This window comes from Halomonas llamarensis (genome assembly GCF_023555005.1).
GTDB classification, from domain to species: domain Bacteria; phylum Pseudomonadota; class Gammaproteobacteria; order Pseudomonadales; family Halomonadaceae; genus Vreelandella; species Vreelandella llamarensis.
The window spans coordinates 1-55,388 of the sequence record NZ_JAMJPJ010000021.1 but is presented as its reverse complement, the minus strand read 5'-3'; the positions used below and the strand labels follow the sequence as shown (position 1 = coordinate 55,388).

Annotated in this window: 48 protein-coding genes and 1 pseudogene; 25 read left to right on the top strand and 24 right to left on the bottom strand. The window is 55.3% G+C overall.

Features of this window, described 5'->3' with window-relative positions; translation table 11 throughout:
• The 3 genes from M8006_RS12425 to M8006_RS12415 all read right to left on the bottom strand — a co-directional run.
• A partial coding sequence (locus M8006_RS12425; RefSeq protein ID WP_250082651.1) for an ATP-binding protein occupies positions 1-668 on the bottom strand: 668 nt, incomplete at its 3' end.
• Positions 669-842: 174 nt separating this feature from the next.
• Positions 843-1,454 carry a cytochrome b gene (locus M8006_RS12420; RefSeq protein WP_250082649.1) on the bottom strand — a complete coding sequence of 204 codons (612 nt, stop codon included), beginning with the start codon at positions 1,452-1,454 and terminating at the stop codon, positions 843-845.
• On the bottom strand, positions 1,447-2,403 hold the full coding sequence (locus tag M8006_RS12415) for a siderophore-interacting protein (RefSeq protein WP_250082647.1): 957 nt from the start codon (positions 2,401-2,403) through the stop codon (positions 1,447-1,449). The genes M8006_RS12420 and M8006_RS12415 overlap by 8 nt, the downstream gene beginning before the upstream one ends.
• A 185-nt stretch (positions 2,404-2,588) precedes the next feature.
• Between M8006_RS12415 and fhuB the strand changes: the two genes are divergently transcribed.
• Genes fhuB through M8006_RS12400 form a run of 3 tightly spaced genes read left to right on the top strand, consistent with a single transcriptional unit; the run spans position 2,589 to position 7,063 of the window.
• Positions 2,589-4,589 carry a Fe(3+)-hydroxamate ABC transporter permease FhuB gene (fhuB, locus tag M8006_RS12410; RefSeq protein ID WP_250082645.1) on the top strand — a complete coding sequence of 667 codons (2,001 nt, stop codon included), beginning with the start codon at positions 2,589-2,591 and terminating at the stop codon, positions 4,587-4,589.
• A gap of 35 nt (positions 4,590-4,624) precedes the next feature.
• Positions 4,625-5,374 carry a siderophore-iron reductase FhuF gene (fhuF, locus tag M8006_RS12405; protein WP_250082643.1) on the top strand — a complete coding sequence of 250 codons (750 nt, stop codon included), beginning with the start codon at positions 4,625-4,627 and terminating at the stop codon, positions 5,372-5,374.
• A 27-nt stretch (positions 5,375-5,401) separates the two neighbouring features.
• Positions 5,402-7,063 carry a multidrug ABC transporter permease/ATP-binding protein gene (locus M8006_RS12400; RefSeq protein WP_250082641.1) on the top strand — a complete coding sequence of 554 codons (1,662 nt, stop codon included), beginning with the start codon at positions 5,402-5,404 and terminating at the stop codon, positions 7,061-7,063.
• 60 nt (positions 7,064-7,123) lie between these two features.
• Here the strand turns inward: M8006_RS12400 and M8006_RS12395 are convergent, their stop codons facing one another.
• A complete protein-coding gene (locus M8006_RS12395) occupies positions 7,124-9,103 on the bottom strand; it encodes a sensor histidine kinase (RefSeq protein ID WP_250082639.1) in 1,980 nt (659 codons plus the stop codon).
• 267 nt (positions 9,104-9,370) lie between these two features.
• Between M8006_RS12395 and M8006_RS12390 the strand changes: the two genes are divergently transcribed.
• Positions 9,371-11,545 (top strand): two-component system response regulator, encoded by a 2,175-nt coding sequence (locus M8006_RS12390; RefSeq protein WP_250082637.1) that lies wholly within the window; start codon positions 9,371-9,373, stop codon positions 11,543-11,545.
• A gap of 21 nt (positions 11,546-11,566) precedes the next feature.
• Here the strand turns inward: M8006_RS12390 and M8006_RS12385 are convergent, their stop codons facing one another.
• The 3 genes from M8006_RS12385 to M8006_RS12375 all read right to left on the bottom strand — a co-directional run bounded on the left by M8006_RS12385 (position 11,567) and on the right by M8006_RS12375 (position 14,797).
• Positions 11,567-12,802 carry a methyl-accepting chemotaxis protein gene (locus M8006_RS12385; RefSeq protein WP_250082635.1) on the bottom strand — a complete coding sequence of 412 codons (1,236 nt, stop codon included), beginning with the start codon at positions 12,800-12,802 and terminating at the stop codon, positions 11,567-11,569.
• On the bottom strand, positions 12,759-13,205 hold the full coding sequence (locus M8006_RS12380) for a Tar ligand binding domain-containing protein (RefSeq protein WP_250082633.1): 447 nt from the start codon (positions 13,203-13,205) through the stop codon (positions 12,759-12,761). The genes M8006_RS12385 and M8006_RS12380 overlap by 44 nt, the downstream gene beginning before the upstream one ends.
• Positions 13,206-13,339: 134 nt before the next feature.
• Positions 13,340-14,797, bottom strand: a complete 1,458-nt coding sequence (locus tag M8006_RS12375; protein ID WP_250082632.1) for a uracil-xanthine permease family protein — start codon at positions 14,795-14,797, stop codon at positions 13,340-13,342.
• Between the two features lie 485 nt (positions 14,798-15,282).
• On the opposite strand from M8006_RS12375, the gene uraH reads away from it, so the two are divergent.
• The 15 genes from uraH to eno all read left to right on the top strand — a co-directional run bounded on the left by uraH (position 15,283) and on the right by eno (position 30,973).
• Positions 15,283-15,636 carry a hydroxyisourate hydrolase gene (uraH, locus tag M8006_RS12370; protein WP_250082659.1) on the top strand — a complete coding sequence of 118 codons (354 nt, stop codon included), beginning with the start codon at positions 15,283-15,285 and terminating at the stop codon, positions 15,634-15,636.
• Positions 15,637-15,713: 77 nt separating this feature from the next.
• Positions 15,714-16,922: a urate hydroxylase PuuD gene (locus M8006_RS12365; RefSeq protein ID WP_250082629.1), complete on the top strand. Its 1,209-nt coding sequence runs from the start codon at positions 15,714-15,716 to the stop codon at positions 16,920-16,922.
• 168 nt (positions 16,923-17,090) lie between these two features.
• Complete coding sequence (locus tag M8006_RS12360) at positions 17,091-17,840, top strand: GntR family transcriptional regulator (RefSeq protein WP_430886827.1); 750 nt, start codon at positions 17,091-17,093, stop codon at positions 17,838-17,840.
• Positions 17,840-18,511 (top strand): aspartate/glutamate racemase family protein, encoded by a 672-nt coding sequence (locus M8006_RS12355; RefSeq protein WP_250082627.1) that lies wholly within the window; start codon positions 17,840-17,842, stop codon positions 18,509-18,511. Before M8006_RS12360 ends, M8006_RS12355 begins: the two co-directional genes overlap by 1 nt.
• A 124-nt stretch (positions 18,512-18,635) precedes the next feature.
• Entirely contained in the window at positions 18,636-19,559 is a 924-nt protein-coding gene (puuE, locus tag M8006_RS12350; RefSeq protein WP_250082625.1) for an allantoinase PuuE, read from the top strand.
• A gap of 78 nt (positions 19,560-19,637) precedes the next feature.
• Positions 19,638-20,414, top strand: a complete 777-nt coding sequence (locus M8006_RS12345; RefSeq protein ID WP_250082624.1) for an IclR family transcriptional regulator — start codon at positions 19,638-19,640, stop codon at positions 20,412-20,414.
• Positions 20,415-20,541: 127 nt separating this feature from the next.
• Positions 20,542-21,378: a bifunctional allantoicase/(S)-ureidoglycine aminohydrolase gene (locus M8006_RS12340; RefSeq protein WP_250082620.1), complete on the top strand. Its 837-nt coding sequence runs from the start codon at positions 20,542-20,544 to the stop codon at positions 21,376-21,378.
• Between the two features lie 45 nt (positions 21,379-21,423).
• Complete coding sequence (locus M8006_RS12335; protein ID WP_250082618.1) at positions 21,424-21,912, top strand: ureidoglycolate lyase; 489 nt, start codon at positions 21,424-21,426, stop codon at positions 21,910-21,912.
• Positions 21,913-22,204: 292 nt separating this feature from the next.
• Positions 22,205-23,992 carry a glyoxylate carboligase gene (gene gcl / locus M8006_RS12330; protein WP_250082615.1) on the top strand — a complete coding sequence of 596 codons (1,788 nt, stop codon included), beginning with the start codon at positions 22,205-22,207 and terminating at the stop codon, positions 23,990-23,992.
• A 111-nt stretch (positions 23,993-24,103) separates the two neighbouring features.
• The gene (hyi, locus tag M8006_RS12325) at positions 24,104-24,880 is read left to right on the top strand and encodes a hydroxypyruvate isomerase (protein WP_250082611.1); all 777 of its coding nucleotides are present in this window, start codon (positions 24,104-24,106) and stop codon (positions 24,878-24,880) included.
• Between the two features lie 36 nt (positions 24,881-24,916).
• Positions 24,917-25,831 (top strand): 2-hydroxy-3-oxopropionate reductase, encoded by a 915-nt coding sequence (locus M8006_RS12320; protein WP_347709764.1) that lies wholly within the window; start codon positions 24,917-24,919, stop codon positions 25,829-25,831.
• Between the two features lie 203 nt (positions 25,832-26,034).
• Positions 26,035-27,360 (top strand): glycerate kinase type-2 family protein, encoded by a 1,326-nt coding sequence (locus M8006_RS12315; protein ID WP_250082607.1) that lies wholly within the window; start codon positions 26,035-26,037, stop codon positions 27,358-27,360.
• Positions 27,357-28,832 carry a pyruvate kinase gene (pyk, locus tag M8006_RS12310; RefSeq protein ID WP_250082606.1) on the top strand — a complete coding sequence of 492 codons (1,476 nt, stop codon included), beginning with the start codon at positions 27,357-27,359 and terminating at the stop codon, positions 28,830-28,832. Before M8006_RS12315 ends, pyk begins: the two co-directional genes overlap by 4 nt.
• A gap of 86 nt (positions 28,833-28,918) precedes the next feature.
• Positions 28,919-29,650 (top strand): GntR family transcriptional regulator, encoded by a 732-nt coding sequence (locus tag M8006_RS12305; RefSeq protein ID WP_250082655.1) that lies wholly within the window; start codon positions 28,919-28,921, stop codon positions 29,648-29,650.
• A gap of 30 nt (positions 29,651-29,680) precedes the next feature.
• On the top strand, positions 29,681-30,973 hold the full coding sequence (eno, locus tag M8006_RS12300; protein ID WP_250082604.1) for a phosphopyruvate hydratase: 1,293 nt from the start codon (positions 29,681-29,683) through the stop codon (positions 30,971-30,973).
• A gap of 81 nt (positions 30,974-31,054) precedes the next feature.
• Here eno and aceF read toward each other — a convergent pair.
• From aceF to uraD, 3 genes and pseudogenes are all read right to left on the bottom strand, one after another.
• Positions 31,055-32,365, bottom strand: a pseudogene (gene aceF, locus M8006_RS12295) (dihydrolipoyllysine-residue acetyltransferase); the annotation flags it as partial.
• A gap of 75 nt (positions 32,366-32,440) precedes the next feature.
• Positions 32,441-35,113 (bottom strand): pyruvate dehydrogenase (acetyl-transferring), homodimeric type, encoded by a 2,673-nt coding sequence (gene aceE, locus M8006_RS12290; protein WP_250082602.1) that lies wholly within the window; start codon positions 35,111-35,113, stop codon positions 32,441-32,443.
• A gap of 101 nt (positions 35,114-35,214) precedes the next feature.
• Positions 35,215-35,748: a 2-oxo-4-hydroxy-4-carboxy-5-ureidoimidazoline decarboxylase gene (gene uraD / locus M8006_RS12285; protein WP_250082600.1), complete on the bottom strand. Its 534-nt coding sequence runs from the start codon at positions 35,746-35,748 to the stop codon at positions 35,215-35,217.
• Between the two features lie 270 nt (positions 35,749-36,018).
• On the opposite strand from uraD, the gene M8006_RS12280 reads away from it, so the two are divergent.
• Positions 36,019-37,032, top strand: a complete 1,014-nt coding sequence (locus M8006_RS12280; RefSeq protein ID WP_250082599.1) for a hypothetical protein — start codon at positions 36,019-36,021, stop codon at positions 37,030-37,032.
• 124 nt (positions 37,033-37,156) lie between these two features.
• Here the strand turns inward: M8006_RS12280 and M8006_RS12275 are convergent, their stop codons facing one another.
• The 11 genes from M8006_RS12275 to M8006_RS12225 form a co-directional block, all read right to left on the bottom strand.
• Positions 37,157-38,077, bottom strand: coding sequence for a U32 family peptidase (locus tag M8006_RS12275; RefSeq protein WP_250082597.1), 921 nt, complete (start codon positions 38,075-38,077; stop codon positions 37,157-37,159).
• Between the two features lie 10 nt (positions 38,078-38,087).
• Positions 38,088-39,083 (bottom strand): ubiquinone anaerobic biosynthesis protein UbiU, encoded by a 996-nt coding sequence (ubiU, locus tag M8006_RS12270; protein ID WP_250082596.1) that lies wholly within the window; start codon positions 39,081-39,083, stop codon positions 38,088-38,090.
• Positions 39,084-39,252: 169 nt separating this feature from the next.
• A complete protein-coding gene (locus tag M8006_RS12265) occupies positions 39,253-39,654 on the bottom strand; it encodes a DCC1-like thiol-disulfide oxidoreductase family protein (RefSeq protein WP_250082593.1) in 402 nt (133 codons plus the stop codon).
• Between the two features lie 143 nt (positions 39,655-39,797).
• The gene (locus M8006_RS12260) at positions 39,798-40,235 is read right to left on the bottom strand and encodes an RrF2 family transcriptional regulator (protein ID WP_250082591.1); all 438 of its coding nucleotides are present in this window, start codon (positions 40,233-40,235) and stop codon (positions 39,798-39,800) included.
• A gap of 36 nt (positions 40,236-40,271) precedes the next feature.
• On the bottom strand, positions 40,272-40,655 hold the full coding sequence (locus M8006_RS12255; RefSeq protein WP_250082588.1) for a YbaN family protein: 384 nt from the start codon (positions 40,653-40,655) through the stop codon (positions 40,272-40,274).
• Between the two features lie 175 nt (positions 40,656-40,830).
• A complete protein-coding gene (locus M8006_RS12250) occupies positions 40,831-41,352 on the bottom strand; it encodes a nitrous oxide reductase accessory protein NosL (protein ID WP_250082586.1) in 522 nt (173 codons plus the stop codon).
• A gap of 34 nt (positions 41,353-41,386) precedes the next feature.
• Positions 41,387-42,211: an ABC transporter permease gene (locus M8006_RS12245; RefSeq protein ID WP_250082584.1), complete on the bottom strand. Its 825-nt coding sequence runs from the start codon at positions 42,209-42,211 to the stop codon at positions 41,387-41,389.
• Entirely contained in the window at positions 42,208-43,143 is a 936-nt protein-coding gene (locus M8006_RS12240; protein ID WP_250082583.1) for an ABC transporter ATP-binding protein, read from the bottom strand. Before M8006_RS12240 ends, M8006_RS12245 begins: the two co-directional genes overlap by 4 nt.
• A complete protein-coding gene (locus tag M8006_RS12235; protein WP_250082581.1) occupies positions 43,140-44,447 on the bottom strand; it encodes a nitrous oxide reductase family maturation protein NosD in 1,308 nt (435 codons plus the stop codon). Before M8006_RS12235 ends, M8006_RS12240 begins: the two co-directional genes overlap by 4 nt.
• Before the next feature lie 47 nt (positions 44,448-44,494).
• On the bottom strand, positions 44,495-46,369 hold the full coding sequence (gene nosZ, locus M8006_RS12230; RefSeq protein ID WP_250082579.1) for a TAT-dependent nitrous-oxide reductase: 1,875 nt from the start codon (positions 46,367-46,369) through the stop codon (positions 44,495-44,497).
• Between the two features lie 3 nt (positions 46,370-46,372).
• Complete coding sequence (locus M8006_RS12225; RefSeq protein ID WP_347709763.1) at positions 46,373-47,311, bottom strand: 4Fe-4S binding protein; 939 nt, start codon at positions 47,309-47,311, stop codon at positions 46,373-46,375.
• Positions 47,312-47,689: 378 nt separating this feature from the next.
• Between M8006_RS12225 and hemN the strand changes: the two genes are divergently transcribed.
• The gene (hemN, locus tag M8006_RS12220; RefSeq protein ID WP_250082577.1) at positions 47,690-49,075 is read left to right on the top strand and encodes an oxygen-independent coproporphyrinogen III oxidase; all 1,386 of its coding nucleotides are present in this window, start codon (positions 47,690-47,692) and stop codon (positions 49,073-49,075) included.
• 195 nt (positions 49,076-49,270) lie between these two features.
• Complete coding sequence (ubiT, locus tag M8006_RS12215) at positions 49,271-49,768, top strand: ubiquinone anaerobic biosynthesis accessory factor UbiT (protein WP_250082575.1); 498 nt, start codon at positions 49,271-49,273, stop codon at positions 49,766-49,768.
• Positions 49,769-49,805: 37 nt separating this feature from the next.
• On the opposite strand, the gene M8006_RS12210 is transcribed toward ubiT, so the two are convergent.
• From M8006_RS12210 to M8006_RS12200, 3 genes are all read right to left on the bottom strand, one after another.
• Positions 49,806-50,555 (bottom strand): anaerobic ribonucleoside-triphosphate reductase activating protein, encoded by a 750-nt coding sequence (locus M8006_RS12210; protein WP_250082573.1) that lies wholly within the window; start codon positions 50,553-50,555, stop codon positions 49,806-49,808.
• Between the two features lie 66 nt (positions 50,556-50,621).
• A complete protein-coding gene (gene nrdD, locus M8006_RS12205; protein WP_250082571.1) occupies positions 50,622-50,786 on the bottom strand; it encodes an anaerobic ribonucleoside-triphosphate reductase in 165 nt (54 codons plus the stop codon).
• Positions 50,787-50,839: 53 nt separating this feature from the next.
• The gene (locus M8006_RS12200) at positions 50,840-52,594 is read right to left on the bottom strand and encodes a ribonucleoside triphosphate reductase (protein WP_250082569.1); all 1,755 of its coding nucleotides are present in this window, start codon (positions 52,592-52,594) and stop codon (positions 50,840-50,842) included.
• Between the two features lie 492 nt (positions 52,595-53,086).
• Here M8006_RS12200 and M8006_RS12195 point away from each other — a divergent pair, with 492 nt between their 5' ends.
• Genes M8006_RS12195 through M8006_RS12185 form a run of 3 tightly spaced genes read left to right on the top strand, consistent with a single transcriptional unit; the run spans position 53,087 to position 55,238 of the window.
• Positions 53,087-53,791: an amino acid ABC transporter substrate-binding protein gene (locus M8006_RS12195; protein WP_250082654.1), complete on the top strand. Its 705-nt coding sequence runs from the start codon at positions 53,087-53,089 to the stop codon at positions 53,789-53,791.
• 17 nt (positions 53,792-53,808) lie between these two features.
• Complete coding sequence (locus tag M8006_RS12190; RefSeq protein WP_250082567.1) at positions 53,809-54,483, top strand: amino acid ABC transporter permease; 675 nt, start codon at positions 53,809-53,811, stop codon at positions 54,481-54,483.
• Positions 54,480-55,238, top strand: a complete 759-nt coding sequence (locus M8006_RS12185; RefSeq protein WP_250082566.1) for an amino acid ABC transporter ATP-binding protein — start codon at positions 54,480-54,482, stop codon at positions 55,236-55,238. The genes M8006_RS12190 and M8006_RS12185 overlap by 4 nt, the downstream gene beginning before the upstream one ends.
• Positions 55,239-55,388: the final 150 nt, after the last annotated feature.

The window sequence follows — 55,388 nt, the reverse complement described above, 5'->3', positions numbered from 1 at the left end:
GCATAGTCGGGCGACAGGGTAATATCACGCAGATTATTCAGTCCCGAAAACAGGCTGACCTTACTGAATTTGGACACGCCGGTCAGCAGCACAAAGTGCAAGTGGGGGTCGGCGTCCTTAATAACGCTGTAAAGGTTCTTTAAACCCTCGCGCAGTTCCCGGGCACGCTCGGGCACCAGGATATTATCCAGAATCGGTTTGTCGTACTCATCGATCAGCACAACCACCCGCTGGCCGCTCTGCTGGTGGGCGGCGCGGATCAGGGCGGAAAATTCACCCGGTATATCGGTTTTATGGTGCTGAGTAATGCCGAGCTGCTCGCGTTGAACCCTTAACTGCTCACGAATACGCTCGTCCAGCCCTTCACGGCTCTGCATCACGCCATCGGCAAAGCTAATACGAATCACTGGGTAGCGCTGCTGCCAGTCCCACCTATCATGAATATAGAGCCCTTCAAACAGCGCTTGGCGACCTTCAAACAGGCAGCGCAGGGTGTCCAGCAACAGGCTTTTGCCGAAGCGGCGTGGCCGCGAGAGGAAGTAGTATTTGTTCTGGTTAATCAGGCGTTCAATATGCGGGGTTTTATCGACGTAGTAATAGTCGCCCTCGCGGATATCTGAGAACGTCTGAATCCCGATGGGGAGCTTACGGCGGTGGGTATCCGGCACGGCTGGCCTCCAGAACAAAAACAGCGATACGAACAGCAGTCTAGCATGCCCACCGATAGGCGTTGTGCTGAAAAGGCTGCTTCTAAGCCAGGGTCTCCACCTCAAACGCGACAATCTGGCGCTGGGCTCATTCCTTATCAGTGTAGGCGCCTTCGTCTATTAACTTCTAGGCCTTCACCGGCCACTTCCTCCCACCATCCGCGCCAACACCTTGTCCTTGATCCAAAAGCGGTGAATCAGCGCCATTGCTATATGGCCGATGACTAACCCACATAGCAGCCACGAGAGTGGGCCGTGAAGAAGATCGGCGGGTGCGATCATCCAGGTGATGTTGCGGTCTGCTTCGGGCAGTAGCTCCATACCATAAAAGCGCAGCGCGCCGCCGCGGCCATACTGGCGTAAAATAGCAAAAGCAGGTAGCCACAACAGCAGCGCATAAAAAGTGATATGCACCAGGCGCGCCATGTGGCCAAGCTGCGGAGGACGCTGCTTGCGGTTGACACATGCCCAACCAAGGCGCGCCAGGGTCATTATCAGGAGCATAAAGCCCAATGACCCATGAGGCCCGATGCCCGCCAAAAACAGCGTGATAGCGTTTTCGCCCATTCCTCCCCAAGCCAGCAACACAGTAAACTGCAGTGTGACCAGCGCGGCGGTCAGCCAGTGCAGCGCGCGACTTATGCGTCCGTAGTGGCTGGGGCTGTCTCGCCAGCCAATAGGCGTTTGAGCTGGCGTGCTGGTGTGATCGCTGTTTAAGGCCGTGCTGTTTGCCGCTCCTTTAACCATTGGCCTTGCCCAGACGCCAGTAGCCCATGCTGGTGACGTACTGCTTGGGTAGCCCGCACTCGTTGATTAAGTAGCGCCGCAGCTTCATGGCGACCTTGGTTTCAGCGGCGATCCAGGCGTAGAAGGGTGCACTGTCGTCCAGGGTGGCGGGCTCCCAGAGCGGGCCATTTTCATCCCGGTTTAGTTCATCTTGGCGGCTTCTATCCTCGCCGACATTGGTTGCGCTCGGAGGAGTGCCTCCGAGCGCGACAATTTCTTGTTGCAAATCGGTATCGCGCAGTGCTCTCAACAGCAGCTCACCGTGTTGGCAGCCGGGTTCGGCATCGCGGGCCAGCCAGCGCAGCTTGGCGGCCTGGGGCAGCGGCTGAACATCGTCGCTGCGGGGCACTTCAAACAGTGCTTCGACCCTGGGCTTGAGAGGCAGATTATCGAGGGTCTCCAGAATACCGGCGGCGGCGGGGAGGGCGGTTTCATCGGCGATGATCAGGATCCGGCGCACGTTCTGGGGTGGCTTCCATTCATAGCCCAGTTTTGGGCCTTCCGCATTGGCGACGGGGGCTGTCATAGCGAGGCGGTCGCCGGGGCAGGCGTGCATTGCCCAGCGCGAGGCGGGGCCGTTGTCGCCGTGGAGTACAAATTCAACGTCCACCTCAGACTGCTCCGGGCGTAAGGCGCGGATGGTGTAGGTACGCGCAGAGGGGCGCTTGGCATCCGGCAGGGCACGATAGGCACTCGACCAGTTGTGCGCTTCCAGCTTGGCGATCTCGAACAGCGGGTCGAGACTGCCACCGCCTTCGGGAAAGAACAGCTTGACGCGCTGATCCGGGGCGTAGGTCGCCATTTGGCCGACGTCTGGGCCGGTAAAGGTGAACCTGACGAGTGAGGCGCTGACCTGGGTGCGCCTCGCCAGGGTGATATCGAACAGTTGGTAGCTCGGTTTGGCTGCCATGGAGGTATCTCCTTTAACTTATGTATCTATCGAAGAGTCAATTGTAGTGTTAATTATTATCATTTAGAATCGTTGTCAATAATTTAATCATTAACCTCCAGAACTATTAAGGCTTAGACAATGATGCTGCTGCCTATTACATCTCTTTTGGCGAACTGTTCGGTCATCACAAAAGGGTGCCCACTATGCTAGGCGCTACGCAATTTACCCAACGAATTGGGGGGATGTCGCCCGCCAAAGCCTGCCTTTTGCTGAGCCTGCCGATGGTGGTGCTGTTTTGGCTGGGCCTGCAGGGACAGGGCGGTTTTGCGCTGGGCCTGAAGGCGTTAGTGACACCTTCCTTTGAGAACGTTGACGAGTTGCTGCTGCACTATGCTTGGTGGCCGCGTCTCTCGATCGCGCTGCTGGCCGGGGGCGGCTTGGGGCTGGCAGGCGTGCTGATGCAGCAGGTGCTGCGCAACCCCTTGGCGTCGCCCACCACCCTGGGAGTGGCATCGGGCGCTAATTTGGCGTTGATGATCGCCACCTTGTTTGCGCCGGGGCTGCTTGTCGCCGGACGCGAGTGGGTCGCCTTGGTGGGGGGGGCGCTGGCAGTTGGCTTAGTGTTTTTGCTCTCCTGGCGGCGCGGTTTGGCGCCTATTGTGGTGGTGCTGTCAGGCCTGGTCGTCAATTTGTACCTGGGAGCGCTCTCCACCGCGCTGCTGTTGTTTAACCATGAGGCGCTCTCGGGACTGTTGATTTGGGGCGCTGGTTCGCTAGCGCAAAATGGTTGGGATGGCGTCGCGATCCTATGGCCACGGCTGGTGATTAGCTGTGTTGCTGCCTGGTTCCTGCTGCGCCCTCTGGCAGTGCTGGAGCTGGATGACGCCAGCGCCAAGAGCCTGGGCGTATCGCTTGCCTATTTACGTTTTGCGGGCATGGGGTTGGCGGTGTTTATTACCGGTAGCATCGTCAGCGTGGTGGGCATTATCGGCTTTATCGGCTTGGCCGCGCCCAACATTGTGCGCATGGCCGGTGCGCGCCGCTTAGGTCCACGGTTGCTTTGGTCGGCGCTGCTCGGAGCCGTGCTGCTGACCACCACGGATCTGCTGTTGCAGCATTTCGGTGGCATGGTGGCGGCCTTTATACCGACCGGGGCGATTACCGGTGCCCTGGGGGCGCCGCTGTTAATGTGGCTGATTCCGCGCCTGAAACTCCAGGGCGACCAGCCGCCTAAAGGGGCGGGTGTTTTTTCTCATCGCCATCCGGCGCCTTCGCGTTTGGCGACGGGTTTAATTCTCGCGCTATTGGGCACCACATTGCTTGGCTTGCTAGTGGGGCAGGGTGTTGATGGCTGGTACTTGCTATCGCCGGATAATTGGAACGTGATGCAATGGCGCATGCCGCGAGTGATGGCGGCCGCTGCCAGTGGGTTGATGCTGGCGATTGCCGGGACGATTCTCCAGCGCCTTTCCGCCAACCCCATGGCCAGCCCCGAAGTGTTGGGCATCAGCGGTGGTTGTGCCATTGCGCTGATTTTGGGTATTTTCCTGTTGCCAGCACCCACCAATATGATGCTGATTGGCGTCGGTACCCTAGGGGCTTTCGCGACACTGGTGGTGTTGGTGGGTATCAACCGCAAGAGCGGTTATCTCCCCGAGCGTTTGCTACTCACCGGGGTGGCCGTCAGTGCGCTGTTTGATGCGGTGCGCAGCGTGATGCTGGCAGGCGGTGACCCGCGCGGCCAGCAGGTGATCGCCTGGCTGGCGGGTTCTACCTACTACGTGGATATTACCAATGCCGTCGTGGTCGGGGGTATCGCCGCCGTGCTGGCGCTGGTCACGCTGCCGTTTACCCGCTGGCTGGATATCTTGCCGTTAGGCGCGCCGACGGCCAAAGCACTTGGAGTAACCCTCAATCGTGCCCGTTTGGCGCTGCTATTGTTGGTGGCGCTGCTTACCGCCTGCGCCACACTAGTCGTCGGGCCGCTGTCATTTATCGGCTTGTTAGCGCCGCATATGGCGCGCTTGGTCGGCTTCTCCCGGGCAGGTCAGCATCTGCTGGGCGCGGCGTTGATCGGCATGCTGCTGATGGTGCTGGCGGATTGGGTCGGCCGACAGATTATTTTCCCTTATGAGATACCGGCCGGCTTGGTCGCCTCCCTGATTGGCGGCGCTTACTTTATGTGGGGGCTGCGGCGGCTATGAGTCATGTGGCGATCAAACCGAGTGAGCTTTCAGCAATGCTGGATCCTGCGGAGTCGCTGTTGGCGCTGTACCGCCAGCCGCCGCTGGATAACCTGAAAGCCCCAGCGTTTGGTCAGCCTGATGAACCAACGCTGGCAGCCGCTGCGTTGCTGGATCGAGGCTTCTTAAGTGAGCAACTGGCGCGCTACGGCCTCAGCCACGGTGACAATGCGGATCTCAAAGCCGTTGCCTCTATATGGTCGAAATTTCATTTCAGCAGTGTCTCGATCCCGACACTGGTGGCCAACCTGCTCCTCGGTTACGCGTTGCCGGTGGGCATAAAGGAACTTCGGCTGGCGCTGGGCGATAAAGGTCAGACCGGGCGTATCTGGTTGCCACATGGTGGTGTACCGCTGTCCTCTCAAGCACCTCAGGCACGCTTTAGCATGCTGTTTGACGACCACTGTGCGCCACTTATTGAGGCGCTTTCAGCGGTCTCTGGGCTTTCTACCAAAGTGTTTTGGAGCAACCTTGGCGCCTATGTGGAGTTCGTGGGGAAGACCTGCTCGCGGCACCCGGAATTCAGCGGCGCGGGTGACCCGCTGCTGGATTATCTCGATACCAAGACGCTCCCCGATGGTCGCCGCAATCCGCTTTATCAGCCGGTGCGCTATCTGGAGTTAGGTGGGGAAACACCCGCACGGGTGCGGCGGCTGTGCTGTATTAAATACCGACTGCCCGGTGAGCCACTGTGTGGCGGTTGCCCGCTGAAACCTGAAAATAAACCGGCCAAGCGTCGGCGCTAACCTTCGAACCGCCAAGGAGCCTTGTTCATGGAGCTGTTGAAAATCGTCTGGCGTGATTATCGCTGGTCTTTTATCGCAGTGGTGCTGCTTAGTCTGACAAGCGCTGGCTTGGGTATCGGTGTTATCGCCTTTATCAATCAGCGGCTGCTGGGCACCTTTACCGACCCGTGGCGCATCCTGCCAGAATTCTTGGGGCTAGTGGCGCTACTATTGATCATTACGTTGGCATCACAGCTGGCGCTGACCACGCTGGGGCACCATTTCGTCTACCGGCTGCGCGGGCAGTTGATCAAGCGCATTCTGGATACCAATATCGAGCGTATTGAGCAGATCGGCAGCGCGCGCTTGTTGGCCAGCTTATCCAGCGATGTGCGTTATATCACCGTGGCTTTTGTGCGCTTGCCCGAGCTGGTGCAGGGCGGGGTGTTGACGGTGGGCGTTACCCTTTATTTGGCTTGGCTCGCGCCTGCCATGCTGGCCGTGACCGCACTCTGGGTGATATTCACGATCATGGTGGGGATGCGCCTGGTGGCGAAAGTTTATCGGCACATGGCCAAACTGCGCGATTCTGAAGACCGTCTTTACGCGGATTACCAGTCGGTGATCGAGGGGCGCAAAGAACTGGCGCTTAATCGCGACCGTGCCGAGTGGCTATATCGCGACGTTTACACCCCTAACGCTGAAGTGTATCGACACCATATCATTCGTGGCGACACCTACCACCTTAGTGCGGTGAACTGGTTCAATATCATGATGTTGGGCGCCATCGGCGTGGTGTTCTTCCTGGCCAACGGCCTGGGTTGGGCATCGCCTCAGGTGGCGACTACCTTCTCGCTCACGCTGCTATTTCTACGCGCGCCGCTGATTCAGGCTATTGGCGCTTTTCCGCCCTTGATCAATGCCCAGGTGGCATTCGAAAAAATCAGCGCGCTCGATCTGGCCGAACACCAAGAATCGTTTGGGCATTCCTCCTATCGCCATGAATGGCAAACGCTGGTGCTGGATCAGGTTACCTATCGATACCCTGCGGAAGAGGCGCGGCCGGGCTTTGCCATCGGCCCTATTGATCTGACGTTAAACCAAGGCGAGGTCGTATTTCTGATCGGGGGTAACGGTAGCGGCAAATCGACCCTGGCGAGACTTTTGACCGGGCTTTACCAGCCCCAAAGCGGCTGTGTGCGGGTCGATGGCAGGCCATTACAGGAAGAGGACTGGACACGCTATCGCCAACACGTCTCGGCCATTTACACCGACCTGCACCTGTTTGATCGTTTGATGGGCCCCGCGGGCGAGTCACCGGATCCCGCGTTGATGGAGGAGTGGCTGGCCGCACTGGGTATGCACAGTAAGCTCGATTTCGACGGCGATCGCATCACCAACGCCAACCTCTCTCAGGGCCAGCGCAAGCGCCTGGCGATGCTGCTGGCGGTGGCTGAACAGCGCGACCTACTGCTGCTTGATGAGTGGGCCGCCGACCAGGACCCCCAGTTCCGCCGGGTCTTTTACCGTGAGCTATTGCCACAGCTTAGGGCATTGGGTAAGACACTGGTGGTCATCAGTCACGACGACCATTATTTCGACCAGGCCGACCGCCTGTTGGAAATGCGCCAAGGGCAGTTGGTCGAGCTCACCGGCGAACAGCGTGAAGCCGCCAGCCGCGACGCGGTGGCCCGGGTGAGTACGACATAAGGTGACCCGATCACCCAAGCAGCGTACTTTTCAGTGTCAGTTGGGTGGCGATTACGGCTATCATGATGCTGATCGCATCGTCGATTCAGTCATCTCCGGTCCACTGACTGGCACAGTGATAGTAAAGCAGCTTCCCTCACCTTCGGTGCTGCTGACATCAATACGACCACCCAGAACGCCAGTCACCAAGTTGAAGGTAATATGCAAGCCAAGCCCGGAACCTCCCTGGCCCAGCCGAGTGGTATAAAATGGATCGAAGATCCGCTTGCGCGACTCAACCGGTATGCCACAACCGTTATCACTCACACTCAACGACACCCAGCCCTGTGATTTTTCTTTGGCAACAATGCGAATGCAGCCTTCTTCGCGCCCGGCGAACGCATGAACAACGGCATTGTTGATTAAATTTATCAGCACCTGAGACAGCTTCCCAGGATAGCTGTCGAGGTACAGCGTTTGCGGCACATCGACTTCCAGACGGTACGGGCTCCGCTGCAACGTTGGCCGCATGGAAAGGTTGACCTCTTTTACCAGCTCATAAAGATTGAATTCGCGCCTGTGAGAGCTTGCTTGATCAACCGCCAGTTGTTTAAACGCACCAATCAACTCGGCGGCGCGCGTCATGTTTCGCTCAACAATCTGAGCGCCCTCGTCGACATCCGCAATAAAGTCATCTAGCTCACGGCGCGTTACTTGTTGAGCCAGCTTCTCAGCAAAAGCACGGTTAGCATCCCGGATTGCTGTCGACGACATCAGCGCATTGCCGATAGGCGTGTTTAACTCATGGGCCACGCCAGAGACCAACGCCCCCAGCGAGGCCAGTTTTTCACTTTGCACCAGCTCATCTTTTACGTCTTCCAGGTGCCTGAGCAGGGATTTCAGTTTATCGCCATAAGCGTTGACCGCTCGGCGCAGTGCGCCAATCTCGTTCATGGCACCGGTCTCAAGTGCCTGAGCCGTCCCCCCGTCGGTTAATTCTTGGATCTGCTGGGTGGTCTGCTGAATCTTGTGCAGCAAGTTGCGGAAGAGAATCGCGGCCACAATACCCACCACCATCAGCAAAACACCAACGGCTAGCATCAAAAAAAGCCCCATGCTTTCCGCGGCAGCCGTCATGCGGCCCTTGGGCACCACTAGCCCGATTGTCCAGCCGGTTTGGACGTGTTTAATCAAATCAACGTAGGCGGCTTCACCCAAAATAGCGTCTTCCGGCAGCTCAATCATTGCCGTTCCTTGCAAGTTGATGGCTCTGGTCAACGCGTCGCTAAGCCAGGGCAATTTCTGGCCAAGTGCCTCTGCGGAAATAAGAGAATGGTCTGCTTTCTCAAGCTGAACAGCCGATTCAGGGAAACTGATCATTTGCCCGGTTGAATCCATGGCGAAGGCATAGCCGCCATTTTCTGAGCCGTGCTGCGCCAATATGTCGGTAATACCACCAAGCCACATGTCGACCGTTGCAACCCCAGCAAAGCGGTCGTTTTCATGGAAAGGAATGGTGCACGTGACCATGGGCGTGTCTGTGAAAGGATCAATATAGGCTTCTGACCAGCTGCAGCGATCGGTCGGCGCGTCGCGCCCCAACTGATACCACGGTTCATTGTGATAACCGGAACCACTGGAAAGGTTATAGTCATCAACATACGACACCTCACCGTTTGAGCGGCCCCAGAAAAAACTCCGTCGTTGTACCCCTTCGGTGAAAACACCCGGCTCGGGCCAAATACCGCCACCGGCTATTGCGGGGTCGCCGTGATTATCGATAATTGACGGAAACAGCTGTTTGAACAGTGCCTCATCTTTTGGCAACTTTGTGGTCGCAAGCGCCAATGTGCTGGCAAGGAGTTCTATTTGACCAAGGTTGGCACTGAGTAGGTCCGAAAACCCATCTTGATTTAAGGCGACCTGTCGCTGTTGTTGTTCAATCAGGTCGGGTTTCACCTTGAATTCAACCACGACAATAATGACCAAAAGTGCCATTATCAGAACACAAGCAAATCCAAGATTGATTTGCTGACGAATCATCAATATTGGTTTCGTCATACTTAGTAACCCTGTTGCTGCTTCCATGAGAAGCCTCCGCTCGATTGAACGCAGGACGAACTGCAGGCGCTTGCTTGAAAAAAACCGTTCCTATTTTATTCTTAGGTAGCGCCGCTGCTGGTGCCAGTATCGTTGAAGGTTTTTTTTGCTTTTTCGAGGAATGAACACGATGATGCACCTTAACCCATACATTATTTCGACTCAGCGACGCTTACAATATGTTTGAAAGGGGCATGGAGTATGGTAAATGGCAGCGATGACCCGATGGTGTTTGCTGACGACGTTGAGAAAACAGCAAGCTCTGCATCCGTGCCATGGAAGATACTGATTGTTGATGATGATCCCGACGTTCATTCGACAACCAAGCTTGCACTCAAAGGATTGTCGGTAGATGGCTGCCCTCTTGCCTTCGCGGATGCTTATTCTGCCGCAGAAGGGTTAGACCTACTAAAACAAGACAAAGATTTTTCCGTTGCCCTGGTTGACGTGGTGATGGAAAGTGACAATTCAGGTTTAGACCTCGTACAAGACATACGAGACAAATTGAACAACCACCGTATTCGCTTGATCTTACGCACCGGACAGCCCGGGTACGCCCCGGAAAGTGACACCATCCGCCTGTATGACATTAACGACTACAAGACCAAATCTGAATTGACCCGCGTTCGGTTACTCACCAGTATCGCCATTGCCATTCGCTCGTATTCGCAAATCAAGCAACTCGAGGCTAACCGCAACGGCTTAGAGGAAGTTCTGGCGGCAACGTCCGAGTTGGGTAGGTTTTCCGACCTCAAAGCATTCGCTTCGGGGATTGCCTCGCACTTATGCGCTTTATTGAAAGTTGATAGAGATTGCCTAATTTGTGCCGACCTTAAACCGCTCGGTAACGCAGCTTACATTTTGGCCGCTGAAGGGTATTATTCTCATTGGATCGGAATGCCATTAGCAGCCGTACCCGAAACACAGGTACGCCAGCAACTAACCAGCGTGCTGAACAATAAGCAGCATGCATTGCATGACGGTTTATGCTTGTATTTTCCTGGCACCGACAACCAAGCACTTGCTGCTTTTATTAAGTGGCCACGTGCGATCACTGCCTCAGATAGGCGCCTGCTGGAAGTGTTCTGTAGCAATATTTCGGTCGCCTTTGAGAACCTTCAGCTGTACCGCTCCATTGAACAGCTTGCTTACCAAGACCCCTTAGTTGGCTTGCCCAACCGAAATGGCTTTCTTGCTGAAATTGAGCACCAAATCAGCCAACCAGCCCAAACGGCAAAAGCGGTTGCGTTGGTGGATTTAGACAATTTCTCCTACATGAACAGCGTGCTCGATGACGCATTTGGCGATGAAATTCTACAGGCGGTTGCCCAACGCTTGACATCGCAACTGAGTGACAACTGCTTTGTGGCTCGTGTGAGTGGGGATGTATTTGGTGTGTTGAGCCATGTTGACGATTTGACTCCCGAGCGCATTGAAGCAGTGTTCGCCGAACCCTTTGCATTGCATCGAAACGAACCGTTACGCATCTCTGCCACCAGCGGTTTGATCATTCTGGATCAGAAACCGCTAGGGGCCACCGACATATTGAAAAATGTCGGCGTGGCGTTAAAGCAAGCCAAGCACTTTCATCGCGGTAAAACCGTTTTTTTTGCCCCAGAGCTGGCCGATGCCGCGCGTGACCGCATGCAGCTGTTAAGTCGTTTAAGAACCGCATTCTCCGATGAGCATTTAAAGCTGCACTTTCAGCCGTTCATTCGTTTGCACGATGGCGTCACCACCGGGGCAGAGTGCTTGTTACGCTGGCAAACGAGCGACGGTCAATTCATTCCGCCTGATCAATTTATCCCACTCGCTGAGCAATCCGGCATGATGGTGGCGCTAGGTCACTGGATAACCCGCACGGCCCTACGGTGGCGTTCAGGCTTAGTGGGTCGGGTGGACGACGCCTTTCGCGTGGCTATCAACGTCTCACTCGTACAGCTAAAAGAAGACGATTTTGTAGAATCCATGATGCGCAACATTCAGGAGCAAGGGTTGCAGGGACATCATGTCGAACTTGAACTAACAGAATCAGTGGCGGCAGACGATGTTATAGACGTTAGCCAAAAGCTGAAACAATTGGGAAAGCATGGCGTTAGTATTGCGCTGGATGATTTTGGCACTGGCTACTCATCACTCAGCATTTTAAGCAATTTGCCGATTGACCGGCTTAAAATTGATCGTAGCTTTGTGAGTGGCAATGCAGCCGACCAACCCCGCTTCAGCATGGCGCAAACCATTATGGAACTGGCCGGTAATTTTCAGATGCGAACCATTGCGGAAGGCATCGAAACCGAAGAACAACGAGTGGCCTTGCAAGAAGCAGGTTGCCAAGAAGGACAAGGCTATTTCTTTTCTCGGCCACTCGATGAGCAGCGATTTGATGAATGGCTGGGGCCCTAATCGGTAGAAGACTCGCTTTTTTTACTGGGTTAATGGTACTAAACTGTATTGCTGCTCGGGAAGATGCTTTTGTGCATTCTCTTCTTTCTCTTGGCCGAGCTTAAAACGACTTACGACATCGGTGAGGCGTTCTGCTTCATGCTGTAGCTGGATGGCAGCGGTACTGGCTTGCTCCACCATGGCAGCATTCTGCTGTGTCGTTTGCTCCATTTCGTTGACGGCTGTATTGATTTCATTGATGCCGCTACGCTGTTCCTGGGTTGCTACGGCGATTTCTTCCATTAAGGTGGTCACCCGCTTCACCGAAGCCATGATTTCTGACATGGTTTCACCAGCCAAATCTGCTTGTTGCGTTCCCGCTTCAACTTGTTCCACTGAGGTGGCGATTAACTGTCGAATGTCGGTGGCGGCGTCGGCACTTCGCGTGGCGAGCTGACGCACTTCACTAGCGACCACGGCAAATCCTCGACCATGTTCGCCAGCACGGGCCGCTTCTACCGATGCATTGAGTGCCAGGATATTGGTTTGGAAAGCGATGGAGTCAATCAAGCCGATAATGTCGGTGATCTTTTGTGAGCTTTGGCGAATTTCGTGCATGCGGCTGACCACATTGGTGACGACATCTCCACCTTGTTGGGCACTGTGAGCGGTTTCACGGGCGACCTGGCTCGCTTGATCGGCGTTTTCGCTATTACGCTCCATCGTCGAGGTCATTTCCTTGATGCTTGAAGCGGTTTCGGTCAGAGAGGCTGACTGGCGTTCAGTACGAGCGGCGAGGTCCTGGTTTCCTTTGGCAATTTCACGAGCGCTGGCAAAGACTTCTCCGCTGCTATCGCGTACCGTTGAAACGGTACCCAACAGGCCTTGCTGCATATTACGTAGCGAGGCGAAGAGAATTCCTATTTCGTTGCGGCCCCGAGTTTCCACTTCTCTGGAAAGATCGCCTTTGGCCATGCTCTGAAAGTGTTCGGTAATCCGATGCATTGGACGTATCAAATTAGCCCCCACCCCCCAATAAACGATCAGAGTGACCACGATCGCAATAATAAAAACCGCAATGATGGTAATAGTGGCCATGCTGACCACTGAAGCAAAATCGTCCAGCCGGTCATTGCCTTCATCTTCGACTGTGTGGAAAAAGCCAATGGCATTCTGATAAAACTCGGTATAAGAGCGGTGAGCATCATTGCGCTGGCTGCGATAGGCCGTGGCATTACCTTGGGCAAGGGCGTCGACCTTGAGGCACAAGGTTGGCATCCAGCATGCTGTTGAAGCTTTTCTCTATGGGCTCAATGATAGCCTGGTGCGTAGGATCTGCCGGAAGGGCGAGAAACGTGTTGAACGCACGACGGGCATTTTCCAGAGAGTCTCGCAATTCGGCGGCGCGCTGCTGCCTTTCTGCATCGGTCAGCGATGATTGAGGCTCAATCAACTCTTCATACAGACGTGCCATACCAAGGCGTGCACCCTGTAACGTAGAGTTCGTTCGATTGAGCGTCGATTGCTGGTTGACGTTGACGTTGGTGAACTGCTCGATACTTTGCTGGCTGTGGTTTACCGCATAAAGCCCCGTGCCACTGAGCAAGAGCAGTAAGGTTAAAAAAGAGAGCAGAACCAGCGTCCAGCTCATTCTCATCGTTAGGTTATCTAGTAGGCGCATCAGGTATTCCTCAATCTTGGTCACTATAAACATCTGCCAGAAATGGAAAATAGAACTGCCAGCAAATGCAGCAGTTCTATTTCATGATGGTTCGTGCAGTAATAGGTGTTAACTCAAGGTTCATGGCAAATGGCTCAATCAGAAGTGCCATTACCTTGGGGCTGTACCTGGTTGAGTTTATCGCTTTCCGCCTTGGCCGCTTCCTCATCTGCTTTGGCAATGGCTTCGCGCTCTTTAGCCTCGTCTGAAAGTGACTTATTCGGTAGTACGATATTAAGTGTGAATGCCGTTATGGCAGCTACCACAATAGGGGCGCCGCCGATCAGGTTTCTCAGTATGTCGGGGAATTGTTCTATGGCGGCGGGTACCGACGCGATGCCAAGGCTTAGCGCCAAGGCAAGGCCAACGATGGTCATATTGCGTGCGGACATCTCATCTTTAACCAGTAACTGGATACCGGTCATGGTGATCATACCGAATACGGTAATCGTTGCCCCGCCTAATACTGGGTAAGGAATGGTTGTCATGATAGCCCCGAACTTTGGACTAAGGCCGGCTAGTATCATGAAGATGCCAGCCAGCGCCAACACGTAACGGCTGATAACTTTGGTCATTGCCACAATGCCAACATTTTGACTGAATGTTGATGTTGGCAATGCACCGAAGAATGAGCTCACGGTGGTGGTTAAGCCGTTACCTAACAAGCCACCCGTTAACTCTTTCGTTTTAAGCTCACGGTTCATGCCGCCTACTGTTGTGGCTGACAAATCGCCAATGGTTTGTACCGAGTTGATGATGCAAATGACGATCATCGATGCAATAGCCGCAGGATGAAACTCCATTTCGAAAGGCATTACCTCGGGTACGGCAATCCAGGTGGCATTGGTCACATTTTCGAAGCTGACCATTCCCAGGGCGAGCGAAAGCAGGTAGCCCACGACGATGCCGACAATAATCGCGGAAAGTTTGATGACCCCTTTACCGAACTGCGCTGCGACCAACACGGTGAGTAGCGTGATAATGGCAACAATCCAGTTGAGAGGGTCGCCAAAATTGGGTGCGTCCACGTTGCCGCTACCCGCCATGTAGCGAATAGCAATATCGTAAAGTGACAAACCGATGACCAAGACGACGGTTCCGGCAACAACGGGCGGAAAAAGATGACGGATGTACTGGATGAAGTAGCCCACTACCACCATTGCCATTCCGCCAATAAGTTGTGCGCCAAGTATTCCTTCAATACCGTACTGAGCGCCCACTGCGACTAAAGTCGGGACATAAGCAAAACCAACACCAAAGATCGCAGGCAGGCGCGCACCAAATTTCCAGACCCCATAAAGGTGGAAAACCGTGCAGACCCCTGATGCGAGCACCGCAATCTGAATGAGCAAAAGCTTTTCTTCTATGCTCGCGCCTACCACACCAGCAACGATAATCGGGGGGGTGATAACGCCAGCGATCATTGCTAGCAAGTGTTGAAGAGAGAGGGGAAGAACCTTTAGGAATCGTGGTTTCCCATAGAAATCAAAGAGGGAGGTATTCTTTTCACGTGTTCGCTTTCGTGGGTCGGAAGCGTATGAGGTTTTGCTCATGGATGTTTCTCCTTGTTTTTGTATTCAATAAGTGTGTTTTTTTGTTGATGTTGTAAATCCGTACTGTACACAAAACGGTAGTAGAAAATAAATGATTTTGCAGTATTTCTTTGGCTTTTTTCTGCCTGGAAAATCATCCCCTTGTATGAAGGGTCATGAGATATTCCTCTTTTGAAATAACCACCTGAGACGCTATAGCAGGTTATTTTTACGTTGTAACAGTTAGTGGTGTGGGTTATGACGAGCTTTTTCGTAGGTGCGAATCACATGGATTTGACTTTCGTCGTATAGGCATTATGAGTGGGAGAGTGGTATACAAAGATTGCTTTATAAATTTGTATACAAAAAAACTTTGAAATGTGTCGATTAAATATATAAAACTGTTGTCAGTACGTAAAGGAGGGGTGCTACATGGCATACCCAACTTTTCGTCATCAATGATGCGCCGCCGATGGTGGCTTGGTTAGATAACTCAGGAGAAAATGATGGGACACCTTACCACCCATGTGCTGGATACCGCTCAGGGCCGCCCTGGAGAAGGCATTAAAATCGAGGTTTATCGTTTGGATGCTGAACGACGCCAACTTCTTAAGACGGTCGAGACCAATGATGACGGTCGTTGCGATGCCCCGATACTGGAAGGTGACGATCTGGTCGTCGGTGAATACGAGCTGGTATTTCATGCGGGCGATTACTTGACGCGCCAAGGAGTAAAAGCAGAGGAGCCGCGCTTCCTAAGTGTTATCCCGCTACGTTTCGGCGTCAATGATGCGTCGCAGCACTACCATGTACCGCTATTGTTGTCGCCTTACGCTTACTCGACGTATCGCGGTAGCTGAAGACCGACCGACTAGCGAAAGAGACAACGCACGTAACACTGCCGTCTAACAACAATCACCCGAGGCGAGGTTTCCTCATGCAGGCCTATTTCATTGAATTTGGCAACTTCATGCTGCGCTGGCTGCACGTTATCGCGGCAATCGCCTGGATTGGCGAGTCAATCTATTTTGTTATGTTGGATAACGGCTTAAAAACGCCCAAGGCCGCTGAAGACCGTGAAAAAGGCGTCTTCGGCGAGATGTGGGCGGTTCACGGTGGGGGGTTTTATCACAATCAAAAGTATGCCACCGCGCCTGACAAGCTGCCTAACGATCTGCACTGGTCGTTCTGGAAGGCTTATACCACTTGGTTATCCGGTTTCGCGCTGTTCATTATCCTGTACATGGTCAATCCAGGCTTCTATCTGGTGAACCCCAATAGCGACTGGGAATGGGCTGCCAATATGACGGGGTGGCAAGCCAATATTCTTGCGCTGGTGTTCCTGCTGTTGGGATGGGTCGTTTACAACGAGATGTGCAAGCGTATCAGCCCCAACATGGAACGTGATGGCCTCTTAAGTATCGGTGTGGCGATCATGATGGTGGTAGTGGCCTATCTGAGCACTCAACTGTTCTCCGGCCGCGCTGCCTTCTTGTTGACCGGCGCCGTGATGGCGACCGCCATGTCGGCTAACGTATTTTTCTGGATCATTCCGGGCCAGCGTCGCATGGTAAAAGCCATGAAGGCGGGGGAAACGCCTAATCCGCTTGACGGCAAGCGGGGCAAGCAGCGCTCGGTGCATAATACCTACTTCACCCTGCCGGTCGTGTTGCTGATGATCAGCAACCATTACTCTTTCGCTTATTCCCACGAACATGCCTGGGTACTGATGACGCTGTTCATCTTCGCTGGCGCCTTGATTCGTCAGTACTTCGTCTTGATGCACCAGGGAAAGATACGGCCTGCCTATCCGGTCGTCGGTGTGGCGTTAATTCTCATCGCGTTCTGGGTGGGGATGCCGTCCAGCAGCTCGGCGCCCACAGGCGAACAGACAGCGGGAAATGGGCCGAAAATCACTGAAATAAAGACATTGATGAATAAGCACTGTGTTGCATGCCACTCACAGACACCCACACAACCCGGTTTTTCGGCGCCACCGGCTGGCTTGGCCTACGATAATATTGATCAGATTCTCCTTCAGAAGGACAAAATCCAACGAGTCGTCAAGAGTGGTTACATGCCGCTTGGTAATATGACGAATATGACAGAGAGAGAGCGTGCAGTGATTCAAGCTTGGAAGGAATAGCCATGTGAAACGTTGATGTCATCTGAGTCCGTTGCCTCGTACAGCCCGCTTTTTTGGCGGGCTGTACGTGTTTCTAAGGTGATTTTTTTCTTTATATGATGCGCAATGAAAGCGGCACAAAAATCCGTATACAATAGGAGGTATATAAAGCGTACAAGGAGATCTGTCATGGAGCAAAAAATGAGCCTCGAAGAAAAGGCAACAGCTAGCGCACGCCCTAAGCGTTTGGGCAAAAATGGTGATGGTTCAGAGCGTCACGAAGTGATTTATCGCGCTATCAGCGATGCCATCATTAAGCAGCAATTACACCCGGGGTCTAGGTTGCGAGAGGATGCGCTGACCGAAGTGTTTCATATTAGCCGGACGGGGATACGTAAGATTCTTCAGCGTTTGGCGCTGGAGCAGCTGGTCACGATTACCCCTCGACGCGGTGCCAGTGTCACACGTCCTACGGCTAAAGAAGCTCGTGATGTTTTCGCTGCTCGTCAAATGGTGGAATGCGGCCTGATGCCGGAGGTGGCACGGCATATCACCGATCAGGACGTGGATGAATTGCGTGAGATGGCCAAGCGCGAGCGTGAGGCGCTCAAAACCGGTGAGCAAAGCACGGCGATCAAACTGTCCGCAGCATTCCATGAGCGGCTGGCGCAACTCTCCGGTAATGCGACGTTGGCCGCGTTCGTCGGTCAGCTTTGTTCGCGTTCTTCACTGATTCTTGCGGTTTATGGAAGCGCCGGACATCTGGGCTGTGAATCGCATGATCATGACGACTTGATCGACTATCTCGCTGAAGGCGACGGCGAAAAAGCCAAAGCGTTTATGAATCATCATCTTCAGGAGATCGAGGCTTCGCTTTCTATTGTTGAAGAAGAAGCGGCAGCGCCCGATCTTCACCAGATATTCGGCATGACATCCTGATGAAAAAGCACTTAGTGTTATTGAATGGCAATACCAACCTGGCCATGACGGATGCCATGGCGCATCGCACTCGGCAGTTCATGGGGAGCGCCGTTAACGTATCGACAATGACGGCAACCGAGAGCGTCGCTTATATCGGCTCCGAGCGAGACTGTGCAACCGCGGCCGCTGCAGTGCTCGGCATGGCCGAACATTGCCTACAGCGCTCTTCTACGTCGCCGGATGCGATTCTGCTGGCTTGCTTTGGGGAACCGGGGATGGCGGCCGTGCGTGAGTTCAGTCCGGTCCCGGTGGTCGGTATGTTAGAAGCTTCCTTGCTCACGGCGATACAGCTGGGGCAGCGCTTTTCTATCATTACCCTGGGCAAGCGTTGGCCACGAATGATCGAAGACGTTCTCAATAGGCTGGGGGTGGGCCGATACTGCATCGGAATAGATGCGATGGTGATAGACGATTTACTCCTGCCCGAGCAGCGAGCGCAGGCAAGAGAAAGGCTCCAGAAAGTCGTCGATGCACAATGTGAACGATTAGCGCCGGACGCCATCATTATCGGAGGTGCGGCCTTGACCGGGCTACGTGAAGAGGTGTCGTATCCATCATCTGTTAAGCTTCTTGACTCTCTTGATGCGGCGTTGGCCCAGGCGAGTGCATTGATATCGCTGCCACGTTAACGATCTTTTCAGGTTAACTTGCGCATCTGCCGAGTACAGTTTATCTTCTTGTTGTATACAAAATATTCGGTAAATAGCATCAGTCCCACATCGGTATGCTGTTTCACAACAAGGACCTTACATCATGCATTCGCCCGATTACCCTCGTGATCTGGTTGGTTATGGCCATACTCCCCCTCATGCCAACTGGCCTGGCAAGGCCAAAATCGCCGTGCAATTCGTGTTGAATTACGAAGAGGGCGGAGAGAACTCAGTGCTGCACGGCGATAGCGGTTCCGAGCAGTTCCTTTCCGAAATAGTGGGGGCGCCCGCTTTCCCTGACCGCCACCTGAGTATGGAATCCATCTATGAGTATGGCTCCCGGGCCGGGGTGTGGCGTGTGTTGCGCGAGTTCGAACGGCGCGGCTTGCCGCTGACTATTTTTGGCGTTGCCATGGCTCTGGAGCGTAACCCTGAAGTGGCTCATGCCTTTAAAGCGCTGGGTCACGAGGTCGCTTGTCACGGCTATCGCTGGATCAACTACCAGGAAGTGCCGGAAGCCGTAGAGCGCCAGCACATGCAGCGTGCCATCGAGGTGTTCCAGAACCTTTATGGCGAGAAGCCGCTGGGCTGGTATACCGGCCGCGATAGCCCCAATACGCGTCGCCTGGTGCTCGACCAAGGCGGCTTTCTATATGACAGCGATTATTACGGTGATGACCTGCCGTTCTGGACGCGGGACCAGGACAGTCAGGGTCAAACGCACTCCCATCTGGTAGTGCCTTATACGCTGGATACCAACGACATGCGCTTTGCCTCGCCGCAGGGGTTTAATACCGCCGATCATTTCTTTAGTTATCTGCGCGACGCTTTCGACGTCTTGTACGCAGAAGGGGAAGAAACCCCAAAAATCCTTTCTATCGGCTTGCATTGCCGATTGATCGGCCGCCCAGGTCGCTTCCGTGCGCTTCAGCGTTTTCTCGATTACATCGAAGCGCATGAGCGTGTTTGGGTGACGCGACGTGTCGACATCGCGCGTCACTGGGTCGAACACCATCCTGCTCTCTGAGGTAATGCGTTTCTAGTGCGGTCTTTGTCTTTTTCTGTTCGCCCCGAGAGCGAAAGCCATGAAGCGAGTGAACGAGCCATGAGTGACAAGGGTGAAAAAAAACATCTAATCCCCGCACTTGAGCGAGGGCTGATGATCTTAATGGAACTAAACCGTCATCACCGTGAGATGAGTTTTGGGGAAATCGTCAAGCGAGTTGGCTTTCCCCAGTCTACCTCTTATCGGGCGGTCCAGACCTTGGAGCATATGGGGTTTCTCCGTCATCATCCCGTGACGGGGTTGTATTCGCTGGGCGTCAATGTGTTGCGGCTAGGCTTTGAATATGTCGCCTCTTTGGATGTGGTTCAGGTGGGGCAGCCGGTGATCGAGTCATTGTGCGAGCAAACCGGCTGCTCAAGCCATATCGCGATTCGCGATGGCCGTGACGCGGTCTATGTCGCGCGGGTAGGAGCGACGAATGCCACCATTCGCCGCGTTAGCGTGGGCACCCGGTTGCCGTTGCACCGAACGTCGTTGGGGCGAATGTTGCTTACCGACCTGTCTCGCGAAGAATTCGAGACGCTCTACCCCGCAGGCGAACTTCTGGATAAAGAACCGGGCACGCCCGCCAACCGTGAAATTCTCTGGGAACTCGTGCAGGAAGACCGCTGCCGTGGCTATGTCATTGCGGATTCCTATTTCCATTTCGGTATCTCGTCGATCGTCTACCCCCTCTATAACTACGACGGTGCCATGGAAGGCGTCGTCAGTATCATGGTGCCCGTGCACGAGGTTCCCCCAGCGGCACACAATCGGTTGCAGTGCCATGTGGCTGAAGCGGCGGCGAGTATCTCGGCCATGTTGGGTCATGGGTAAGCCCTTGGAGCAACGGCATTAACCGCGAGATTGAGTGATACCTATCAATAAAATGACAACTATCTAACCATGACAACTATCTAACCATGACAACTATCAACTCATTCCAATCATGAAAGGAAAGATGATGGCCAAGCGCAACTATTACGCCCCTCAAGGCGGTCATCCGCCCCAGACACAGCTGCTGTCGGATCGCGCCGTGTTTACCGAGGCCTATGCCGTGATACCCAAGGGGGTCATGCGTGACATCGTGACCAGCAACTTGCCGTTCTGGGACAAGACCCGCTTGTGGGTGCTGTCTCGTCCACTGTCCGGGTTTGCCGAAACGTTTTCGCAGTACATCATGGAAGTTTCCCCCGAGGGTGGTAGTGACAAACCTGAACCCGACCCGATGGCGGAAGGCGTACTGTTCATCGTTGAAGGCGAACTGACCCTCACCCTGGCAGGGGAAACCCACCTCATGCAGCCCGGCGGTTATGCCTTTCTTCCCCCGGGAACCAGCTGGCAGGCGCATAACCGGTCTGAAGCGCCAGTACGTTTTCACTGGGTGCGCAAGGCTTATGAGCGGGTCGAAGGCATAGAGGTACCTGCGGCATTCGTCACCAATGAAAACGACATTGAACCGACCGCCATGCCGGATACTGACGAAAAATGGATGACCACACGCTTCGTCGACCCGGAGGACGTCCGCCACGATATGCACGTCAATATCGTTACCTTCCAACCTGGGGCGGTCATCCCTTTTGATGAAACCCATGTCATGGAGCACGGGCTTTACGTGCTCGAAGGCAAGGCCGTCTATCACCTGAATCAGGACTGGGTGGAGGTCGAGGCTGGCGACTTCATGTGGCTGCGCGCTTTCTGCCCGCAAGCCTGCTATGCCGGGGGGCCAGGGCCGTTTCGCTATCTGCTTTATAAGGACGTTAACCGTCACATGAAATTGGGCGGCGTTGGCCCGCGGTAGGGTGTTAAATAACAAGGCGGTTGATACAACCTTTAGGAGCCAGCAATGCTGGAGTTAAAAGCACAGCCTCTAACACCAGAGGCCTTTGCGCCCTTTGGTGATGTGATTGATACGCGCACGGCAGACTATTTCCCGATTAATGCTGGGCGTACGCGTCGCTATCACGACTTAGCGCAGGTGGAAACCCTGGGTGAAAATGCCCGGGCGCTGATTAATATTTTTGTCAGTCAGCCGGTTGAAATGCCCCTGGCGCTCGACTTTCTCGAATGCCATCCGCTCGGCAGCCAGGCCTTCATGCCGCTGCACGAGGAGCGTTTTGTTGTGGTAGTGGCGCCGAAGGGCGAAACGATCGAACCAAAACAGGTGCGTGCTTTTGTGACCGATGGTCGACAAGGGGTGAACTATGCTGCTGGCACGTGGCATGCCATCCAGTCGGTTCTAGAACGAGAAGGGCGCTTTCTAATAGTGGATCGTGGCGGTGAAGGCAACAACTGCATCGAATACCCATTAGCGATCAACGTGTCTCTCAACTAACCAGCGCGTTGCGCAACAAAAAGTGCTTTTATAGTGGACTGGTAGCCCAGCTGCCGGTCCTTTTTTGCTGCCTGAAATATACCTCCCTTTAAGTCGTCACGACTCCTTCTTTGGTTTCTTATTTAATCATTTAACCATCTGATTTTATGGGTGAATGTTCCTGCTCAAAATATTCTATGGAAAATATTTCCACAGAATATTGACAGTGCCGCGTTGGTCGCATACTTTTGAACACAAGAACAAATACTAAAATGAATACAAAATTGTATTCAATTGTAGAGGAGAAGTTGAAATGGCTAAGATGACAGCTGCACAAGCCGCCATTCACGTCTTGAAAAAAGAAGGTGTCGATGTCGCCTTTGGTTTGCCGGGTGCTGCGATCAACCCCTTTTACGCTGCGATGCGTAGCGTGGGCGGTGTTGATCACGTGCTAGCACGCCATGTCGAAGGGGCTTCACACATGGCCGAGGGTTATACCAGAACAAAAGCGGGTAACATCGGGGTATGTATCGGTACGTCCGGCCCCGCTGGTACCGACATGATCACCGGTCTTTATTCCGCCAGCGCTGATTCCATTCCGATTTTGTGCATCACCGGTCAAGCGCCGCGTGCCAAATTGCACAAGGAAGATTTCCAGGCAGTCGATATTCAGGCCATTGCCGGGCCGGTCACAAAATGGGCGATTACGGTGATGGAACCGGCCCAGGTGCCGCGGGCTTTTCAAAAAGCCTTTCAACTGATGCGCTCCAGCCGCCCCGGACCGGTATTGATCGACTTACCGATTGACGTCCAGATGAGCGAAATCGAATTCGATCCCGACACCTACGAATCACTTCCGGCCTACAAGCCCACGGCGTCGCGTGCTCAAATCGAAAAAGCCCTGACCATGCTCAATGCATCGGACAAGCCGCTACTCGTTGCTGGCGGTGGCGTTATCAATGCTGATGCCGCCGATCAGTTGGTTGAGTTTGCCGAGCTGACCGGCGTGCCAGTTATTCCGACACTAATGGGGTGGGGCACCATTCCTGACGATCATCCGTTAATGGCAGGCATGGTGGGGCTTCAGACATCGCATCGTTACGGCAATGCCACCATGCTGGCCGCCGATTTCGTCATGGGTATTGGTAACCGCTGGGCCAATCGCCATACCGGCAACGTTGAAACGTATACTAAAGATAGAAAATTTGTACACATCGATATCGAGCCAACGCAGATCGGGCGTATCTTCGGCCCTGATTACGGCATTGTGTCTGATGCCAAGGTAGCGCTGGCGTTGCTGATTGACGTGGCTCGGGAAATGAAAGCAGACGGCAAGCTCAAGGACCGCAGTACCTGGGTCGGTGAGTGCCAGGAACGAAAGCGCACCCTGCTGCGTAAGACTCACTTCGATAACGTGCCGGTCAAGCCGCAGCGTGTTTACGAAGAAATGAACAAGGTGTTCGGCAAGAACGCCCGCTATGTCAGCACCATCGGCCTGTCGCAGATTGCCGGTGCCCAGTTCCTGCACGTTTACAAGCCGCGCCACTGGATCAACTGTGGCCAGGCGGGCCCGCTGGGCTGGACCATCCCGGCGGCATTGGGCGTATGCCGTGCCGACCCTGACGCCGAAGTGGTGGCGCTCTCCGGCGACTACGATTTCCAGTTCATGGTCGAAGAGCTGGCGGTCGGGGCGCAATTCAATCTGCCCTATATTCACGTGTTGGTGAACAACTCCTATCTCGGGTTGATTCGTCAGGCCCAGCGTGGTTTCGACATGGATTACTGCGTGCAGCTGTCGTTCAAGAACATCAACTATACCGACGAAGAAGCGGCGCTTGCCGAGTACGGTGTGGATCATGTGTCGGTCGCCGAAGGTCTGGGCTGCAAGGCGCTGCGCGTGATCAAACCCGAGGATATCGCCCCGGCGCTTGAGAAAGCCCGCGAACTGATGCGTGAACACCGCGTGCCGGTCGTTGTGGAGATCATCCTGGAGCGTGTGACCAATATTTCGATGGGCACGGATCTGGACGGGGTCAATGAGTTTGAAGCGTTGGCCGAAAATGTCACGGATGCCCCCAGCTCTATTGCTAGCTTGACCTGAACACTGCCCTGGCGCCGTGCTAGGTAAGCCAGGGTCATTGATGCCTTATTAAGTGCTTAAAACTCAGGGCTTAAAACTCAGTACCAAACATTAAGAAACAAGGAGACCTGCATGGCTAAATTCGCCGCAAATCTCAGCATGCTGTTTACAGAAGTGGACTTCCTCGACCGTTTCAAAGCTGCCGCTGATGCAGGGTTTAAAGGGGTTGAGTACCTTTTTCCGTATGATTTCACCGCCGTGGAAATAAAAGAGCGTCTAGATGACAACGGCCTTACCCAGGTATTGCACAATCTGCCGGCAGGCGATTGGGGTGCCGGTGAACGCGGTATCGCTTGCGATCCTGATCGGGTAGAGGAATTTCGTGAGGGCGTTGATCGCGCTATCGACTATGCCACGACGTTAGGGTGCAAGCAGGTGAATTGCTTGGCGGGCATAAAGCCGGACAGTGTCAGCGCTGAAGAAGCACACCGTACCTTGGTTGAAAACCTCCGCTACGCTGCCGAAAAGCTTAAGGCCGCTGACATTCTGTTGTTGGCGGAGCCGATTAATACGCGCGATATCCCCGGGTTTTTTCTCAACCGTACCGAGCAGGCGTTGGCACTGTTCGATGAGGTGGGCAATGACAATCTCAAGCTGCAATACGACATCTACCACATGCAGATTATGGAAGGGGATTTGGCGCCTACGATGGAAAAACATCTGGCCCGTATTGCCCATGTCCAGCTTGCGGATAACCCAGGGCGACACGAGCCAGGTACTGGCGAAATCAATTATCCCTTCTTGTTTAGCCATCTTGAACGTTTGGGTTACGACGGCTGGATCGGCTGTGAATACAAGCCCAAGACGACAACCTCTGAGGGTCTCGGGTGGTTGGATGATGCTCGCTGAGCATGGCGAAAAGGCGTAACGAATCGTTGCGCCAAGATGAATTGTGTCAGTTTGGAGGAGAAAACAATGAGTAAGATTGGTTTTATCGGATTAGGCATCATGGGTCGCCCCATGGCGGGCCATCTGCTCGACGCGGGCCACTCCCTGGTGACCGTCAAGCGCGGCACCCTGGACGCGACGCTTGCCGAGAAAGGTATGCAGGAAGCACCAACCCCCAAAGCGGTGGCTGAAGCCTCTGACATCATCATCACGATGGTGCCGGATACGCCCGACGTGGAAAGCGTACTCTTCGGTGAAGATGGTGTGATCGAAGGCCTCAAGCCCGGCACGCTAGTCATCGACATGAGCTCTATTGCACCAATGCAGACCCAGGACTTCGCCAAGCGTATTACCGATGCTGGCGGTGAGTTTGTCGATGCGCCGGTATCGGGTGGTGAAGGTGGTGCCATTAATGCCGCGTTGACCATTATGGTAGGCGCAACCGATAAAGGCTTTGAAAGCGCCAAGCCGCTGCTTGACGTCGTCGGCAAGACCATTACGCACATTGGCGGTCACGGGGATGGCCAGACCTGCAAGGTCGCCAACCAGATCGTTGTCGCCCTGACCATTGTAGCCGTAGCCGAAGGGCTGTTATTCGCCTCCAAGGCCGGTGCCGATGTCGCTAAGGTACGCGAATCACTGCTGGGTGGTCTCGCCCAGTCAAAAATCCTCGAGGTGCATGGCGAACGCATGATCAATCGCACCTTTGATCCGGGCTTCCGTGTCCGCTTGCACCAGAAGGACCTGAACCTGGCACTTGAAGGTGCGCGCAGCCTGAACCTTTCGTTGCCGGGTACCGCTAATGCTCAACAGCTTTTTCAAGCATGTGTTGCTAATGGTGGTTCCGATTGGGATCATGCTGGCATCCTACGCGCCTTGGAAAAACTGGCGAATCATGAGGTTGGCCAATAAACTTTTCTCTAATGTTTCTTGATAGAAGGAGGCGCTTTCTTATTTAACGGCGGGTATTGATGCATGATCCGCCACGGTTGTTGCACGTGACTCTTTACCTTTTTCCGGTGGCAGGTACCCCCTGTTTAGCCATTCGTCTGTCACCGGATTTTTTTCCCTCCTTTTCCTTTTTTGCCCCTGACCCTTGCCTTAGGAGTCTGCCGATGAATGCTCTTATTCGCTCAGCGCCTTTCAATAGTGAAGAGGACTCACGCCGGTGGCTGGTGCGCCTAGCCGAAACGGCTATTGCTGCGGTACATCCTGAAAATTTGCTACCAAACCAACTGCCTGAATCGCCTCCTGGACGAACGGTGGTTGTCGGTGCTGGAAAAGCGGCTGCTGCCATGGCTCGAACATTAGAGATGGCGATAGAAGCACGAGCACGTTCCGTTGGCGCGTCTGTCAACTTGGAAGGACTCGTGGTGACTCGTTATCAGCACGGCGCTTCTTGTCAATATATTGAGGTACTGGAAGCCTCTCATCCGATGCCTGATGCACTGGGTGAGAAAGCCGCGAAACGTATGCTTGAAGCGGTAGAAGGGTTGGGCAAAGACGATCAGGTGATTGCGCTTATCTCGGGTGGTGGTTCAGCGCTGATGACATTGCCCGCCGCTGGAATCACGCTGAAAGACAAGCAAACGCTTAACAAAGCGCTGCTCCGCTGTGGCGCACCGATCCGTGAAATCAACACGGTGCGGCGTCATTTGTCAGCGATTAAAGGGGGCCGTTTGGCTGCCTGTGCTCACCCGGCCCAGGTGGTGACGTACCTAATTTCTGATGTGCCGGGGGATGTCCCTTCCCTGATCGCCTCAGGCCCCACGCTGCCCGATAACTCCACGCCCCGTGATGTGTTGGCGATTCTCGAGCGTCACGGCATTGACATCCCCGATAATGTCCATCGTCACCTCATGGCCGATGCCAGTGCGCCGCAAACAGGTAGCCCTAGCTTTGCGCGTGATAGCTCCCTCATCCTTGCGCGCGCACGTGATGCACTGACTGCCGCTCAGCACAGTGCGGCCCAAGTCGGCAATATTGATGTCAGAGTGCTTGGTGACGACTTAGAAGGTGAAGCACGTGATTTAGGTATTGCCCAGGCGCGAATGGTGCGCAAATTGCAAAGTGAAATCACGCGCCCGCTGGTGGTGCTGTCTGGCGGTGAGACTAGCGTTACTGTACGGGGGGATGGGCGTGGTGGGCGCAATGTTGAATACCTTTTGGGACTCTTCGCTACCCTCGAAGGCGCTGAGGGCATTTACGCCCTGGCGATCGATACCGATGGCATTGATGGCTCCGAGGATAACGCCGGTGCATTGGTGGGTCCTGAATGTTGGAAACGCGCCGACGCCTTACAGCTTTCAGCACAGGATTATCTGGATCGTAATGATGCTTATAGCTTTTTTGCCGCGCTTGACGATCTGATCGTGACGGGGCCTACCCGTACCAATGTTAATGACTTTCGAGCCATTCTTGTTCTTCCGAGGCACGCATGAAACCTAACGCTTATACTCCGATTCGCCGTACAAAAGTGGTTGCCACCTTAGGGCCTGCTAGTGATCGAGACGGTGTACTTGAAGGCATGCTGCGAGCAGGGGTGGATGTCGTTAGACTGAATTTTTCCCATGGTTCGGCTGACGACCATCGCCGGCGGCTGGGCGAAGTGCGTGACATTGCGCAGCGTCTGGACAGAAGTGTCGCTGCCCTGGCCGATCTGCAAGGCCCCAAGATTCGTATTGCCCGCTTCAAGGATGGAGCTGTCGTGCTTGAAGAAGGCCGGCCCTTCGTCCTCGATATGGTAATGGATGGCGATGCTGGCGACGCAACCCGCGTCGGCTGTGACTACAAGACGTTGGCGGAGGATGTCAGCGTTGGAGACCGCCTGCTGCTTGACGATGGTCGTTTGGTGCTCGAAGTCAGTGCCATTCAGGGCAAGGAAGTTCATACGCAGGTTATCGTCGGTGGCAAGCTCTCCAACAACAAAGGCATCAACAAGCAGGGCGGCGGCTTATCCGCGCCAGCGCTTACCGACAAGGATAAACAAGACCTCAAGACCGCCATCGAGATCGGTGTCGACTACCTTGCCGTGTCGTTCCCGCGCAGTGCCGCGGACATGCAGGAAGCGCGTGAACTGCTGGGTGAAGCCGGCAAGGAAATCGGTCTGATCGCCAAGGTCGAGCGTGCCGAGGCGGTAGCCGACGATGAAACCCTGGACGGCATCATCAGGGCCTCCGAGGCCGTCATGGTGGCACGGGGGGATCTGGGCGTGGAAATTGGTGACGCCCAGTTAATCGGCGTGCAAAAGCGCATGATCAAGCATGCGCGCAGTCTCAACCGTGCGGTGATCACCGCCACCCAGATGATGGAGTCGATGATCAATTCGCCACTACCCACGCGTGCCGAGGTGTTCGATGTCGCCAACGCCGTGCTCGATGGCACCGATGCCGTGATGCTTTCTGCTGAGACGGCAGCGGGTGACTTTCCAGTGGAAACCGTCGAGGCGATGGATCGTCTGTGTCTGGGTGCCGAGCGCGAACGCAGTGCGCAAGAGTCCGGGCACCGCATTCATGAGGGCTTTTCGAAAGTCGATGAAACCGTCGCGCTTTCCGCCATGTATGCCGCCAACCATCTGGAAGGCGTCGCCGCTATCGCCTGCATGACGTCTAGCGGCTCCACGGCGCTGATCGCCTCGCGTATTCATTCTGGGCTACCTATAGTCGGCTTGGCGCACAGTACGATTGCCCAACGACGCATGGCGCTGTATCGCGGCGTGGTCTCGCTGGCGTTCGATACCACCGAGATGAAAGCTGAAGAACTCAATGACCGGGCATTGGAGTTGCTGGTCACTCATGGGGTCGCCGCTGTGAATGATCACATCATTCTTACCCGAGGCGATCACATGAATGCCCATGGCGGTACCAACACCATGAAAATACTGGATGTGAAACCCGACCATCAGCGCAGCTAAAGCACGGTTGGAAAGCACGGTTCGGATGTGGTCAGTCGGGGATAAACATGCGAGAGTTCGATGAGGATCATCTGGAGAGCAGTACCATGAACCTTGGCTGGCACAACAAACCTCTGAGCAAACTCAACGAGAATGGGCGTGTCAGCGATCAAGATATCGTTGAGCATATTCGATCAGCGGTATTGATGCAGCGTTTGCCGCCGAACACCAAACTACCCGAAATCACCCTGGGAGAGGTGTTCGGTGTCAGCCGGTCTGTCGTGCGCAAGGCGCTAACACGGCTTGCTGCAGAGCATGTCATCGATCAGCGTCCCAATCAGGTCGCTCGCGTTCGGGCACCCACGATTGAAGAAACCCGCGAGACATTTTCGGCGCGCAGGTTGATCGAGGGGGAAATTGCCGCACTGCAGGCCGGTAAGCTCGACGCCACCACCATGGCGGCGTTGGAGCGTCACGTCACAGGTGAAAGGCAGGCCTATGACAGAAGAGACGAGCCCGTGCGTATCGAGCACTCCCTGAGTATTCATCACTTGCTTGCCGAGCATGCTTCCAATCGTATTCTGGGCACCATGCTTACCGACCTGGTTTTGCGCACCTCTATCGTTATCGCTCTGTACAAGCGTCCCAGCCTGGCTTCCTGTTATCTGGAAGGTGACCATGCCCAGCTGTTGATGCATCTGGCTAGCGGCGATGCCGAAGCGGCTCGACGTTGCGTACATCACCATCTTGATAGCCTGGAAGCCCTGCTTGACCTTTCGCCTAGGTCTGCTGATACCGATCTGATGGCCATTTTGGGCGGTCAATCAGCCCGGGCTTGATCCCCGACATAACAATGAAGAGAGCATGTAATGCCTAAAATCGTTGACGTAACAGCACTCGAAGTACTGGATTCTCGCGGTAACCCTACAGTGATGGCCAAGGTTCGCCTGGAAAATGGGGCGGTGGGTGAAGCATTCGCCCCCAGCGGTGCCTCCACCGGCTCGCGCGAAGCGTTGGAACTGCGCGACGGCGACAAGACGCGCTACCTGGGCAAGGGTGTGCTCAAAGCGAAAAATGCCATCAACGGCCCAATCGCCGAGCGATTGTTGGGGCTGAATGCTCAGGACCAGCGCGGTCTCGATGAAGCCATGCTGGCGCTGGACGGCACCGACAACAAGGCCAACCTGGGGGCCAATGCAATCCTGGCGGTCTCGCTTGCCGCCGCCAAGGCCGCGGCCAATGCTAAGGATTTGCCTCTCTACGCGCATATCGCTGAGCTTTACGGTCAGCCGGGGCCGTTTCTGATGCCGGTGCCGATGATGAACATCCTCAATGGCGGCGAGCATGCCGACAACAACGTGGATATTCAGGAATTCATGGTGCAGCCGGTCGGCGCTGAGAGTTTCCGCGAAGGCCTGCGTATGGGGGCGGAAATTTTTCATGCCCTGAAAAAGGTGCTGTCCGCCCGCGGCCTGTCGACCTCCGTGGGTGACGAAGGCGGTTTTGCTCCCAACCTGGCGTCCAATGCCGAGGCCCTGGCGGTGATCAAGCAAGCGGTGGCGGATGCCGGTTATACCTTGGGCACCGATGTGACCCTGGCGCTGGACTGCGCTTCCAGCGAGTTCTATCAGGACGGCCATTACGTGCTGGCGGGGGAAGGTAAGCGCTATGACGCCGAAGGCTTCACCAACTACCTAGCGGGTCTGTGCGATGACTACCCCATCGTCTCGATTGAGGACGGCATGGACGAGTCCGACTGGGACGGCTGGAAAGCGCTGACCGACAAGCTGGGCGATCATGTACAGCTGGTCGGCGACGATTTGTTTGTCACCAACACCAAGATTCTCAAACGCGGCATCGACGAGCAGATTGGTAACTCGATTCTGATCAAGTTCAACCAAATCGGCTCGCTTTCTGAGACCTTGGATGCGATCAAAATGGCGCAGGATGCCGGCTTCACCGCGGTGATCTCGCATCGCTCAGGTGAAACCGAAGATACCACCATTGCCGATCTGGCCGTGGGCACCTGCGCGGGCCAGATCAAGACCGGCTCGCTGTGCCGCTCAGACCGAGTGGCCAAGTACAACCGCCTGCTGGTGATTGAAGCCGAGCTTGACGACCAAGCCGGTTACCCTGGCGTAACAGCGATCAAGGGTCAGTAACTGGAAGCCATTTTGCTTACACACAAACGGCGCCTGCGGGCGCCGTTTGTGTTTGGGTGCGTCACATTGTTGTGGCATCCGTTACAGCAACAACCGCCGAATGTCCGTTAGCGCATCTGCCAGGAAAGCCGTAAAGCGTGCCGCATCCGCACCGTTAATGGCCCGGTGATCGTAGGAAAGCGACAGCGGCATCATCAGCCGAGGCTGGAAGGTGGCGCCATCCCATACCGGTTTTATTTGCGCTTTAGACACACCTAAGATCGCCACTTCTGGCGCGTTGACGATCGGGGTGAACGCCGTGCCGCCGATCGAGCCCAAACTTGAGATGGTGAAGCAACCGCCGGTCATTTCCTCACGCTTAAGCTTCTTGGTCTGGGCCTTTTGGCCCAGCTCTGCCATGTCCTGGGCGATCTCGATCAACGACTTCTTGTCGGCATCGCGCACCACCGGCACCATCAGGCCATCCGGTGTATCCATGGCTACGCCGATGTGGACATAGTGCTTCCACACCAGCGTCTCGCCGTCGCCTTTGAGGCTGACGTTGAACTGCGGGAACTGGCGCAAGGCAAAGGCACAAGCCTTGACCATGAACGGCAGCGGGGTGAGCTTGGCACCCTGGGCTTCCGCTTCGGCCTTCATCGCCTTGCGGAAGGCTTCAAGCTCAGTGATATCGGCGTCGTCGAACTGGGTCACGTGGGGTACGTTCAGCCAGCTGCGATGCAGGTTGGTGGCGCCCATCTTGAGCAGCCGCCCCATGGGCTTTTCTTCGATTTCGCCGAACTGGCTGAAATCCACTTCCGGAATCGGCGGAATACCGCCGCTACTTACCGCTGCCGCAGGAGCCGCCGCTTGTGCGCTGCTGTTGTTGGCCAGCGCCTGCTTGATGTAGTTCTGCACGTCCTCTTTGAGCACGCGCTCCTTTGGGCCACTGGGCTTGACCAGGGCAAGATCGACGCCTAGTTCACGGGCCAACATGCGCACCGCGGGACCGGCGTGTACCTGCTTGCCATCGCGGGGCTTATGGGACGCCATTTGCGCTTCAGGGCTCGGAGTGCCTTCAGAAGAAGGTGCTTGTTTTGCTGGTTTTTCAACGACTGGCGCTTCATCGGCCGCCGGTTCTTGCGGTTTGTCTTCTTTGGCTGGCGCGTCGTCTTCACCGGCATCGCCGCCCCCTTCGATTTCCAGCTCGACGGTGTCGTCGCCTTCCGAGACGCTGTCGCCTTCTTTCACCAGCACCTTGAGCACCTTGCCGCCTTTCGGGGCCGGTACATCCATGCTGGCTTTGTCGGATTCCAGGGTGATTAGGGTGTCTTCCGCTTCAATGACGTCGCCTTCTGACACCGCAATCTCGATGATTTCGACATCGGTATCACCACCGATGTCGGGCACTTTGATGATTTCGCTACTCAAGGTCGCGCTCCTTCCAAATCGTGTCGAGTCGGCGGGCTTGGCCCGCCGGGCACCGGGTCAGCTGGTTAGCGGGTTGGGCTTGTCGGGGTCGATGCCGTACTGCTTGATCGCTTCCCCAACCTGCTTGCGTTCGATCGTGCCGCGATCCGCCAGGGCCTTGAGCGCGGCGACGACCACGAAGTGGCGGTCCACTTCAAAGAAGTAGCGCAGTTTTTCGCGGCTGTCGGAGCGCCCATAACCGTCGGTTCCCAGCACGGTATAGTCGCTGGGTACCCAAGCGCGGACCTGGTCGGCGTAGAGCTTCATGTAGTCGGTCGAGGCGATCACCGGCCCCTCGCGCCCGCTCAGGCACTGGGTGACGTGCGGCGTGGCCGGGTCGTCGTTGGGATGCAAAAAGGCCTGGCGGTCGACGGTCAGGGCGTCACGGCGCAGCTCGTTAAAGCTGGTGACGCTCCAGATATCGGCGCCGATGCTCCAATCCTGGGCCAACAGCTCAGCGGCCGCTTCGACTTCACGCAAAATGGTGCCGGAGCCGAGCAGCTGGACGCGGCCCTTGTCGCCTTGCGTTTCGCGCAGCAGGTACATGCCCTTGATGATGTCCTCGGCGGGGATGGTCTCAAGCGCAGGCTGCTCGTAGTTCTCGTTCATCACCGTCAGGTAGTAGAAGCAGTTTTCCTTATCCTGGAACATCCGCTTCAGACCATCCTGCAGGATAACCGCCACTTCGTGGGCGTAGGTCGGGTCGTAGCTGCGGCAGTTGGGGATGGTGGAAGCTTGAATCAAGCTGTGACCATCCTGGTGCTGCAGGCCTTCGCCGTTGAGCGTGGTGCGCCCGGCGGTGCCGCCGACCATAAAGCCGCGCGCCTGCAGATCCCCGGCGGCCCAGGCCAAATCACCAATCCGCTGGAAGCCGAACATGGAGTAGTAGACGTAGAACGGCAGCAGGGTGATGTTGTTGTTCGAGTAGGAGGTGGCGGCGGCGATCCAGGCGGACATGGCGCCGGCCTCGGAAATGCCTTCCTCGAGGATCTGGCCTTGCTTGTCCTCGCGGTAGAACATGATCTGGCCTTTATCCACCGGCTCGTACTGCTGGCCTTCTGAGGTGTAGATGCCCAGCTGGCGGAACATGCCTTCCATGCCAAAGGTGCGCGCTTCATCGGGGATGATGGGTACCACGCGTTTGCCCAGGGATTTGTCCTTGACCAAGCCGTTGAGCACCCGCACGAAGGCCATGGTAGTAGAAACCTCGCGGCCTTTGGAGCCGCCGGTCTGGGAGGCGAAGATCTTGTGGTCGAGCCCAGGAATCTCCAGCGCTTCAACGTCGCTGCGCCGGTTGGGCAGGTAGCCGCCGAGGCGTTCGCGCTGCAGGTGCATGTACTTGAGCTCGGGGGAGTCGTCCTCGGGCTTGTAGTAGGGGACGTCTTTGAGTTGGTCGTCGGACAGCGGAATACCGAAGCGGTCGCGGAAGGTCTTCAGCGCCTCAAGTTCCATGCTCTTGACTTGGTGCGCTTCGTTGGCCGCTTCGCCATCACCGCTCCCCATGCCGTAGCCCTTGATGGTGTGCGCCAAGATCACGGTGGGTTTGCCGCCAGCGTTCTGGGTGGCTTCGTGGTAGGCCGCATACACCTTGAACGGATCGTGGCCGCCGCGGTTGAGCTTCCAGATGTCTTCGTCGGACATGTCCTTGACCATCTCGGCGGTTTCTGGGTACTTGCCGAAAAAGTGTTCGCGGGTGTAGGCGCCGCCGTTGGCCTTGTAATTTTGATACTCGCCGTCGACCGCTTCGTCCATGCGCTTTTGCAGCACACCTTTTTTATCTTGCTCGAACAGCGGGTCCCAGTGGCGGCCCCAGACCACTTTAAGCACGTTCCAGCCCGCGCCGCGGAACACCCCTTCCAGCTCATCCATGATACGGCCGTTGCCGCGTACGGGGCCGTCCAGGCGCTGGAGGTTGCAGTTGACCACGAAGATTAGGTTGTCGAGGTTCTCGCGCCCGGCCAGCGAAATCGCGCCGAGGGACTCCGGCTCATCGCATTCGCCATCGCCCATGAAGCACCAGATCTTGCGATCATGCATGTCCTTCATTTCACGCGAATGCAGGTACTTCATCACGTGGGCTTGGTAGATCGCCATGATCGGCCCCAGGCCCATCGACACCGTGGGGAACTGCCAGTAATCCGGCATCAGCCACGGGTGCGGATAAGACGAGAGACCACCGCCATCCACTTCCTGACGGAATTTGTCCATCTGCGCTTCGTTTAGACGGCCTTCCAAGAACGAGCGCGCATAAATACCGGGCGCAACGTGCCCCTGAATGTAAACCAGGTCACCGCCAAAATCGCCGTTAGGCGCGCGGAAGAAGTGGTTAAAGCCGACATCGTAAAGCGTCGCAGAGGACATAAAGCTGGCAATGTGGCCGCCCAAACCGGGTTTGGCGCGGTTATTACGAATGACCTGCGCGATGGCGTTGTAGCGAATTAAGGAGCGAATGCGGCGCTCCATAAACAAATCGCCCGGCATCGGCGCTTCACGGTGAACGGGAAGCGTATTGCGGTGCGGGGTTGTCACCGAGAAGGGCACCTTCATCCCGTCTCGGCGCAGCCGGTCCGCCAGGCGGGTCATCAGGTAGCGGGCACGATCCTCACCCTCGCGATCCAATACCGACTCCAGGGAATCCATCCATTCCGTGGTTTCGGTCAAATCGAGGTCTTCTGTTGTCTCCAGACGCATAGAGGTCTCTCCGAATGACGATAAAGGGTAAGCCTCACAACCTGAAGGGCCGAGCTCAGTTCAGGCTGAAAGGACAATACAAGCGCTAAGCGCGCGAGGATTTACGCTGACTCGGTGGCACGTGCATGTAGGCGAAAGCGTGCAATCTTGATGATTTGTTCGATTGCCGTGCGGCGCTCGGTGGCCAAGTCGTTTTCGAGACGTTTTTCGAAAGCATCCAAAATGTTGTAGCGGTCAAGCCCCTTTACCGCGATCACGAACGGAAAACCGAATTTGTCCTGATAGGCCTGATTCAAGTTCTGGAAGTGTTCAAACTCAACGGGGCTGCATTGGTCGAGTCCCGCACCGGCTTGTTCGCGTGTGGAATCTTGGGTCAGCTCACCTGCCAGCGCGGCTTTTCCGGCCAAATCGGGGTGGGCACGAATCACCGCGATCTGCTGATCGATATCGGCCTGCTGCAGTATTTCTCCCATCGTGTCCGCTAAGACATCCGGGTCGTTATCTTGTGCTGTAAGCCCTTGTTTCCATGCGCCTTCAGCCACCCAGGGAGAATGTTCGAAAATATCCCCGTACTGAGTCAGGAAGTCGCCTAAATCAAGGTCGCTAGGACGAGGGGAGAGTAATGTGGTAGACATTTTGCTTTCCTTTTGTATGTGTTGATGGTATTTATTGTATACAAGAGTATGGAGTGACGGTACTCTATAAAACAATGCTTTGGCAAAAAAACTTCATGGCAGACCTGGCTCCTTACCGGATTATGTCAGCTGAAAATGAGACTTAGCCAGGCTGAAATTAGATCAGAAACTGCGAGTCACTGCTGTTTTGCGCGAAGCCCATGTTTGCGAAAACGTTTGCGAGAAACGTCTGTGAGAAAAGTTTGCGCGGAGAGGCTGCGAGCCTGAGCCGTGAATGGTCAGCTGCATGAAAAAGGGCTGTATGAGCTGCCTGTCAGTTCCGAAAAATACGCAATAACTGCAAGCGGCGCGATTGAACCGACGGCGAAAATAGTGGCGTCGGATACGATTCTTACAATAAAACAAAAGGGTTTTTTCATGTCGAAAAGCAACCACTCAGTGGCCAAATGGATAAGCGGGGCGGCGCTGCTGGCCTGTATACCAGCGGCGACTCAAGCGGCTACCTGGAGTGATACCTTTATGGGTTATCGCTATGGCACCCAGTTCACGGAGCCTAATAACCCTGAAAAAATCGAAAAAAATGTGTTGCAGCTTACCCATGTCAGTGGTTATTCCCTGGGTCAAAATTTCTTCAACCTGGATATTCTTCAGTCCGGTGATGAAGATCCGGCCAATAACAGTGATGCGGGCGCGATGGAAGCCTACCTGGTGTATCGTCACCAATTGCACGCGGGCAAGGTTTTCGATGAGCCGATAGCATTCGGCCCGGTGCGTGACATGGCACTGACGTTGGGCTTCGATCTGAATACCAAGAATACGGGATTTGCCCCACGCAAACGTCAGCTGTTGGTCGGGCCGACATTCAAGTTTGATGTGCCCAAGGGATTTCTGGATCTTAGCCTGCTGTATAGCCGTGAGTGGAATCACTGCGGACTGCCGCCATGCGGGTTGCCACAGAATCAAAACAGCATTTCCTTCGACCCCTATTACCAGATCAATTTGGCGTGGGGCTTGCCCTTTGAGGTGGCTGATTTGCCTCTCAAGTTTCAGGGGTTCTACAACTATAATGGCAAAAAGGGGGATGATTACTTCGGGACTTCCACCAAGCCGGAGCAGTTGATGCGCACCGCCCTGATGCTGGACGTGGGGAAAATGGCGTGGGGCACAGAGAACTCACTGTGGGCGGGCGTAGGCTACGAATATTGGCGCAACAAATTCGGTAATCACGACAAGCCCGGTGTCGATACCGATGCCATGACGCTTAATCTTGAATGGCATTTTTGATGGAATAACGGATGAATCGTTAACCGCCTCTGAGCTCAGGCCTCTCACGCTTTGAAAGCTGAAAATGTCGCTGCGGCTCACGAGGCGTTGGTGCTGATCTTTTAGGAGTAGAATATGCGTCTGTTTAGTACGGGCTCACGGTTTGGCTATGCGCCATGCCGGGGCGGCCGTACCAATAACCGTCGCAGGTTTCAGCTTCGACCAAGGTTAGCGGGTCGGGGGGAGGGAGTTCGCCGCGTCGAGCGGCATCGAAGGCGGCAACCACATCGGACATGCCCTCGGCACGAGGGCTTAGGCGTGCCACGCCGCCCCCTATATTGGCCATGTCACCAATCTCATGACGCAGATCCTGGCAGGCGCTGGAAAGGGTCTGGATACCGTTTAGCGTGAAGATATCTTGTGACTCCTTAGAGCGCAATGTCATGCCTTCTGGGTGCTTCTGGCACACAAACTGGCAGCGGTCCTTGGGTTTCTGATAGCGCCGCGCGGTAAAGCAACGTGACGACCAGGCCAGCGGCAGGTGCCCATAGGCGAACAGCTCGCAAGGCTGATCAAGTCCCTCGGCATGACAGTCGTCAAGCAGTCGGGCGAGATCGTTGCGCGACATCTCGACCGGCGCATTCCAACGCTGCATCCCGTTCCGGGCCAAAACGCTTATAGCGGCAGGATTGTAGAGGTTGAGTGCGCCACCGGCGACGAATGGCAGGCCAGCGGCAGTGAGACGCTGCAGGGCGCTCTGGTCGTTGGCTTCTACCATGAGCTCGCCATTGTCACAAAGCTTACGTAAGTCTCGCAGGTCGGCTTCGGACTCAATCAGTGTCTGGCTCGACAGCACTACCTGCTTACCGCTCTCTTTCAGTTCGCGGCCGATTCCGAGCCAGTCATCGAGCTTCATATCGCGCCTGCGAGAGCAGACCGACTCGCCCAAATAGACGATCTCGACGGGCCAGTCGGCGGCATCGCGATAAAAATCGGCGTAGCGCTCGCGGGTCCAGTAGAAAAGTACTGGGCCAAGCGACAGCTTGAACGTTGGGTTAATAGACATGGACTTTCTCCTATTTCCAGCGGCGCTCGTAGGCACCTAGCGTGGTGGTGCTGCCTTCGGAAAGCTCACCAAGGCCTGACAACCAAGCAGGTTCGATATGAAAATGACCAGGGGCTTGCTCCAGTTGATCCAAGGCCTGACGCCAGATATCGGCAACCTTCGACACGTAGGCGGGACTGCGTTGGCGACCTTCGATCTTCACTGCGCTGATTCCTAGCTCCCTGAGGTCGGGCAAAAGCTCCAGGGTATTAAGGCTGGTAGGCTCTTCAATGGCATGGTAGGACTCGCCACTCACTCCAAAGCGCCCTTTGCATAACGTCGGGTAGCCCGCTCGTTCGCCCTTTTCATAGCGATCAATCAGTACGCCATTTAAACGGGATTCGAGCCCCTCGGGCGTCTCTTCCCAGCGTACATATCCTGCTGGGGAGCAGACGCCGCGAGTGTTGGGTGATTCACCCGTCAGGTAGGAGGAGAGGTAACAGCGCCCCTCAGCCATGATGCATAGGCTGCCGAAGGCGAAGACCTCAAGCTCAACGGGGCTCTGCTTCGCTAGGTCACGCACTTGGGTCATCGAGAGAACCCGCGGCAGCACGGCGCGCTTGATACCGAAGTGGTCGTGGTAGAAACGCAGCGCCTCGTGACTGGTAGCCGACCCCTGCACCGAGAGGTGGCGGGCCATGTCAGGGTGCCGCCGCGCGGCATAGTCGAGCAGCCCCATGTCGGCCATGATCAGAGCGTCGACGCCAAGATCTGCTGCTTGATCCACGGCGCGTGTCCATATATCCCAGCCATCGGGTTGCGGGTAGGTGTTGATGGCGCAGAAGACTCGTTTGCCACGCGCATGGGCGTAGTCGATTCCTTCGCGGGCACGCTTGTCGGTGAAGTTTAGACCGGCAAACTGGCGAGCGTTGGTGGCGTTTTGGAAACCGAAGTAGACAGCATCGGCACCTTCATCCACGGCGCGCTTTAGGGCAGGCAGATTACCAGCAGGACATACAAGTTCCATGACAGAGACCCTTCACGATTAAAAACCTGAGCATTTTAGTCGTCTATTAGTTGCTGGCTTTTGACTCGGGTCATGCTGGTAAGGTTTTGGTGCCTAAAAGCGGCTCGGCTCGTGGTTGGCGATGCCAGACCCCGCTTTCTTTCTGTCAATAAGTGAACCGCTAAAATGTTTACTTGAGATTTCCGATCCGAGATTTGCTTATTATTTTTAATAGGCAATTCCGGCAAGTTCTTAATAGTGGATAAAGCATCACGGTACGTTTTTGGCTAGCAAACAAGCGATACATCAGGCGATTGAATACGCCGCTGCGTGTGCCGAGTAGGGCCAGGTGGTGCAGCGCTTCACCGCCGTGGTACCAGCGCTCGCCGACCTGTAGGGCGAAGCCCTCATCCAAGTCAATGCCTTGAGCGGTCAGTTCCTGGCGTGCTTCGCTATCCTGCCTTGCGTCTATCAGCTCGAGTTCGCCGACCTCTTTGCGAATGCGCTGCCAGCGCACGTAGCGCCGACAGATTGGACACTCACCGTCATAGACCAAGAGAAGTTGAGGCTGAGCGTCTTTTCTTTGGCTCACGTCTATCGATTCCTTTTTTAAGCGCTTTGATGCGGGATAGCTTTAGACGAAAACGGCCAGCCCGATGGCCGGTTGGTCTTTCTGGCGATGGCGCTAAGCATTTTGACGTTGTTTATTTATTCTTCAGACAAGCGCAAGCGGTATCAACTAATCGTCAGAAGTCTAAGCAGTTGGGGACGCTGTGCATCGGTCAACAGATCAGCCAATGTGTAGCCGTCCAATACCCGGAAAAACGCTTCTAACGCTTCGGCAAACATGGGCTTGAGGCGACAAGCGCCGGTAATGACGCATTTGTTCTGTGTACCCAGGCATTCCACCAAAGCCAGGTCTTGCTCGGTATCACGTACCAGGGCGCCGATATTGATGTCTTCGGGGGCGCGTCCTAGGAGTAGTCCGCCTTGCTTGCCGCGTATCGCTTCCAGATAGCCCTTATGGTTCAGCTCTTGCACGACTTTCATCAAGTGGTTGCGAGAAATATCATAGCTCTCGGATATCTCACGGATGGTCGAGCGTTCCTCGCCTTTCAGCGCTACGAAGAGCAGTACACGTAAGGAGTAATCGGTATAGCGGGTGATGTGCATAATCTGAGTAACCTGGCAAGCGAGATGAAAGGGGCATTAAGAAAGTTGAGCCGTTGGCCGTGTTAGCACAAAGATGACCACGACAGTAAAAAGGATACCAGTAAATACCAGGATAGGCAGGGATGAACCCGCCATCATCAGCGTGGCCCAGCTGATCGCCAGCAAAGTGCAAGCGGTATTTTTCGCGCGCCTGGGCACAGCTCGCTGATCGCGCCAGGCATGCAAGGTGGGGCCTAGCCGGGGGTGCATCCAGAGCCAATTGGCCAACCTGGGGGAACCTTTAGGCGCTGCCCAGGCGGCCACCAGCAAAAACGGCGTCGTGGGAAGCAGCGGTAAAACGATACCTATGGCTCCCAAACCGATGCATACAAGAGCAAGGCCCTGATAAAGCCGAGAGCATAGGGAGGGGGGTAGTAACATAATGAAAGCCTCCCTGATTATTATAAGATGTATGTTAAATAAATATAATAGGCGAATGCTGCTTTCACAAGCTACCTGAAGATAATTCGCTAACGTTATGACCTGCCAAAAGAAGGTCATCATGGCTGTTTGCCACAATGCCAACCTTTTCCAGGAGGGTGACAGTGGCGCCGGGCTAGTGGTTGTTTAATTCCCCTCGTCCTAGATGCCCTAGCAATTCCAGATCGATATCGTCATAGGCGATAATCTTGCCGCCATAGGAGTTACGGAACGCTTCGGCGGCGGCATGCTCAGCAAAGGACGCCAAGGTGTGCCCCATGCTGCCGCGACGTTCGTGCCCGACCACGTACCAGGCCTCGCTTGCCAAGATGAAGGCGTCATCCTCTGGTGATGTCCAGGACGTCGCGCCAATATCATGGACATAGGCATGAGAAAGGCGGGCCACGTTCTCTGGCTGTTGTAGAAATACGAAAAGCGCCACGGTGGAGCAGAATTTGAGCGGTGCTTGTTGGTTTTGGACGAAGGCTTCGCCTTTGGGTCCGGGGTGCTCGCTGATCAACATGCCGCACACATGACAGCTATCGCCCGATTCGATGGGAACAGGCTCGGCTAAGGTTTCGGGTTTCGGCTCGCTACAGCCGGAAAGCAGCAACAAGGCGAGCAGGGAGATTAGCAATAGCGAAAAATTTCGAGTCATGGCGATATTCCAGGTTGGGTGGGGTTGGGTCGGCTCAGGCCGGTCGATGACGAAAATGCAGGATGGCCAGGCCCAAGGGCACCAGTATCCAGGCTAGAAGAATCGGTATCAGTGCCGCTGGGCGAAAAGCGCCTCCCTGGGCAATAGAGGTAACGCCACTGACGCTGCCAGCTGCTTCGAAACCGACCAGATTGATCAGACGAAAGCACTCGGTGGGGTTGAGCAACAATAGCCAGGGAAGCCAGTCGCCGCCTTGCTTGACGCTAACCAGTAAGGCGAGCAAGCCAAGATCGAACACCAGAACGAAAAGGAACCAGACGACTAGCGCCAAGCCAGCGGCCCGGGCCTTTTCAGTAACCCAGACGCTGATCAGGTAGGCAAAGGCAATAAACACCCAGCCCAGCAAAACGCTGCTGAGAATCAGCAGCCCCATACCGCTGGCTAGCTCGGTTTTGTCGACTCCCTCGGCACCCAGGGCCACCACGACCCCGGCGATACCGAAGCCGAGTATGGTGGCCACGCCTAGAATCAAGCCATGCCCTAGAAACTTGCCCAGCAAGAAGGAGGTGCGGCTCAACGGGTAGGTGAGCAACAGCAATAGGGTGCCGGCCTCCTGCTCGCCGACCACGGCATCATACGCCAGTAAAAGAGCGATCAATGGAATCAGAAAGACCGCCAGGGTCGAAAGGCTGGTTAGGGTGGTGGCAAGCGATGTGAACCCCAGACCGCCGCTGGCGGCGGCACCGAACCAGGCAATACCCACCGCGAGCGCTGCTAGCACCAGCGCAATGGCCAGCACCCAGCGGTTACGCAGGCCGTCGCGAAATTCCTTGGCGGCGATGGTCATAACAGCGTTCATGAGAAAGCTCCTGATTGGTCGGGAGAGCGCTGGGCGGAGAAATGCGTGTAAAGATGCTCAAGGGTCGGCGGCAGTAGCTCGATATCCTCGACCCTGGGGTCGGCGGTGAGGTGGCGTAATGCCGCCAGTTTGGCGTCGACAGGAACCAAGAAGGTAGCCCCATGCGCCTGGTGGGCGGAAACCTGGACACGCGGGTCGTCCCACCCTTGGCGCCAGGCATCCTCTTCCAGGCGGCCTCGAGCGTGGATAGTGAGCGGCAGGTGCGCTTCGGTGCGCAGCTCCGCCATGCTGCCCATGGCCAGCCGACGCCCCCCGCCTAGGATCAGGGCGCGGTCGATATAGGGTTCCACGCCGGGCAACACATGTGAGGACAGCAGTACGGTGCAGCCCCGGTCGCGTAAGTCCCTCACTGTTTCGTAGAAATCACGCGTCGCTGCCGGGTCGAGGCCGGTAGTCGGCTCATCAAGCAGCAATAATTGCGGTTCGCCGAGCAGTGCTTGAGCCAGCCCGAGGCGCTGACGCATGCCTTTGGAGTACGTCTTGACGCGTCGGTCAGCGGCGCTCGATAGTCCTACCCGCTCGAGTAGTTCGTCGACTTGGGCGCGTGCCACGCGCTTGAGCCGGGCGAAATAGGTCAGAACTTCTCGTCCGCTGAGCTGCTCGTAAAAGCTGACATTTTCCGGCAAATAGCCCAGGCGTCGACGCAGCGTCTCGGCATGAGGACCGGCAGGTGCGCCGCCGAGCACCGAGACGTGCCCCTTGTCTGGGGCGATCAAGCCGAGAATCAGGTGCATGGTGGTGGTTTTGCCCGCGCCATTGTGGCCGAGCAAGGCCAATACCTCGCCCGGATTGACCGCAAGATCCAGTGCATCAATACGGGTCAGATTACCGTGATGTTTGGTCACGCGTTGGAAGTCGATCACAGGAATCATGTGTCGGCGTCTCCGAAGTTAGGGGCTGTCATCAAGGGGGCGCTGTCGCGCACGCCTTGGGGGCGAAATACCGGGAATTGCCGTTGTACCCAGCGCAAGGCCAGTACGGCAGGGCTGTCCATCAGCAGCCGGGCAGCGGGATAGCGCCATAGCAGGCGGTCCATGGCATCGTTGGGTTCGAAAGGCGTATCGCCAATGCCGTCCTCGCCAAGGTCCCACCCCAGGTAATTGCTCCAGTAGTTGCCGCGACCGTCCTCCGACCACTCTTGTAGGCGAGTCGCCACGTACATCACTTGTTGTCGGTTGTTGATAAAGGCGTTGCCTGTGACAACGTTGTCTTCCGAACCGGCGGTCAAATGAATGCCGATATCACTGTGGGCGAAACGGTTGCCCTCGAAGCGATTGTATTGGGCGTTGTAGACGAACAACGCTTTGCCTTCGCCGCCACTGACCAGCCCTTGGTCGTTGGAGTTGCGGCGTTGTTGTATGCCTTCGACTTGGTTGTCGCGTAGCAGCGAGTGGGTAATGTTGTTCATCAGAATGCCGTAGTGACGGTCGTCTTCCGAACGGTTACCAACCACCGTCAAGCGTTTCGACTGCATCAAGGCATAGCCGGTGCGGGTGTCGTGGGTCAGGTTGTTTTCCAGGTGGTTGTCATGGGCGTACATGTAGTGAACGCCATAACGGAGATCCTGCATGTGGTTGTCGCGCAGTATGCTGTCGCGGCTGGTATCGATGTAGATACCGTCACGCACTCGACGGATATCATTGCCTTCCACCAGCGCCTCACTGACGTTGAATATATGAATGCCATTGCCTCGGTCTTGAGAACGCAGTGACGCATCGCCTCGAATGACATTATTGATTACCCGGACATTCGCGACGGCATCAAGGCGAATGCCGAAGCCCGGCCCGGAAAGGTGATTGCCCTGAATGAGGCTGCCGGTGGCCTCTTCTTGAACCAGAATACCAGCGTCCATCTGGGTCAGGTCCCGGCCCCATTTTTCAATGGTCAAGCCTTCCAGCACGCTGTTTGGGGCCGAGAGGATGACGGCGTGGCCTTCGCCAAGTCCATCGATCACCGCCTTTCCTTCTGTTGTCACCGTCAGGGGGCGGTCAATCACTATCGAATCGGGATAACGGCCTTCGGGTAAATGGATGTGGTCGCCATCGGCGGCTTGCTCGATCAGCGGCTGGAGTGGCTCGCCGGGAACGGCACGCCACTGCGCCGCCTGGGCGGGCAAACTTATTAAGAAGACCGCCACCACGAGGGTGGTGGCGGTAAGAATGACGCTGCGAAGCATGAAAACTCCTTTGTAGACCGGGGCCTGATGAGCGACCCCGGATATCATCAGGCTTTCTCGACTAGCATACGGCCCGTCATTTCCATGTGCATGGCGTGGCAGAACCAGTTGCAGTAGTACCAGTGCACCCCAGGGTTGTCGGCGGTGAAGGTAACGCTGGAAGTCTGTTGCGGGGAGATTTCCATCTGGACGCCGTGGTTGACCATGCAAAAACCGTGGGTCAAATCTTCGACCTGATCAAGGTTGGTGACTACGACCGTGACTTCATCGCCCTGCTTGACCTTAAATTCGGTTAGGCCGAACTGCGGGGCAATGGAGGTCATGTACACCCGTACTTTGTTACCGTCCCGTATGACCTTGTTGTCGCCTTCCAGGTTAACGCCGTCGGCTTTGGCCATGGCGACCGTTTCGGCAAAGAAGGGGTCATCGCGTGTCCAGACTCGGCTCGGGTTTAGCTGGTCGGCGCGCAGCAGGATGCAGTCGTGGGGCTCGGCGTAGGTGGGGCCGTCGTGCACCAGTTTCATCTCTTCACCTGAGATGTCGATCAACTGATCGTTTTCCGGATGTAACGGTCCCACCGGCAGGAAGCGGTCCTTGGAGAACTTGCTGAGTACCACAAGCCATTTACCGTCGGCGTCCCGAGACTCGGTAAGGCTGGCATGGTTGTGCCCCGGCTGGTAGTGCACGTCGAGCTTCTGACGCAGGTAGTTGACGCCTTCGCCGTTGTAATGGCGAATGGCATCCTCGATGTTCCACTTGGCGACTTGGCTGTCGATGAACAGCGTGGTGTAGGCGTTGCCACGGCCGTCGTAAGTGGTATGAAGCGGCCCCAAGCCAAGCTCCGGTTCACCGACAACGGTGTCGCGCGGCTCGATGTTGCCGTCAAACAGCGCTGGCAACTTATCGATGGCGATGATTGAACAGGTCGGCGATAGTTTGCCGTTGGCGATAAAGTACTTGCCATCCGGCGAGGTATTCACGCCGTGGGGGTTCTTGGGAATGGGAATGTAGCGAGTCAGCTTCGAGCCTTTGCGGCCGTCGAGTACCGGGACGTCTACATCCCCCAGCGTTTTGTAGTTACCGGCCGCGACGGCGGCTTCGATCGCCTCGACATCGAATACCACCACCCAGTCACGCTCGGCGCGCATGGTTTCGGTCAGGGTCATGCCCTTTTCTGAGTTATAGCAGGTGGAGGCGACGAAACGACCGGTGTAGTCGGCATCGGTGTTGTCGAGGTTGCCATCGACGATCACCTGCCAGGCGACGTTCATGCTTTCGGCATCAATACCATTGAACATGGTGAAGTAGTTTTCGGGAGTCTCCAGGTCGCGGCCGTCATTGATCTGGGGGATCGGCAGTTCGGCATTGGCGAAAACGTACTTGGTATAAGGCACCTTCTGCAGACGTAGCCCGTGGATCGCCTGAACATTGGGAATGGTGGTGATCTTGTCCGTCTTCATAACGTCGAGACGGATGCGCGCAACGCGGGTATTGGCCTTGTCGTTGATGAACAGGTACTTACCGTCGTAGCTGCCGTCGGTCATGGAAATATGGGGGTGATGGCAGTCGCCGTTGAGGAAACGGCTCGATTCGCCCAGTACCCGCTTTGACTCGTTGCTAATGCCCCAGCCGGTGGCGCTATCCACGTTGAATACCGGGATGCGCATCAGTTCGCGCATCGAGGGCACACCGAGCACCCGTACCTCGCCCTGGTGTCCGCCGCTCCAGAATCCATAATAGTCATCGAGTTCGCCGGGGGCGACCTCGACCCCATTTTTACCCGCCGCTTGGGCTTGCTGGCTGTTAAGCAGGGCCCCAGCACCGAAACCACTGGCCAAACCCGCGCCGGCGACACCGGTAACGGCACTGTTGCGTAGAAAGTGGCGGCGGCCAATGTCCTTGATGGTTTTTTTGTCGCTCATGATTTACTCCTCTTGATGCGTCGGGATTCGCTGCAGTTTGCGGTTTCCGGCGTTGCCAGGGTCGAACGTCTCGCTACCATCTGGGTTGCCAGCCAGGCGTGACGCCTTTTCATAACGCTTGCGGCGTTTGATCATTGGCGGACAGCGTTGGTCGTCGTGATAGGTCACTTGGCAGTCGAGACAGTAATGGCACTCGTTGGCATTGATGCGGCCGTCCGGGTGGATGGCGGCCACTTCGCACTCATTGGCACAGATCTGGCACGGGGTGCCGCAGCTACCGCGGTGGCGCTTGAGCCAGTCGAACAAGCGCAGGCGGGAGGGGATCGCCAACCCGGCACCTAGTGGGCATAGGTAGCGGCAATAGAACTTGTGGTTGAAGGCAGAGATGGCAATCAGCGCCAGGGCATAGAGCAAGAAGGCCCAGTCGCGCTGGAAGCGCAGTGTGATTGCGGTTTTAAACGGCTCCACCTCGGCGTAGTGTTCGGCGGTGCTGAGCGAATGCAGCGAGACAGCGAATAGCGCCAGCAGGATGATGTACTTGATCGCCCATAGCCGTTCGTGTAGCCCGAAGGGCACCTCGATCTGTTTGACCTTCAGTTTGCGCGCGAGCTGGTTAACCAAGTCCTGCAAGGCGCCGAATGGGCACAGCCAGCCACAGAATACCCCGCGCCCCCACAGCAGCAGGCTCACCGCCACGAATGACCAGAGGATGAATAGCATCGGGTCGATCAGAAAAGAGGACCAGCTGAAGCCACTGATCAGCGAATTGGTGAAGGTAAGGATATTGACCACCGACAACTGGGCCAGTGAGTACCAGCCGATGAAGACCAAGGTGTAGATCTTGAAACCTTGGCGCAGCGGGTTCAGAACTCGGGGGTGGCGGGCTAGCACTTCCTGGAACAGCATGATGCCGGTAAGTATCAATAATCCGGCGCCAAGCACACTAATAATGCACCGAGTAACTGCCCGACGTCAGTATATCGAATGCAGAGATTCGCATCGGGCCAGCCAGCTACGGCTGATTTATTTCCAACCGATGTACCTTGGTTGGCAGTTATTGGATTAAGTAGTACTTTATATCCATGTTATGTTTTGCGCAATATTGCGTCGTCTGTGTCGTCAAGAATGTCGCCACGAATATTGTCATCAATACGCGCGTTGCCATTGCTTGGCCTTGTGAATAACCGTCAGCTAGCAAATAGTCAGGCGGCCAACACCGATCAAGCCCATGGAACGGAGTTATCTGCGATACCATATGGCATTGCGTAATTTCAGCCCCACTTCATTTACATGCCCCCATCCTAGAGGCTGGTGATAATCATGAAAGACGATGTGCTCTTCGACCGCCCCCTGGTGGAAAAATACGACCGACCGGGACCGCGCTATACTTCTTATCCCACGGCACCCCAGTTTCACGCGGCTTTCGCTGAAGACGACTACCGTGCCGCTGCCGAGCGGAGTAATCGGGTGGCCTCGCCCAAGCCGTTGTCGGCGTATATTCACATCCCGTTTTGCCAGAGCCTTTGCTACTACTGTGCCTGCAACAAGATCATTACGCATAACACCGAGCGCGCCGCTGAATATCTGGATTGGTTGAAGCACGAAATAACTATCCAGGGAAAACTGTTCGACAATTCACGCCGCATGACCCAGCTGCACCTGGGTGGCGGGACACCCACCTACCTTAGCAATGCGCAATTAGCCGATTTGATGGCGGCGTTGGATGCAGCCTTTCATTTCGCCTCGCCCGAGGCACGCGAGTTTTCGCTGGAGGTGGACCCGCGCACCGTGACGCCCGAACAGATTCATGAGCTGTATGCGCTGGGTTTCAACCGCTTGAGTTTTGGCGTTCAGGACTTCGACCTCGATGTTCAGGAGGCGGTCAACCGCGTGCAGAGCGAAGCCCAGGTGGTGGAACTGGTTGAGGCCGCCCGCGATGCCGGTTTTCAATCGATCAGTGTCGACTTGATCTATGGGCTACCGCTGCAGACGGTGGCGAGCTTTGACACCACGCTTGCCAAGATCATCGCCCTGCGGCCAGACCGTATCGCCACCTACAGCTATGCCCACTTGCCGGAGCTGTTCAAGGCGCAGCGGCTCATCCGCCCTGAAGACATGCCGCCGCCGGAGCGTAAGCTGGAGCTGCTGGAATTGACCATTCAGCGGCTCACCGATGCTGGTTATGTCTACATCGGCATGGACCACTTCGCACTACCCGAAGACGAGCTCAGTCTGGCGCGCGAGAATCGTACCCTGCAGCGCAATTTCCAGGGGTATTCCACGCATGCCGACTGCGACCTCATTGGCTTGGGTATTACCGCCATCGGCAAGGTAGGTGATACCTACAGCCAGAACGTCAAGGAGACTGCTCAGTATCAACATCGTCTGGAAAGCGGACGCTTGCCGGTGATGCGGGGATATCGCCTCAACGATGACGATCGCCTGCGTCGCGACGTGATCAACGCGCTGATGTGCCATGGTCGGGTTGAGTTTGGCGATATTGAGGTGCGTCACGGGGTGGTGTTTCGCGAAATCTTCGCGGATGCTTTGGCACATCTGGAAGAAATGCAACGCGATGAACTGCTGGCCATCCATGCCGACGCCATCGAAGTGCTGCCTGCCGGACGCCTGATGATGCGTAACGTGGCAATGGCCTTCGATGCCTATCTCAAGCCTCAGGAAGGGCGGTTTTCACGCACGTTATGAAGCCAGCACTTAGCGACCAATCGACAGGCTTTCAGAGATGGCGAACGAGGTCCGAAGTGCTGTGACAAACATCCATGCGCAATAGCGGTGTTTCGCGCTCATGGATTGATGCATGTCAGTGCGAAGTGTTGCGTTGGCGCCTAGGATGAGCCGCTTGGAGTTTTCCATTGATGTGTTTGCCCCGGAGTATTTGTCATGTCATTGCTGCCTTTTTCTATACCTGCGGCGTCTTCCTCACTGCCGCTTCCTCCGACACCTAGTCGTTTGATTGGCCTTCTCGATTCTCGGGCTCCCTTCGCTATTAAGCAGCGTCTAGTCGAACCTTTGCTCAACCGTACCTTTGCGGCACCTCTTGAGGAGGGCGAATTCGATGTGCTGGAGGGGCGTCGTATCACCCTGGCAATCGACGATGTAGGGGTGTCGCTAAGTCTAACGCTCAAGGCTCAACGCCTGGTGCTGTGTCGCGAGGTTGGTGAGGCGGCCATCCGGGGAGGCTGGCGAGAGTTCTTGTGCCTTGCCACTCGGCGTGAAGACCCTGACAGCCTGTTTTTTCAGCGTCGCTTGCTGATTGAGGGAGACACCGAGCTGGGGTTGATGCTCAAGAATTTACTGGATGGCTGCGAGGAAGGCCTCGCTCAAGGGCGCCTGGGCGAGGTGTTAATGGGGCTGGAGCGTCTGGCGCGCAGAGATTGAGGCGATCGTAAAGGTCCTCTCTTGGAAATGGGATATTTCACTGTCTCAGCTCGATACGTTCGAAATACGGGGTGAGACGTTTGACTAGGGCCGCTAGCATCGAAATGGGAGGAGCGTTGGGAATCGCTTGGCAATAAGTCGGGGAAATACACTGGTCGGTGCGAGCCACTTGAAGTGCATAGCGGCGTACACCGCAGTCGGCCAGTGTCAGCGCCAAGCGTTCCACCTCGGCAAGCGTGAAATCCTTCCAGTGCACCGTGGTGCGACATTCGAAGTCGATATCGCTGTCGAGTAGGGCTGCCAAACTGTGGCTATGACGTTGCCAGATGCCTGGGCGTCCACATATCCGGTCAAAATCCTGTCCGCGCCCCTTCACATCAAGGCCAACCCAGTCTAGCTGTGGCAATAGCCGAGCCAAGTGTTCCGGGTAGGGGCCGGCGGTGTGCAGGCCGACCTTGAAGCCCATCGCTTTTACCTCGTGAATTGCATCGACCAGACTGTTATGCAGTGTCGGTTCTCCTCCACTAAACACGACGGCTTCGATTAGGCCGCGGCGGCTAGCCAAAAATTGCTTCACGTCCTGCCATTCCTGTGGTTTGCCGCGCCTGGGCTTTATCATCTGTGGATTATGACAGTAGCCACAACGTAGCGGGCATCCTTGCAGAAATACCACACAAGCCAAGTGGTTGGGGTAGTCCAATGTGGTTATGGGCGTCAGACCGGCGATAGGCAGGCGAATCGTGCCGGGTAAGGTGCTGGAATCGGAGAGCGTTGCAATAATGGACATGACAATAACCCATGTCGGGTGCCTGCATCAGGCACCCGACTCTTGAGTGAATAACGGAACGTGACGTTAGATGTCAACGGTGTCTTCATTGAAATGTCGACGTTCCCGATGTTCGCCACGTTTGCCGATATTGAATTGGCTCACCGGTCGGTGATAGCCCATGACGCGCGTCCAGACTTTGCAGCGTTGACGTTGTTCGGTAGGTAGGGTGTCGTAATGTGCTTGGTGCATAAGATGCTCCTTGCTAACGATGGGTTGAAGGGACGTTGCTTTATTGCACGCCGTTAAGGCGCACTCTTTGACGGTACTTGCTCTTGGTCGTTACGCATTTTTGCCAACAGGGTTTCGTCGCATGTTGGGCAAAACTCATGCTCACCGGCCAAGTAGCCATGTACCGGACAAATCGAGAAGGTGGGTGTCACGGTGATATAAGGTAGACGAAAGCGAGAGAGCGCCGTTTTTACCAGCTTGCGGCAGGCAAGGGCTGAGCTAAGCCGCTCGCGCATGTAAAGATGCAGTACGGTGCCTCCCGTGTAGCGAGTCTGTAATGGGTCCTGGTGGATCAATGCTTCAAAAGGATCATCGGTATGCCCGACCGGCAGTTGGCTGGAATTGGTGTAGTAGGGGGCTTCGGGTGTGCCAGCCTGGATAATATCGGGATAGCGAGCTAAATCCTCACGGGCAAAACGGTGCGTGGTACCTTCTGCGGGTGTGGCCTCCAGGTTATACATATGCCCGGTCTGCTCCTGAAATTCACGCATCCTTTCACGCACATGGTCGAGCGTCTCTAGTGCCAGTTGCAGCCCTTCCGGATCGGTGATGTCGTGGCGGTCATCGCTGAAGTTGCGCACCATTTCATTGAGCCCGTTAACTCCCAGTGTCGAGAAGTGGTTACGCAGGGTCCCAAGGTAGCGTTGGGTAAAAGGGTAGAGGCCTTGGTCCATCCATTGCTGGAGGCATTCGCGCTTGAGTTCCAGGCTATCGCGACCCAAGGAGAGCAACCGGTCCAGCTCGTTGATCAGTCCGGCGTGATCACCGGCGAAGTGATAGCCCAGTCGCGCGCAATTGATGGTCACCACCCCCAATGAACCGGTTTGCTCGGCACTGCCGAATAGACCATTGCCACGCTTGAGCAGCTCGCTTAAGTCGAGCTGCAGTCGACAGCACATGGAACGTACCATGTGAGGTTCCAGGTCTGAGTTGAGAAAGTTCTGGAAATAGGGCAGCCCGTATTTGGCGGTCAACGCAAAGAGGCGCTCGGCGCTGTCGCTTTCCCAGTCAAAGTCATGCGTGATGTTGTAGGTAGGGATCGGGAAGGTGAATACCCGCCCTTGGCGGTCACCGGCTTCCATGATTTCCAGGTAGGCACGGTTTATCAGGTCCATCTCTTCCTGGAGCTCCCCGTAGCTGAATGGCTGCGCTTCACCACCGATGACGGGAATCTGCTGGCGCAAGTCATCGGGGCAGACCCAGTCGAAGGTCAGATTGGTGAAAGGGGTCTGGCTACCCCAGCGCGAAGGAACGTTGAGGTTGTAGATGAACTCCTGAATTGCCTGTTTGATGTGTTCGTATGCCAACCTATCCTTGCGCACGTAAGGCGCTAGATACGTATCGAAGGAGCTAAAGGCTTGCGCACCCGCCCACTCATTCTGCAATGTGCCGAGAAAATTAACCATCTGGCTCAGGGCGCTCGAAAGATGCCGTGGCGGATGGCTTTCGGCACGTCCCGGCACACCGTTGAATCCCTCGTGAAGCAAATTACGCAGCGACCAACCGGCGCAATAGCCACACAGCATATCCAGGTCGTGAATGTGCAGGTCTCCTTCCCGGTGCGCTTCTCCCACCGCCGCCGGGTAGATCTCATCGAGCCAATAGTTGGCGATCAGCTTGCCGGAAACATTGAGAATTAGTCCGCCCAGGGAATATCCCTGATTGGCATTTGCCTGAACGCGCCAGTCGGCACGTTGAAGATACTCGTTGACCGTTGAAGCGACATCGATGTGGCGCTTGTCAGTTTGAATATTGGGGGGTATTATCACCACAATATACTATATATGCTAATTTATTTCTAATAAAACACTATATGTTGATTTATAGGGTGAGCCTTCAGGTCAGCGCGAGAAATGACCGAGGTCAGGAAAATGGCAAAGAGAGTGGATGTGCTTGATCAACTTATCATTGCTGGACCGTGGTAAGTCTGCGATGTAATCCTGATATTACGGTGCTTTATCAGCGGATGATGGCTAGCGGCAAGAGCAACATGGCGGCCTTGGGCGCAGCGATGCGAAAGCTGATCTATATCACTTGCGGGGTGCGCAAGACGCAAACCGAATATCACCCGCAAATCACTCGTTGAATAGTTTGTGGTCGGTTAGGAGAGATGATGTCTAGTTATCTGTGCTGTTGTGTGACAAAATAGAATATAAATAATATTTTATATTCTATTTTAATATATTGGTACAAGAGAGGCTTTTATGTTGGGCAAACGGTTTATCGCTCTGTTTTTCGCAAGCACATTCACCTTAGGCGGCATGGCCCAAGCACAAGATGAAAACGTGCTGCGCGTAGGTATGTCGGGTGGCTACTTTCCCTTTACCTTTGTTGAGCAAGACGTTCTTCAAGGTTTCGAAGTCGATGTTATGGAAGCCGTAGGCAACGAGTTGGATGTCGATGTCGAGTTTATTACCGCTAACTTCTCCGGGTTGTTTGGTATGCTCGAATCCGGCCGCATCGATACTATCGCCAATCAGATCACCATTACCGAAGAGCGCCAAGAAAAATATGCCTTCACTGAACCCTATGTTTACGATGGCGCCCAAGTGGTCGTAAAAGCAGGTAATGAAGAGATAAAGAGCGTTGAAGATCTGCGTGGAAAGCGCGTAGCAGTCAACTTAGGCTCCAACTACGAAGAGCTGCTGCATGAGTTGCCTTACAAAGATGAGATTGATATACGCACTTATGAAAGTAATATTGAACAAGACACCGCTTTAGGCCGTGTGGATGCGTTCGTGATGGATCGAGTAAGTGCTAGCCAAGTCATTCAAGATAAACCCTTACCCTTGCAGCTGGCTGGGCCGCCATTCTCAGATATTCGTAATGCTTTGCCTTTCCGCGATACCGAGAGTGGTCGGGCCTTGCGTGACCAGGTGGGTAATGCGCTAATAACACTGCGGAAAAAAGGGGTGCTTAACAAGATTTCAGAGCGTTGGTTCGGTTCTGACATTACCCGCCGTTAAAGCAGTAAGCTAGCCGTATGAATATTCTTAACATCGATTATATGGTGGGTCTTGTGCCCATCCTTCTTCGCTATTTACCCCTTACGTTGGCTATGGCGTTTGCTGGCATGGTATTGGCGCTTGCCTTGGCTAGTGCACTTGCTGTTATTCGAGTGCTGCGGATACCGGGGTTAAACGGCGCGACACTGCTCTTTATTTCTTTTTTTCGCGGAACGCCGCTTCTCGTACAGCTTTTCTTGTTTTATTACGGGCTACCACAAGTACTGGCTTTTCTCACACAAATTAACGGCGTTACTGCGACTATCATGGGGTTGACGTTGCACTTTGCTGCTTACATGGCTGAATCCATACGTGCCGCCATAATCGGCGTGGACCGAAGCCAAACCGAAGCAGCACTTTCCATCGGGATGACAAACGGGCAATTGATGCGCCGTATTGTGCTGCCTCAAGCGACACGAGTAGCAGTGCCCACGCTGATGAACTACTTCATCGACATGATCAAAGCAACATCGCTAGCATTCACGTTAGGTGTCACCGAGCTCATGGGAGCCACCCAGAAAGAAGCGGCAGGTAGCTTCTTGTATTTTGAAGCATTTGTCACTGTTGCCTTGATCTACTGGATGATTGTAGAGGGGCTAGCATGGCTACAACGCCGATTGGAAACCCGATTGAATGAGGCATACAGGCGATGATCAACGTTCGTCACCTGATCAAACGGTTTGATGGTAACGCTGTGCTTGATGGTATTGACCTATCGATTGAGCAGGGTGAAATTATCGTTGTCATTGGGCCATCAGGTACCGGTAAGTCGACCCTGCTGCGCTGCTTGAATTTTCTCGAAAAGCCGGATGAAGGTCACATTACAATCGGTGACTTAAGTGTCGACGCCGCTCATGCTCGTCGTGATGAGATTCTTGCATTGCGGCGGCGGACTGCATTTGTTTTCCAGAATTACGCATTGTTCGCTAACAAAACAGCGCTTGAAAACATTGCAGAAGGCCTAATCGTGGTCAACCGTTGGCCAAAGAAAATAGCACATTCTCGTGCCCATGAGATTCTTACAAGCATCGGCCTCGCTGATAAGGCCGATGCTTACCCTGCTTCGCTTTCTGGCGGACAACAGCAGCGTGTGGGTATTGGCCGTGCGATGGCCGCTCAGGCCGATGTTATCCTCTTTGATGAGCCAACCTCCTCGCTTGATCCTGAATGGGTCGAAGAAGTGCTTGCTTTGATGAAGCAGTTGGCTACCGAACGTCAAACCATGCTGGTAGTCACGCATGAGATGAGCTTTGCACAGGACGTAGCTGACCGAGTGATTTTTATGGAAGGTGGGCGTATTGTTGAACAAGGCCCGCCATCGCAGCTTTTCCAAGCACCTGAAGATCCTCGGACACGCGATTTTTTACGCAAAGTGCTTGTTAATCAGCCTATAAATCCACTGGGTTAGTTTTTGCTGTCAAGATCTTGGATCAATGGTTCGGACAGTTTCATGACGCGATAGCACCGTAGTGGCACATCTCGTCAAAGTCGGGTCGGGATTTTATGCAATTGAAGTCCAGACCCAAGTAGAAAGAAAAGCGCTCCAGCAGATGCGCGT

What these genes read in the sequence shown, in the direction of transcription:
- M8006_RS12420 (WP_250082649.1), bottom strand. Translation starts at nt 1,454, where the DNA reads ATGGTTAAAGGAGCGGCAAACAGCACGGCCTTAAACAGCGATCACACC.
- M8006_RS12415 (WP_250082647.1), bottom strand. Translation starts at nt 2,403, where the DNA reads ATGGCAGCCAAACCGAGCTACCAACTGTTCGATATCACCCTGGCGAGG.
- fhuB (WP_250082645.1), top strand. Translation starts at nt 2,589, where the DNA reads ATGCTAGGCGCTACGCAATTTACCCAACGAATTGGGGGGATGTCGCCC.
- fhuF (WP_250082643.1), top strand. Translation starts at nt 4,625, where the DNA reads ATGCTGGATCCTGCGGAGTCGCTGTTGGCGCTGTACCGCCAGCCGCCG.
- M8006_RS12400 (WP_250082641.1), top strand. Translation starts at nt 5,402, where the DNA reads ATGGAGCTGTTGAAAATCGTCTGGCGTGATTATCGCTGGTCTTTTATC.
- M8006_RS12395 (WP_250082639.1), bottom strand. Translation starts at nt 9,103, where the DNA reads ATGACGAAACCAATATTGATGATTCGTCAGCAAATCAATCTTGGATTT.
- M8006_RS12385 (WP_250082635.1), bottom strand. Translation starts at nt 12,802, where the DNA reads ATGCCAACCTTGTGCCTCAAGGTCGACGCCCTTGCCCAAGGTAATGCC.
- M8006_RS12380 (WP_250082633.1), bottom strand. Translation starts at nt 13,205, where the DNA reads ATGCGCCTACTAGATAACCTAACGATGAGAATGAGCTGGACGCTGGTT.
- M8006_RS12375 (WP_250082632.1), bottom strand. Translation starts at nt 14,797, where the DNA reads ATGAGCAAAACCTCATACGCTTCCGACCCACGAAAGCGAACACGTGAA.
- uraH (WP_250082659.1), top strand. Translation starts at nt 15,283, where the DNA reads ATGGGACACCTTACCACCCATGTGCTGGATACCGCTCAGGGCCGCCCT.
- M8006_RS12365 (WP_250082629.1), top strand. Translation starts at nt 15,714, where the DNA reads ATGCAGGCCTATTTCATTGAATTTGGCAACTTCATGCTGCGCTGGCTG.
- M8006_RS12360 (WP_430886827.1), top strand. Translation starts at nt 17,091, where the DNA reads ATGGAGCAAAAAATGAGCCTCGAAGAAAAGGCAACAGCTAGCGCACGC.
- M8006_RS12355 (WP_250082627.1), top strand. Translation starts at nt 17,840, where the DNA reads ATGAAAAAGCACTTAGTGTTATTGAATGGCAATACCAACCTGGCCATG.
- puuE (WP_250082625.1), top strand. Translation starts at nt 18,636, where the DNA reads ATGCATTCGCCCGATTACCCTCGTGATCTGGTTGGTTATGGCCATACT.
- M8006_RS12345 (WP_250082624.1), top strand. Translation starts at nt 19,638, where the DNA reads ATGAGTGACAAGGGTGAAAAAAAACATCTAATCCCCGCACTTGAGCGA.
- M8006_RS12340 (WP_250082620.1), top strand. Translation starts at nt 20,542, where the DNA reads ATGGCCAAGCGCAACTATTACGCCCCTCAAGGCGGTCATCCGCCCCAG.
- M8006_RS12335 (WP_250082618.1), top strand. Translation starts at nt 21,424, where the DNA reads ATGCTGGAGTTAAAAGCACAGCCTCTAACACCAGAGGCCTTTGCGCCC.
- gcl (WP_250082615.1), top strand. Translation starts at nt 22,205, where the DNA reads ATGGCTAAGATGACAGCTGCACAAGCCGCCATTCACGTCTTGAAAAAA.
- hyi (WP_250082611.1), top strand. Translation starts at nt 24,104, where the DNA reads ATGGCTAAATTCGCCGCAAATCTCAGCATGCTGTTTACAGAAGTGGAC.
- M8006_RS12320 (WP_347709764.1), top strand. Translation starts at nt 24,917, where the DNA reads ATGAATTGTGTCAGTTTGGAGGAGAAAACAATGAGTAAGATTGGTTTT.
- M8006_RS12315 (WP_250082607.1), top strand. Translation starts at nt 26,035, where the DNA reads ATGAATGCTCTTATTCGCTCAGCGCCTTTCAATAGTGAAGAGGACTCA.
- pyk (WP_250082606.1), top strand. Translation starts at nt 27,357, where the DNA reads ATGAAACCTAACGCTTATACTCCGATTCGCCGTACAAAAGTGGTTGCC.
- M8006_RS12305 (WP_250082655.1), top strand. Translation starts at nt 28,919, where the DNA reads ATGAACCTTGGCTGGCACAACAAACCTCTGAGCAAACTCAACGAGAAT.
- eno (WP_250082604.1), top strand. Translation starts at nt 29,681, where the DNA reads ATGCCTAAAATCGTTGACGTAACAGCACTCGAAGTACTGGATTCTCGC.
- aceE (WP_250082602.1), bottom strand. Translation starts at nt 35,113, where the DNA reads ATGCGTCTGGAGACAACAGAAGACCTCGATTTGACCGAAACCACGGAA.
- uraD (WP_250082600.1), bottom strand. Translation starts at nt 35,748, where the DNA reads ATGTCTACCACATTACTCTCCCCTCGTCCTAGCGACCTTGATTTAGGC.
- M8006_RS12275 (WP_250082597.1), bottom strand. Translation starts at nt 38,077, where the DNA reads ATGTCTATTAACCCAACGTTCAAGCTGTCGCTTGGCCCAGTACTTTTC.
- ubiU (WP_250082596.1), bottom strand. Translation starts at nt 39,083, where the DNA reads ATGGAACTTGTATGTCCTGCTGGTAATCTGCCTGCCCTAAAGCGCGCC.
- M8006_RS12260 (WP_250082591.1), bottom strand. Translation starts at nt 40,235, where the DNA reads ATGCACATCACCCGCTATACCGATTACTCCTTACGTGTACTGCTCTTC.
- M8006_RS12255 (WP_250082588.1), bottom strand. Translation starts at nt 40,655, where the DNA reads ATGTTACTACCCCCCTCCCTATGCTCTCGGCTTTATCAGGGCCTTGCT.
- M8006_RS12250 (WP_250082586.1), bottom strand. Translation starts at nt 41,352, where the DNA reads ATGACTCGAAATTTTTCGCTATTGCTAATCTCCCTGCTCGCCTTGTTG.
- M8006_RS12245 (WP_250082584.1), bottom strand. Translation starts at nt 42,211, where the DNA reads ATGAACGCTGTTATGACCATCGCCGCCAAGGAATTTCGCGACGGCCTG.
- M8006_RS12240 (WP_250082583.1), bottom strand. Translation starts at nt 43,143, where the DNA reads ATGATTCCTGTGATCGACTTCCAACGCGTGACCAAACATCACGGTAAT.
- M8006_RS12235 (WP_250082581.1), bottom strand. Translation starts at nt 44,447, where the DNA reads ATGCTTCGCAGCGTCATTCTTACCGCCACCACCCTCGTGGTGGCGGTC.
- nosZ (WP_250082579.1), bottom strand. Translation starts at nt 46,369, where the DNA reads ATGAGCGACAAAAAAACCATCAAGGACATTGGCCGCCGCCACTTTCTA.
- hemN (WP_250082577.1), top strand. Translation starts at nt 47,690, where the DNA reads ATGAAAGACGATGTGCTCTTCGACCGCCCCCTGGTGGAAAAATACGAC.
- ubiT (WP_250082575.1), top strand. Translation starts at nt 49,271, where the DNA reads ATGTCATTGCTGCCTTTTTCTATACCTGCGGCGTCTTCCTCACTGCCG.
- M8006_RS12210 (WP_250082573.1), bottom strand. Translation starts at nt 50,555, where the DNA reads ATGTCCATTATTGCAACGCTCTCCGATTCCAGCACCTTACCCGGCACG.
- nrdD (WP_250082571.1), bottom strand. Translation starts at nt 50,786, where the DNA reads ATGCACCAAGCACATTACGACACCCTACCTACCGAACAACGTCAACGC.
- M8006_RS12195 (WP_250082654.1), top strand. Translation starts at nt 53,087, where the DNA reads ATGGCCCAAGCACAAGATGAAAACGTGCTGCGCGTAGGTATGTCGGGT.
- M8006_RS12190 (WP_250082567.1), top strand. Translation starts at nt 53,809, where the DNA reads ATGAATATTCTTAACATCGATTATATGGTGGGTCTTGTGCCCATCCTT.
- M8006_RS12185 (WP_250082566.1), top strand. Translation starts at nt 54,480, where the DNA reads ATGATCAACGTTCGTCACCTGATCAAACGGTTTGATGGTAACGCTGTG.